Source organism: Polaribacter vadi, from assembly GCF_001761365.1.
GTDB classification, from domain to species: Bacteria; Bacteroidota; Bacteroidia; order Flavobacteriales; family Flavobacteriaceae; genus Polaribacter; species Polaribacter vadi.
This window is the reverse complement of record NZ_CP017477.1, coordinates 137,844-195,514: the sequence shown is the minus strand read 5'-3', so window position 1 is coordinate 195,514 and position 57,671 is coordinate 137,844. Positions and strand designations below refer to the sequence as shown.

Annotated in this window: 61 protein-coding genes and 2 tRNA genes (2 of these 63 cut by a window edge); 41 read left to right on the top strand and 22 right to left on the bottom strand. The window is 28.7% G+C overall.

Translation table 11 applies throughout. The features are described from left to right. Nucleotides 1-267: the beginning of a toxin-antitoxin system YwqK family antitoxin gene (locus LPB03_RS00815; RefSeq protein ID WP_231953123.1), read on the bottom strand. Its footprint begins 387 nt before the window's first position; the window shows 267 of its 654 coding nt (coding positions 1-267); its start codon is at nt 265-267; its stop codon lies off the left edge, out of view. A gap of 132 nt (nt 268-399) precedes the next feature. Here LPB03_RS00815 and LPB03_RS00810 point away from each other — a divergent pair, with 132 nt between their 5' ends. The 9 genes from LPB03_RS00810 (at nt 400) to LPB03_RS00770 (ending at nt 9,187) form a co-directional block, all read left to right on the top strand. After that, nucleotides 400-942, top strand: a complete 543-nt coding sequence (locus tag LPB03_RS00810) for a HEAT-like fold family protein (RefSeq protein ID WP_065318365.1) — start codon at nt 400-402, stop codon at nt 940-942. 450 nt (nt 943-1,392) lie between these two features. After that, nucleotides 1,393-2,736, top strand: a complete 1,344-nt coding sequence (gene purB / locus LPB03_RS00805) for an adenylosuccinate lyase (RefSeq protein ID WP_065318366.1) — start codon at nt 1,393-1,395, stop codon at nt 2,734-2,736. 15 nt (nt 2,737-2,751) lie between these two features. Continuing rightward, the gene (locus LPB03_RS00800; protein ID WP_065318367.1) at nt 2,752-3,834 is read left to right on the top strand and encodes a YcjF family protein; all 1,083 of its coding nucleotides are present in this window, start codon (nt 2,752-2,754) and stop codon (nt 3,832-3,834) included. A gap of 9 nt (nt 3,835-3,843) precedes the next feature. Beyond that, nucleotides 3,844-4,239, top strand: coding sequence for a hypothetical protein (locus LPB03_RS00795; protein WP_065318368.1), 396 nt, complete (start codon nt 3,844-3,846; stop codon nt 4,237-4,239). 1 nt (nt 4,240) lies between these two features. Further along, complete coding sequence (locus tag LPB03_RS00790) at nt 4,241-5,011, top strand: TerC family protein (RefSeq protein WP_065318369.1); 771 nt, start codon at nt 4,241-4,243, stop codon at nt 5,009-5,011. 34 nt (nt 5,012-5,045) lie between these two features. Then, nucleotides 5,046-5,327, top strand: coding sequence for a hypothetical protein (locus LPB03_RS00785; protein WP_139058929.1), 282 nt, complete (start codon nt 5,046-5,048; stop codon nt 5,325-5,327). A 38-nt stretch (nt 5,328-5,365) separates the two neighbouring features. Then, the gene (locus LPB03_RS00780) at nt 5,366-7,768 is read left to right on the top strand and encodes a TonB-dependent receptor (protein WP_065318371.1); all 2,403 of its coding nucleotides are present in this window, start codon (nt 5,366-5,368) and stop codon (nt 7,766-7,768) included. 10 nt (nt 7,769-7,778) lie between these two features. Continuing rightward, a complete protein-coding gene (locus tag LPB03_RS00775) occupies nt 7,779-8,348 on the top strand; it encodes a type 1 periplasmic binding fold superfamily protein (protein WP_065318372.1) in 570 nt (189 codons plus the stop codon). Between the two features lie 104 nt (nt 8,349-8,452). Further along, nucleotides 8,453-9,187 carry a hypothetical protein gene (locus tag LPB03_RS00770; protein ID WP_065318373.1) on the top strand — a complete coding sequence of 245 codons (735 nt, stop codon included), beginning with the start codon at nt 8,453-8,455 and terminating at the stop codon, nt 9,185-9,187. A 1-nt stretch (nt 9,188) separates the two neighbouring features. On the opposite strand, the gene LPB03_RS00765 is transcribed toward LPB03_RS00770, so the two are convergent. Together LPB03_RS00765 and LPB03_RS00760 are read right to left on the bottom strand one after the other, a co-directional pair. Then, nucleotides 9,189-10,496 carry an MFS transporter gene (locus tag LPB03_RS00765; protein ID WP_065318374.1) on the bottom strand — a complete coding sequence of 436 codons (1,308 nt, stop codon included), beginning with the start codon at nt 10,494-10,496 and terminating at the stop codon, nt 9,189-9,191. Between the two features lie 160 nt (nt 10,497-10,656). Beyond that, nucleotides 10,657-11,478, bottom strand: a complete 822-nt coding sequence (locus LPB03_RS00760) for a M48 family metallopeptidase (protein WP_065318375.1) — start codon at nt 11,476-11,478, stop codon at nt 10,657-10,659. A 93-nt stretch (nt 11,479-11,571) separates the two neighbouring features. Here LPB03_RS00760 and LPB03_RS00755 point away from each other — a divergent pair, with 93 nt between their 5' ends. From LPB03_RS00755 to folD, 15 genes are all read left to right on the top strand, one after another. Continuing rightward, the gene (locus tag LPB03_RS00755; protein WP_065318376.1) at nt 11,572-12,447 is read left to right on the top strand and encodes an alpha/beta fold hydrolase; all 876 of its coding nucleotides are present in this window, start codon (nt 11,572-11,574) and stop codon (nt 12,445-12,447) included. Then, nucleotides 12,444-12,923, top strand: a complete 480-nt coding sequence (gene msrB, locus LPB03_RS00750; RefSeq protein WP_065318377.1) for a peptide-methionine (R)-S-oxide reductase MsrB — start codon at nt 12,444-12,446, stop codon at nt 12,921-12,923. The genes LPB03_RS00755 and msrB overlap by 4 nt, the downstream gene beginning before the upstream one ends. 524 nt (nt 12,924-13,447) lie before the next feature. After that, a complete protein-coding gene (locus tag LPB03_RS00745) occupies nt 13,448-13,969 on the top strand; it encodes a COA_001 N-terminal-type choice-of-anchor domain-containing protein (RefSeq protein WP_065318378.1) in 522 nt (173 codons plus the stop codon). A gap of 5 nt (nt 13,970-13,974) precedes the next feature. Further along, the gene (locus LPB03_RS00740) at nt 13,975-14,667 is read left to right on the top strand and encodes an outer membrane beta-barrel protein (RefSeq protein ID WP_065318379.1); all 693 of its coding nucleotides are present in this window, start codon (nt 13,975-13,977) and stop codon (nt 14,665-14,667) included. Further along, a complete protein-coding gene (locus LPB03_RS00735) occupies nt 14,654-15,814 on the top strand; it encodes a hypothetical protein (RefSeq protein ID WP_065318380.1) in 1,161 nt (386 codons plus the stop codon). The genes LPB03_RS00740 and LPB03_RS00735 overlap by 14 nt, the downstream gene beginning before the upstream one ends. Before the next feature lie 72 nt (nt 15,815-15,886). Continuing rightward, on the top strand, nt 15,887-16,597 hold the full coding sequence (locus LPB03_RS00730) for a hypothetical protein (RefSeq protein WP_139058930.1): 711 nt from the start codon (nt 15,887-15,889) through the stop codon (nt 16,595-16,597). A gap of 122 nt (nt 16,598-16,719) precedes the next feature. After that, nucleotides 16,720-17,502: a phage tail-like protein gene (locus tag LPB03_RS00725; protein ID WP_065318382.1), complete on the top strand. Its 783-nt coding sequence runs from the start codon at nt 16,720-16,722 to the stop codon at nt 17,500-17,502. 12 nt (nt 17,503-17,514) lie between these two features. After that, a complete protein-coding gene (locus LPB03_RS00720) occupies nt 17,515-19,509 on the top strand; it encodes a hypothetical protein (protein WP_065318383.1) in 1,995 nt (664 codons plus the stop codon). Between the two features lie 100 nt (nt 19,510-19,609). Beyond that, complete coding sequence (locus LPB03_RS00715; RefSeq protein ID WP_065318384.1) at nt 19,610-20,134, top strand: DinB family protein; 525 nt, start codon at nt 19,610-19,612, stop codon at nt 20,132-20,134. Then, entirely contained in the window at nt 20,135-20,572 is a 438-nt protein-coding gene (locus LPB03_RS00710; protein ID WP_070239007.1) for a hypothetical protein, read from the top strand. 58 nt (nt 20,573-20,630) lie between these two features. Continuing rightward, nucleotides 20,631-21,959 (top strand): signal recognition particle protein, encoded by a 1,329-nt coding sequence (ffh, locus tag LPB03_RS00705; RefSeq protein ID WP_065318386.1) that lies wholly within the window; start codon nt 20,631-20,633, stop codon nt 21,957-21,959. Between the two features lie 68 nt (nt 21,960-22,027). Next, on the top strand, nt 22,028-22,744 hold the full coding sequence (locus tag LPB03_RS00700) for a glycosyltransferase family 2 protein (protein ID WP_065318387.1): 717 nt from the start codon (nt 22,028-22,030) through the stop codon (nt 22,742-22,744). Then, nucleotides 22,741-23,616 carry an NAD-dependent epimerase/dehydratase family protein gene (locus LPB03_RS00695; protein WP_065318388.1) on the top strand — a complete coding sequence of 292 codons (876 nt, stop codon included), beginning with the start codon at nt 22,741-22,743 and terminating at the stop codon, nt 23,614-23,616. Before LPB03_RS00700 ends, LPB03_RS00695 begins: the two co-directional genes overlap by 4 nt. Nucleotide 23,617: 1 nt before the next feature. After that, nucleotides 23,618-25,048 carry a glycosyltransferase family protein gene (locus tag LPB03_RS00690; RefSeq protein WP_065318389.1) on the top strand — a complete coding sequence of 477 codons (1,431 nt, stop codon included), beginning with the start codon at nt 23,618-23,620 and terminating at the stop codon, nt 25,046-25,048. Beyond that, a complete protein-coding gene (folD, locus tag LPB03_RS00685) occupies nt 25,045-25,920 on the top strand; it encodes a bifunctional methylenetetrahydrofolate dehydrogenase/methenyltetrahydrofolate cyclohydrolase FolD (protein ID WP_065318390.1) in 876 nt (291 codons plus the stop codon). Before LPB03_RS00690 ends, folD begins: the two co-directional genes overlap by 4 nt. A 136-nt stretch (nt 25,921-26,056) precedes the next feature. Here folD and LPB03_RS00680 read toward each other — a convergent pair whose 3' ends face one another. Next, nucleotides 26,057-26,974, bottom strand: coding sequence for an FKBP-type peptidyl-prolyl cis-trans isomerase (locus LPB03_RS00680; RefSeq protein ID WP_065318391.1), 918 nt, complete (start codon nt 26,972-26,974; stop codon nt 26,057-26,059). 83 nt (nt 26,975-27,057) lie between these two features. On the opposite strand from LPB03_RS00680, the gene LPB03_RS00675 reads away from it, so the two are divergent. Both LPB03_RS00675 and LPB03_RS00670 read left to right on the top strand, forming a co-directional pair. Continuing rightward, on the top strand, nt 27,058-27,450 hold the full coding sequence (locus LPB03_RS00675) for an Hsp15 family ribosome-associated heat shock protein (protein ID WP_065318392.1): 393 nt from the start codon (nt 27,058-27,060) through the stop codon (nt 27,448-27,450). Beyond that, nucleotides 27,447-27,950 (top strand): phosphoribosyltransferase family protein, encoded by a 504-nt coding sequence (locus tag LPB03_RS00670; RefSeq protein WP_065318393.1) that lies wholly within the window; start codon nt 27,447-27,449, stop codon nt 27,948-27,950. Before LPB03_RS00675 ends, LPB03_RS00670 begins: the two co-directional genes overlap by 4 nt. On the opposite strand, the gene LPB03_RS00665 is transcribed toward LPB03_RS00670, so the two are convergent. Further along, complete coding sequence (locus LPB03_RS00665) at nt 27,942-28,457, bottom strand: shikimate kinase (RefSeq protein ID WP_065318394.1); 516 nt, start codon at nt 28,455-28,457, stop codon at nt 27,942-27,944. The genes LPB03_RS00670 and LPB03_RS00665 overlap by 9 nt on opposite strands. 95 nt (nt 28,458-28,552) lie before the next feature. Between LPB03_RS00665 and LPB03_RS00660 the strand changes: the two genes are divergently transcribed. From LPB03_RS00660 to LPB03_RS00650, 3 genes are all read left to right on the top strand, one after another. Next, nucleotides 28,553-28,625 (top strand) — tRNA-Lys (locus LPB03_RS00660). A gap of 96 nt (nt 28,626-28,721) precedes the next feature. Continuing rightward, nucleotides 28,722-28,805, top strand: a tRNA-Leu gene (locus tag LPB03_RS00655). Between the two features lie 80 nt (nt 28,806-28,885). Beyond that, nucleotides 28,886-29,692, top strand: coding sequence for a carboxypeptidase-like regulatory domain-containing protein (locus LPB03_RS00650; protein ID WP_065318395.1), 807 nt, complete (start codon nt 28,886-28,888; stop codon nt 29,690-29,692). Between the two features lie 588 nt (nt 29,693-30,280). Here the strand turns inward: LPB03_RS00650 and LPB03_RS00645 are convergent. From LPB03_RS00645 to LPB03_RS00590, 12 genes are all read right to left on the bottom strand, one after another. Beyond that, nucleotides 30,281-31,111, bottom strand: a complete 831-nt coding sequence (locus LPB03_RS00645; protein WP_065318396.1) for a prohibitin family protein — start codon at nt 31,109-31,111, stop codon at nt 30,281-30,283. Nucleotides 31,112-31,186: 75 nt separating this feature from the next. Further along, nucleotides 31,187-33,214, bottom strand: coding sequence for a VWA domain-containing protein (locus LPB03_RS00640; RefSeq protein WP_231953122.1), 2,028 nt, complete (start codon nt 33,212-33,214; stop codon nt 31,187-31,189). 167 nt (nt 33,215-33,381) lie between these two features. After that, a complete protein-coding gene (locus tag LPB03_RS00635) occupies nt 33,382-33,585 on the bottom strand; it encodes a hypothetical protein (protein ID WP_065318397.1) in 204 nt (67 codons plus the stop codon). Between the two features lie 179 nt (nt 33,586-33,764). Beyond that, nucleotides 33,765-34,511, bottom strand: a complete 747-nt coding sequence (gene fabG / locus LPB03_RS00630; RefSeq protein ID WP_065318398.1) for a 3-oxoacyl-[acyl-carrier-protein] reductase — start codon at nt 34,509-34,511, stop codon at nt 33,765-33,767. Nucleotides 34,512-34,614: 103 nt separating this feature from the next. Then, nucleotides 34,615-35,487 (bottom strand): succinate--CoA ligase subunit alpha, encoded by an 873-nt coding sequence (sucD, locus tag LPB03_RS00625; RefSeq protein ID WP_065318399.1) that lies wholly within the window; start codon nt 35,485-35,487, stop codon nt 34,615-34,617. Nucleotides 35,488-35,557: 70 nt separating this feature from the next. Further along, nucleotides 35,558-36,475, bottom strand: coding sequence for a UDP-3-O-(3-hydroxymyristoyl)glucosamine N-acyltransferase (locus LPB03_RS00620; protein ID WP_065318400.1), 918 nt, complete (start codon nt 36,473-36,475; stop codon nt 35,558-35,560). A 2-nt stretch (nt 36,476-36,477) separates the two neighbouring features. After that, nucleotides 36,478-37,062 (bottom strand): hypothetical protein, encoded by a 585-nt coding sequence (locus LPB03_RS00615; protein ID WP_065318401.1) that lies wholly within the window; start codon nt 37,060-37,062, stop codon nt 36,478-36,480. Nucleotides 37,063-37,146: 84 nt separating this feature from the next. Next, the gene (efp, locus tag LPB03_RS00610; protein ID WP_065318417.1) at nt 37,147-37,713 is read right to left on the bottom strand and encodes an elongation factor P; all 567 of its coding nucleotides are present in this window, start codon (nt 37,711-37,713) and stop codon (nt 37,147-37,149) included. 54 nt (nt 37,714-37,767) lie between these two features. Continuing rightward, entirely contained in the window at nt 37,768-38,553 is a 786-nt protein-coding gene (gene lpxA / locus LPB03_RS00605; RefSeq protein ID WP_026778124.1) for an acyl-ACP--UDP-N-acetylglucosamine O-acyltransferase, read from the bottom strand. A gap of 3 nt (nt 38,554-38,556) precedes the next feature. Then, nucleotides 38,557-39,948, bottom strand: coding sequence for a bifunctional UDP-3-O-[3-hydroxymyristoyl] N-acetylglucosamine deacetylase/3-hydroxyacyl-ACP dehydratase (locus LPB03_RS00600; protein ID WP_065318418.1), 1,392 nt, complete (start codon nt 39,946-39,948; stop codon nt 38,557-38,559). After that, nucleotides 39,948-40,982 (bottom strand): UDP-3-O-(3-hydroxymyristoyl)glucosamine N-acyltransferase, encoded by a 1,035-nt coding sequence (gene lpxD / locus LPB03_RS00595; protein ID WP_065318419.1) that lies wholly within the window; start codon nt 40,980-40,982, stop codon nt 39,948-39,950. Before lpxD ends, LPB03_RS00600 begins: the two co-directional genes overlap by 1 nt. Nucleotides 40,983-41,022: 40 nt before the next feature. Then, nucleotides 41,023-42,252, bottom strand: coding sequence for an HD domain-containing protein (locus LPB03_RS00590; RefSeq protein WP_170324190.1), 1,230 nt, complete (start codon nt 42,250-42,252; stop codon nt 41,023-41,025). Between the two features lie 251 nt (nt 42,253-42,503). On the opposite strand from LPB03_RS00590, the gene porX reads away from it, so the two are divergent. From porX to LPB03_RS00555, 7 genes are all read left to right on the top strand, one after another. Then, entirely contained in the window at nt 42,504-44,051 is a 1,548-nt protein-coding gene (porX, locus tag LPB03_RS00585; protein ID WP_065318421.1) for a T9SS response regulator signal transducer PorX, read from the top strand. A 34-nt stretch (nt 44,052-44,085) separates the two neighbouring features. Beyond that, nucleotides 44,086-44,769, top strand: a complete 684-nt coding sequence (locus LPB03_RS00580) for a tetratricopeptide repeat protein (RefSeq protein ID WP_065318422.1) — start codon at nt 44,086-44,088, stop codon at nt 44,767-44,769. Nucleotides 44,770-44,779: 10 nt separating this feature from the next. Further along, a complete protein-coding gene (locus LPB03_RS00575; protein WP_065318423.1) occupies nt 44,780-45,358 on the top strand; it encodes a DUF1287 domain-containing protein in 579 nt (192 codons plus the stop codon). Nucleotides 45,359-45,439: 81 nt separating this feature from the next. Further along, nucleotides 45,440-45,847 carry a tRNA (adenosine(37)-N6)-threonylcarbamoyltransferase complex ATPase subunit type 1 TsaE gene (gene tsaE / locus LPB03_RS00570; protein ID WP_065318424.1) on the top strand — a complete coding sequence of 136 codons (408 nt, stop codon included), beginning with the start codon at nt 45,440-45,442 and terminating at the stop codon, nt 45,845-45,847. Between the two features lie 11 nt (nt 45,848-45,858). Beyond that, nucleotides 45,859-47,055: an alanine dehydrogenase gene (locus tag LPB03_RS00565; RefSeq protein ID WP_065318425.1), complete on the top strand. Its 1,197-nt coding sequence runs from the start codon at nt 45,859-45,861 to the stop codon at nt 47,053-47,055. A 146-nt stretch (nt 47,056-47,201) separates the two neighbouring features. Continuing rightward, complete coding sequence (locus LPB03_RS00560) at nt 47,202-47,987, top strand: pentapeptide repeat-containing protein (RefSeq protein WP_065318426.1); 786 nt, start codon at nt 47,202-47,204, stop codon at nt 47,985-47,987. Nucleotides 47,988-48,236: 249 nt separating this feature from the next. Continuing rightward, nucleotides 48,237-50,018, top strand: coding sequence for an AMP-dependent synthetase/ligase (locus tag LPB03_RS00555; protein ID WP_065318427.1), 1,782 nt, complete (start codon nt 48,237-48,239; stop codon nt 50,016-50,018). 155 nt (nt 50,019-50,173) lie between these two features. Here LPB03_RS00555 and LPB03_RS00550 read toward each other — a convergent pair whose 3' ends face one another. The 3 genes from LPB03_RS00550 to LPB03_RS00540 form a co-directional block, all read right to left on the bottom strand. After that, entirely contained in the window at nt 50,174-50,779 is a 606-nt protein-coding gene (locus LPB03_RS00550; RefSeq protein ID WP_065318428.1) for a thioredoxin family protein, read from the bottom strand. A gap of 3 nt (nt 50,780-50,782) precedes the next feature. Further along, nucleotides 50,783-51,316 carry a TlpA disulfide reductase family protein gene (locus LPB03_RS00545; RefSeq protein WP_065318429.1) on the bottom strand — a complete coding sequence of 178 codons (534 nt, stop codon included), beginning with the start codon at nt 51,314-51,316 and terminating at the stop codon, nt 50,783-50,785. A 114-nt stretch (nt 51,317-51,430) separates the two neighbouring features. Continuing rightward, the gene (locus LPB03_RS00540; RefSeq protein ID WP_065318430.1) at nt 51,431-52,213 is read right to left on the bottom strand and encodes a S1/P1 nuclease; all 783 of its coding nucleotides are present in this window, start codon (nt 52,211-52,213) and stop codon (nt 51,431-51,433) included. A gap of 124 nt (nt 52,214-52,337) precedes the next feature. Here LPB03_RS00540 and LPB03_RS00535 point away from each other — a divergent pair, with 124 nt between their 5' ends. The 5 genes from LPB03_RS00535 to LPB03_RS00520 all read left to right on the top strand — a co-directional run bounded on the left by LPB03_RS00535 (nt 52,338) and on the right by LPB03_RS00520 (nt 55,096). Continuing rightward, a complete protein-coding gene (locus tag LPB03_RS00535) occupies nt 52,338-53,198 on the top strand; it encodes an SPFH domain-containing protein (RefSeq protein ID WP_065318431.1) in 861 nt (286 codons plus the stop codon). Between the two features lie 91 nt (nt 53,199-53,289). Further along, the gene (locus LPB03_RS16475) at nt 53,290-53,457 is read left to right on the top strand and encodes a DUF4177 domain-containing protein (RefSeq protein ID WP_083187014.1); all 168 of its coding nucleotides are present in this window, start codon (nt 53,290-53,292) and stop codon (nt 53,455-53,457) included. A 1-nt stretch (nt 53,458) separates the two neighbouring features. Further along, complete coding sequence (locus LPB03_RS00530; protein WP_065318432.1) at nt 53,459-53,983, top strand: hypothetical protein; 525 nt, start codon at nt 53,459-53,461, stop codon at nt 53,981-53,983. A 1-nt stretch (nt 53,984) separates the two neighbouring features. Beyond that, a complete protein-coding gene (locus LPB03_RS00525; RefSeq protein ID WP_065318433.1) occupies nt 53,985-54,896 on the top strand; it encodes an alpha/beta hydrolase family protein in 912 nt (303 codons plus the stop codon). Between the two features lie 32 nt (nt 54,897-54,928). After that, nucleotides 54,929-55,096, top strand: coding sequence for a type II toxin-antitoxin system antitoxin (locus tag LPB03_RS00520; protein WP_065318434.1), 168 nt, complete (start codon nt 54,929-54,931; stop codon nt 55,094-55,096). A gap of 43 nt (nt 55,097-55,139) precedes the next feature. Here LPB03_RS00520 and LPB03_RS16705 read toward each other — a convergent pair whose 3' ends face one another. After that, on the bottom strand, nt 55,140-55,310 hold the full coding sequence (locus tag LPB03_RS16705; protein ID WP_170324191.1) for a hypothetical protein: 171 nt from the start codon (nt 55,308-55,310) through the stop codon (nt 55,140-55,142). A gap of 7 nt (nt 55,311-55,317) precedes the next feature. Beyond that, nucleotides 55,318-57,671 carry the 3' portion of an FG-GAP-like repeat-containing protein gene (locus tag LPB03_RS00515; protein ID WP_065318435.1) on the bottom strand. The gene runs 862 nt beyond the window's last position, so the window shows 2,354 of its 3,216 coding nt (coding positions 863-3,216); its start codon lies beyond the right edge, outside the window; it ends in the stop codon at nt 55,318-55,320.

Genomic DNA, 57,671 nt, shown 5'->3' with positions numbered 1-57,671 from the left:
TTCCATAAAACCTTTGCTTTGCAAGATTCCTTTTGTGGAAAAAAACTCTACTAAAACTAAATTATTTTTAGGTGAATAGGTTTTGATTGTTGTGGGGTTTCTAGAATCTGAAATATCGTAAAACTTAAAAACACCAATTTCTTTTCCGTTTAAAAACTCTCCTGTATAACGTATTCTTTTATTAGGATGATATTTTGTCCAAACTCCTGTTCTTTTGTTATTTGCATCAAATTGATTTATTTTTTGAGCATTTGTAGTTTCACTCATAAAAAAACAAGTAAAAAAGGTAAAAACGAAAAAGAGTCTTTTTATATTTAACATTTCAATAGAATTTTAAACAAATATACATTAATAGTGCCACAATCAAATTTACATTTCTTAACAGAACAACTCAATAATATGGAAAACCCCAAAAGGGAGAACCGACAAAGAGTGGCAAATATTGTATTGGAAAATCAAAATTTATTTAAAGATTTGGTTACTCTTACTTTTAAGGTTGATGATAAAACATCTATCAAAGCAGCTTGGATTTTAGAGTGGATTTGTACACACCATCATTTAAAATGGATGATTCCTCATTTAGATGAGTTTTCAAACAACATTTCTACCTTAAAATTTGATAGCGCTATTAGACCTTGTGCAAAAATTTGCGAACATTTTGCAAATGCTTTTTATACGTCCAAAGAAAATGAGATTAAACAAAATTTAACAAATACTCAAATTGATAAAATTGTTTCCTGTGGTTTTGATTGGCTAATTACTCCTCAAAAAATTGCAGTTAGAGCGTATACCATGAATACTTTATACCTTTTTGGATTGGATAGAAATTGGATTCATCCTGAGTTAAAACACTTAATTGAAACGAAAATTATTCATGAAAGTAAAGGTTGTAAAGCTCGTGGAAAACATATTTTAGGATTGATTGCAAAACGTAGAAAGTAGACACGAATTTCACTAATTTCTCGAATAATATTTTGAGACGGATTAAACAGATTTGCACAGATGAGTTTTATACAATCTAATTCATGAAAATCCGTAAAATCTGTGTCACTCTTTGCATAAGGTTTGATTTTGTGAAATTCGTGTTTAAAAAAAAATCGATTGTAAAGTTTCTTAGATTCTAGATTTTAATTAAAATTTCTGTTTTTTTTGCCACGAATTCACGAATTAAAAAAAACATCATCGAAAAGAGAATTTCACTAATTTTAAATCCTTTTGGATTTTTAAATATAGAAAACACCTCCAAACTAAAAAGAAAAAATTCGTGAATTCATGGCATTTGAACTTTTAATTTTTTTGAAATTATTTTTGTGAAATTCATGAAATTAGTCTCTAAAAAAACATAACAAATCTGTTGAAATCCTTATTTTTGCATTTAACAACAGAACTAACATGAACTTGACACAATTAAATGCGATTTCTCCAATTGATGGACGTTATAGAGGTAAAATATCGAAACTAGCAAACTACTTTTCTGAAGAAGCTTTGATAAAATATAGAGTTCGTGTAGAAATTGAGTATTTTATTGCACTTTGTGAAATTCCATTGCCACAATTGGCTAATTTTAACACCAATTTATTTGAAGATTTACGTAAAATTTATACTGAATTTTCTACTGAAGATGCTCAGAAAATAAAAGATATTGAAAAAATAACCAATCACGATGTAAAAGCGGTTGAGTATTTTATCAAAGAACAATTTGATGCGTTAGGTTTACAAAAATTTAAAGAATTTATCCATTTTGGATTGACTTCTCAAGATATTAATAATACTGCAATTCCTTTATCAATAAAGGAAGCTATGAATGATGTTTTTGTACCTCATTATTTTGAAGTTATAGAAAAATTACAAGAACTAGTTGTTGAGTGGAAAGACATTTCTATGTTAGCAAGAACTCATGGTCAGCCAGCATCTCCAACAAGATTAGGAAAAGAAATTGATGTTTTTGTAGTACGTTTAAAAGAACAGTTTAATTTATTGAATGATATACCAAGTGCTGCCAAATTTGGTGGAGCAACTGGTAATTTTAATGCACATAAAGTTGCTTATAAAAATATAGATTGGAAAGCATTTGGAACTGAATTTGTACAAGAAAAATTAGGTTTACAACATTCTTTTCCAACCACACAAATTGAACATTATGATCATTTAGCTGCGTTGTTTGATACTTTAAAACGTATTAACACCATCATTATAGATTTAGACAGAGATTTCTGGACCTACGTTTCTATGGATTATTTTAAGCAAAAAATTAAAGCTGGTGAAGTTGGTAGTTCTGCAATGCCACATAAAGTAAATCCGATTGATTTTGAAAATTCGGAAGGAAATTTAGGAATTGCAAATGCCATTTTTGAGCATTTATCAGCAAAATTACCAATCTCTAGATTACAACGTGATTTAACAGATAGTACAGTTTTAAGAAATGTTGGAGTTCCTTTTGGACACACCATTATTGGTTTCACATCAACCTTAAAAGGATTGAATAAGTTATTGTTGAATAAACAAAAATTTGAGGACGATTTAGAAAATAATTGGGCTGTTGTTGCAGAAGCAATTCAAACAATTTTAAGAAGAGAAGCGTATCCAAATCCTTATGAAGCATTAAAAGGATTAACGAGAACGAATGCTAAAATCAACCAAAAATCAATTGCAGATTTTATTGATACTTTAGAAGTTTCATCAGAAATAAAAGAAGAATTAAAAGCAATTACACCAAGTAATTATACAGGAATTTAAATCTATAAAAAGCACATGGCAAAAGACCTTGGGAAAATTATTGAAGACGCAATTAACAAAGCTATTAAAGACAGAGGCGAAGTTAATGTGCTAATTGCTGGGAAAACTGGCGTTGGAAAATCGACTTTAATAAATGCTGTTTTTCAAGGAGATTTTGCAACAACTGGCCAAGGAAAACCTGTAACTCAAAAAACGCGTGAAATTAAAAAAGACGGAATTCCGTTAACTTTATTTGACACAAGAGGTTTAGAGTTAGAAAAATACAGGGAAACTTTTGAAGAATTAGAAACGTTTGTAAAAAACAGGAATAACGATTCGAATCCAATGAAACATATTCATATGGCTTGGATTTGTATTGATGAAGGTTCCAGACGTGTGGAAGATGCAGAAATTGAGCTTTGTAGATTACTTTCTAAATACATGCCTGTAATTGGTGTGATTACAAAAGCAGTTTCAGATCAAGGTTTTAGAGTAAAGGTTTTAGAGCTTTTACCAAATCTTAAAAATGCAGTTCGTGTAAATTCAATTTCGGAAGTTTTAGATGATGGACATGTAATTCAAGCTTCTGGTTTGGAAGATTTGGTAGATTTAGCCATGGAAATTGTGCCTGAAGCTCAAAAACACGCTTTTGTTGCTGCTCAAAAAGTTAGTTTAAAGCAAAAAAAAAATAAAAGCCATGCCATTGTTGTAGCTGCTGCAACCACTGCTGCTGGAACTGGGGCTGCTCCTATTCCCTTTTCTGATGCTATTGCATTAATACCAATTCAAGTAGGAATGTTAGCAAGTATTACAGCTGTTTTTGGTTTCGAATTGAAAAAAGCATTTTTATCGACCTTAGTTTCGTCTACAATTACAGCTGGTGGAGCTACACTTTTAGGAAGAACAATTGTATCGAATTTACTAAAATTATTTCCAGGAGTTGGTAGTATTGCTGGTGGTGCAATTGCTGCATCTACAGCTTCTGCTTTAACAATTGCTTTTGGTGAAGCCTATATTTCTACACTAAGTTATGTTTTAAAAGACAAGGAAATATCTGAAGTAAATGAAACCGATATTTTAACTGAGTTTAAAAATAGATTTAAATTTTCAAAAAAATAACTATATCTAATGAGTCGAAATATTAAAAGTGCAATCAGTTTTTTGTCGATCATCTTTATGCTATTTTTTGGTTTTACAGCTTGTAATTCAGGAGTTGAAGACAATTCAGATAAGTTTAAAATAGGTGTTTTTGAAATTCCTGCTGGTAAAGATTTTGTAAAAGAAACCATCATTAGAAAAGATAGTATTCAGATTAGTAAATATGGTGATCATATTGATACGCTTTCAATTGAATGGAAAAATAATTTTTTCTATACATTAAAGTATATCAATCCTAAAAACGATTTACAAAAAGACCGAATGTATATTCAAATAAATAAAATTAGAGAAGACTCTTACGATTTTACAGTAAAAATCGGTTTTTCTAAATTTTCAAAAAAAGGAACAATTTATAAAGTAAAATAATATGGAAATTTTTTTACAAGCAGAAACTTGGGTTTCATTAATCACCTTAACTTTTTTAGAAATTGTTTTAGGGATTGATAATATTATTTTCATATCAATTTCTGCAAATAAGTTACCAGAAAATCAAGTTAAAAAAGCTACAATATTAGGGTTGGCTTTGGCAATGGTTACAAGAATTGCACTTTTATTTAGTGTTTCTTATTTAATCGCCTTAAAAGATCCATTTTTTTCGGTTGATTTAGGTTGGTTTAAAACGGGTTTAACTGGGCAAAGCATTATATTATTTTTAGGTGGAATTTTTCTTTTATATAAAAGTACTAGCGAAATTCGAGAAAAAATGGAAGATACAAATGAAGATAAAGTGATTAAAACTCCAAAAATAATCTCTTTTAAAAACGTTATCATTCAAATTATTTTAATTGATATTGTTTTCTCTTTTGATAGTATTTTAACAGCTGTTGGTATGACAAATGGTGTTGATGGTGCTTTAACAATTATGGTAATTGCTGTGATCATTTCTATCATTATTATGATGATTTTTAGTCAACCAATTAACAAATTTGTGAATAGAAACCCAACCATACAAATGTTGGCTTTATCATTTTTAATTTTGATTGGTTTTATGCTAATTACAGAAGGTGCACATTTATCGCATACTGAATTTTTTAACAAAACTGTAGGCGCAATTCCAAAAGGATATTTGTACTTTGCGATCGCTTTTTCATTAGGTGTGGAAATGCTAAATTTAAAATTAAGAAAAAAGAAAGAATAACATCAAAACAGTTAAAAAACATATAGGCTTTTTATTGTTGCTAATCTTTTTATTACCATTAGCAATCAACTCTTTACATGATTTAATGAATCATGAACATGCTGTATGTAATTCTAAAACTGTAAAACATATTCACGAAAAAGATGTAGATTGTGAGCTTCATTTATTGAAACAAAGCACCTCTTTTTTAGCGGAAAATAACTTCGAAATTTTAATAAATACTATTATCACTAAAAATAATAGTATTGCTTATAATTATTTAAAAAATCATACTCAATTATCGTTTTCATTAAGAGGGCCACCTCAAAGTATTTAAATTAGGTCTATTAATTTAATTATTGAAAACAAAAAATAATGAAACTATTTTATTATTGTGTTTTTGTATGTTGTTTATATACAACTACATCAGCACAGAAATGCAATCTTTCTTTTAAAGGAAAAGTTACTGATTTTCACGATAGTTCTATAATTATTGGTGCTTCCTTACAAATTGAAAATTCAAACAAATATGCTACCACAGATTTTGATGGCTTGTTTGAATTCAACAATATTTGTGCAGGAAAATACACCATCATTATAAAACATGTTGCTTGCGATACGAAAAGGATTAGCATCAGTATTACTGAAGACACTTTTAAAGATATTACTTTAGAACATCATTTAAATGAATTGAATGAAGTTATTGTTAAAACCAACACTAAAACTAAAATTACAAGTGTTGAGCAATCTTTGAAAAAAGCTGCAATAGACAATTTCACTGACAAGTCTTTAGGAGATGCTTTGAGTACTTTAAGTGGTGTATCTTCTTTAAACACTGGTAATTCTATTGTAAAACCAATGATTCATGGTTTGCACAGTAGCAGATTATTATTGATTAATAATAATGTAAGAATGTTTGACCAAGAATGGGGAGATGAACATGCACCAAATATCGACATTAATGCTAGTGAAAAAATTACTGTTGTAAAAGGTGCAAATACTTTAAAATATGGAAGTGATGCCATTGGTGGTTTAATTTTAATTGAACTAAAAAAGTATGCTGTTAAAGATTCACTTTTTGGAAGCACAATTTCTTCTTTTAACTCTAATGGTTTTGGTGGAAATATAAATTCGGAAATCGTAAAAACCTACAAATCTGGTTTGTATGCAAAATTACAAGCCAACTACAAACAGTTTGGCGATTTTAAAACTCCTGATTATTATTTGACCAACAGTGGTTTAAAAAGCATAAATACTTCTTTTCGAATTGGTTACAATGGTTACGAAAAAGGCTTTAGTGCTTATTATAGTTTTGTTGATAATGAATTTGCCATTTTACAATCTTCTCATATTGGGAATGTTAATGATTTGGTAAACGCAATCAATAATAAAAAACCAAGAGTAACTGAAGATTTTTCTTACGATATAAATTTCCCAAAACAAGCAATTACGCATCATTTAGCTAAAATTGAAGCGTATAAAAGGATTAAAGGTTTTGGAAAATTATCGGTTCAATATGATTTACAAATTAATAGACGACAAGAGTTTGATTTAAGAAGAGGAGATTTAAGAAATACACCTGTAATCGACTTAAGATTATTTACAAACTCACTTCAGACTGATTTAGAAATAGATTATTCTGATGAACTAAAACTAAATACAGGTATTTTAGTTCGTTATCAACAAAATGATGCAATTGCAGGAACAGGAACCAATCCTTTAATTCCTGATTTTGATAAATATGAAGCTGGTGCTTTTGCAACAGCTAATTATAAATTAAATTTTGATACCGAATTTAATGCAGGTTTTAGATATGATTTTTCTAGAATTGATGCTAGAAAAAACTACAACCTAAACGATTGGCAAGAAACTTATAATTATGATGAATTGTTTCCTGAATTTGAAACAGGTGTTATCAATGGAACCAGAATTTTTACGAAACCAGAATTTACGTTTCATAACTTTTCTGCTAGTTTAGGTTTTAGCAAATCTTTTGAAAATGACATTTCGTTATTTATCAATTACGGTTTAGCTTCTAGAATGCCAAATCCATCAGAATTATTTAGTGATGGTTTGCATCATTCTGCTGCTCGAATAGAAACTGGTTTACTTACAATCAACAAAGAAATCGCTAATAATTTTATTGTTTCTTTAGAAAGAAATAATGACGACTTTGGCTTTGTAATTAGTCCATATTACAAATATATTGATGGTTTTATTCAGTTGATTCCTGTTGGAATTACCACAACTATTAGAGGCGCATTTCCTGTTTGGGAACACAACCAAATAGATGCAAGAATTTTTGGAATTGATATTGATGTAAACAAAAAAATTAGTGAAAGATTTAATTATAAAGGAAATATAAGTTTATTAAAAGGCGATAATTTGTCTGATGATATTGCGTTAATTCACATGCCATCAACAAGTTTTACAAATTCAATTTCTTATACAAAGAAAGAATTAAATCAATTAACGGTTCGTTTACAAAACAGAACAGTTTTACAACAAAATCAATTTCCAGATTATAATTTTAACACATTTAATGCCATACAACAACAAGATGTTTTTGTAGACATTAGCTCAACACCTCCTGCATATTCATTATTTAATATTCAAACATCTGCAGTTTTTAAAGCTTTTAAAAAAGGAAGCTTAAAATTAGAATTTAATGTAGATAATTTGTTTAATGTTTCTTACAGAGAAAACTTAAATAGACTACGATATTTTGCTGATGAATTAGGGAGAAATTTCAATTTAAAAATTAAAATAAATTATTAAACCACAAATTATGAAAACATTAAACATAACAAATACAATCAAATTAGTTGCTATTTTATGTATATCAACCTTTACACTTTCTAGCTGTTCAAATGATCATGATGATGAGCTTGAACATGGTACTGAAGAAGAATTAATTACAACAGTAACATACACTTTAACAAGTGGTAATAATGTAGTAAACCTAATATTTACAGATTTAACTGGTGGTAGTTTAGATGATGCAACCTATGAAGTTTCTGGTTCTTTAACTGCAAACACAACGTATACTGGAGTTCTTAAGTTAGAAAATGCAACTGAGTCTCCTGCAGAAAATATTACTTTAGAAGTAAAAGCAGAAGGAGATGAACATGAATTTTTCTTTGCATCTAGCATTGCTGATTTAACTATTGAAAAAACAGATACAGATGTAAATGGAAATCCGATTGGAATTGAAACTTCTGTTAGTACTGGAAATGCAGGAACTGGAACATTGACAATTGTTTTAAAGCACGAACCTACAAAACCAAATGATGGAACCTCTGCAAATGCAGGAGGAAGCACAGATGCAGAAGTAACTTTTGATATTTCTGTTCAATAATAAAGAAACATTTAATTAGAAAGCAGCTAATGTATTAGCTGCTTTTTTTTACGATGATATTTCGTTTATTCTCATTAAATTTAACCTGTTTTTAAAATTATTTTATGTCTGAACAAATCTTATTAAATGAAATTATTATCGGTTACAGAAACTTGATTGAAGAACGTTATCAATATAAAATTTTAAAAGAAAAATATGATTTTCCAGAAACTATTAGTGAAGAGATTTTAGAGGATATAAAAACGTATTTTTTAACCTATATATATCCTGATGTAGATAAAAGAGCAGAATTAAATGAAGCTTTTAGCACTTTAGATGATTTTATAAAACATCCAGAAAAGTTATTAAATTTAGTTTTACCATCTTTAAAATTAATTTTTACGCATGGTAAACATCTGCCAAAAATTTTTAATGCTGGTTTAAAAGCGATGAAATCTTTTAGAGGTGCAACAAAATTTGAAAATGCAATCGTAGAGAAAGCTATTGAAGAAAATAGTGAACCTCCTTTTACAACTCAAAAAATTAACAAACTCATTCAACTTTTATCTTATAAAGAATTGGAAGAGTTTATGAAAAATACAGAAACTTTTTTCAATATTATTCATGATAAAGAGTTGGTCGAAAAAATTAAAGAAATTATTAGTTTTTTAATATCAAAAATGAAAAACAAACCTAAAGTATTTTCTCAAAAAGAAATTACTGGGTTGAGTTTAGCATTGGAAACTATTTCTAAAGGAGAACAAATGCTCAATAAATTAACGTTAAAAGATCAAGAAATTTTGATAGGATTTGTGCTAAAAATAGAAAAAGATTATTTGCAAACAATTTTCTCAAAATAAATTACTGCACATATTTTGTTTTTTTGATAGTACTCAAAGTGATAAAAGCACCTAAAAAGAAAACACCCAAAGCCAACACACTTGATTGAATTGTAAAAAAAGAAGTTAGCAAACCAAAAGTAACCATCCCAACAACCAAAGCAATTTTCTCTGTAACATCAAAAAAGCTGAAATAAGAAGCTGTATCTTCAGTTTGTGGTAATAATTTAGAATAGGTAGATCTTGCTAAAGATTGAATTGCACCCATAACCAAACCAATTAAGCCACCTAAAACGTAGAAGTAAATATCAATATTTGGTGTATCTTTTGTTAAGTTGAAACCAATAAAACAAACTAAACCCCAAATTGCAATCGTTATTTTTAAAGTTTTTATGTTCCCAATTTTATTAGATAATCTAGAAAAAAGAAAAGCTCCTAAAATCCCTACAAACTGAACTAATAAAATAGTCCCAATTAAATTTGCAGTTTCTAAACCTAAAATAGTACCGAAAATACCTGCCATTAAAATAATAGTCTGCACTCCAATACTCAGTAAAAAAAATGCAATTAAAAAGGTTTTTAATTCACTATACTCAAATAGTTCTTTAGCTACTTTTTTAAATTCTTTGATTCCTTTTAAAAAATAATTATCTTTTGGTAAGGTAATTTTTTCTGTATTTGGTAATTTTTTATAGGTAATTTGAGCAAAACCCAACCACCATAAACCTACTAAAACAAAAGAAATTTGCGAACCAAATTGTTTATCATACAAACCAAAAACCTCGGTTTCTATCAAAATTAAACAAATTAATAACAACAAAATAGAACCAGAATACCCTAACATAAAGCCTTTTGCACTAACTTTATCTTGCTGCTCAGGATGTGCAACTTCTGGTAAATATGCATTGTAAAAAACAATACTTCCCCAAAAGCCAATACTTGCTAAAATGGTAAATACAATACCAACCCACAAGGTTTCTTTGCCTGTAAAAAAGAACAAACACATTACTGAAATAGAACCCAGTAAACAAAATCCTTTTAAAAATTTCTTTTTATTCCCTGCATAATCTGCAATTCCAGATAACATTGGCGACATTAAAGCAACTACTAAAAAAGAAAATGCCAAAGCATAATTATATAAGGAAGTGGAATTCCAAAGCATTCCTAAAAATTCTATTTTCCCATCAGCATTTGCAAAACCTTCTGATGCTGTTAAACCAGCATAATATATAGGAAATACAGCTGTACTAATTACTAAAGAATATACAGAATTTGCCCAATCGTAAAAGGCCCAAGCGTTTATTAATTTTTTATCTCCTATTTTTAACATAGATTATCATTTAGTTTATAAGATTCTGATTTTCATCAGAATTAGTTCAACATTTCTATTTCAAACTCGTTGTTATACAACTTTTTGAAAAAGTGTTTCACTAAAAAAGCCGTTCAAAAAAATTGAACGGCTAAATATATGAAATCTAAATGTTTTTAAATTATTTCATTTGTGTATTTCCTGTTTTATTAAATTTAGCAGCATATTTCTTTGCAGTTGGTAAATAATTTCTCAAATCTTGAATTCTAGATTCGTTCGTTGGGTGTGTACTTAGAATTGCTGGCTGAGAACTTCCTCCAGATCTTTCGTTCATTCTTACCCAAACTTCAGCAGCTTCTCTTCCATCATAACCAGCCATAATCATAAAAACCAACCCTAATCTGTCTGCTTCTTGCTCATGAACTCTACTAAATTTTAACATCCCTAAACCAGAACCAACTCCAAAAGCTGTATTCCAAATTTGTTGCGTTTGTGAGCTTTCTCCAGAAGTTCCTAGAGCCACTGCCAAACCTCCAATTTGTTGCAATTGTCCTTGAGACATTCTTTCTTGACCATGTTTTGCAAAAGCGTGAGCAACTTCATGACCCATAACTGCTGCTACTCCATTTTCGTTATCACAAATTGGCATAATCCCAGTATAAAAAACAACTTTTCCTCCTGGCATGCACCAAGCGTTTACAGTTTCGTCTTGAATTAAGTTAAACTCCCATCTATATTGATTTGCATCTTCTGCCATTCCATTTGCTCTCATAAAACGATCTACAGCAGCAGAAATATTTTGACCAACGCTTTTAACTTGGTTCGTCATTTCTCTGTTTGTCGAAAGTTTATTTTCTTCTAAAAAACCTTTGTATTGAGCAAAACTTGCAGGTAAAACTTGAGAATCACTTACAAAATTTACACGTTTTCTTCCTGTAATTGGCACAGTACTACATTCAGCAAATAGAAATACTACCAATAATAAAGTTGTTATTTTTTTCATTTTTAAATATCTTTTGATTTTCGGTAGCAATTTATTGATTATTTAATTAATATTTGTGCTTTATTAATTCTTAAAGTAACTTTAATAGATATTATGCAGTCTTTCTTCGATAAAGAAAAATTAACGTCAAGTTTAAAAATTCCAAAAGCAATTCAGTGGTTTTTTAAAACTATTAATATTTTTTCTGATAGCATTAGTTTATATTTTGCATCAAAATTATTTACAACTCCTATCAATTTTAAAATACCTAAAAGAGAATTAGCTATGGACGAAGCTGCACAGAAAAAAACGCTGCATGTTTCATCGATTCAAAAAGATATTCATATTTTATCTTATGGCTATTCAGATAAAAAAGTTTTGTTAACTCATGGTTGGGCAGGAAGACGAACTCAATTATTTATGATTGCTAATTTATTATTAGAAAAAGGGTTTATGGTCATTGCATTTGATGCACCTTCACATGGGAAATCAACAGGAAAAACAACTAATTTGCTAGAATATATTGCAAGTATCAAAGCCATAAACAAAGAATTTGGTCCTTTTGAAGCTGCTGTTGGTCATTCTTTTGGAGCTATGGCAATTATGAATACACAGGCTGAAACAGCAATTTTTAAACGTTTAATTACTGTTGGTTCTGGAGATACAATGGAAGATATTTTAATTAATTTTGCAAATAATTTAGGCTTAAATGCCAATTTTGGTCATCAACTTAAAAAATATTTTGAGAAAAAATGGAACATCCAACTAATTGATTATGATACAAATGAAGTTGCTAAAAAAGTAAAGATTCCTGTTTTGGTAATTCATGATGTTTTAGATGGCGATGTTGCTGTAAGTTGTGCTGTAAATATTCGTCTAAATTTAAAGAAAGGAACTTTGTTGCTTACAGAAGGATTAGGACACACAAAAATTCTTAGAGATAAGGAAACAGTAAACAGAATTGTAAATTTTATAAAACAAAACAAATGAAAAAATTAGCAGGTATATGTATTTTAGTATTGATGATAAGCTGTGTTGGAACTGCACAAAACTCATCGAAAGAAACAAAAACCTATAAAGTTGAAAAAACAAATGCAGAATGGAAAGAGCAATTATCGCCAATTGCTTATAATGTTTTGCGTGAAGCTGGCACAGAAAAACCTTTTTCAAGTCCTTTAAATGACATTAAAAAAGCAGGAACTTTTGTTTGTGCAGCTTGTAAAACTCCTTTGTATAAAACTGAACATAAATTCGATTCAGGAACTGGTTGGCCTTCTTTTGATAGAGCAGTAAAAGGTAATGTAGAATTAGATGTAGATTACAAAATTGGGTATGCAAGAACCGAATTAAAATGCAATACTTGTGGTGGTCATTTAGGACATTCTTTTGATGATGGCCCATCAGAAACCACAGGAAAACGTCATTGTATAAATGGAGCTGCTTTAGAATTTATAGCTGCTAAATAAGGATGTAAAACTCTTAAAATATTTTAAATACCTTCAAATTAATTTTTGATGGTATTTATTTTTAATCAAAAAATCTATTTTTTTTAAGAATTTTTCAATTATTAACTATGCTCGAAAAGTAAAATTCTTACCAATACAACTACATTAATCTTACTATTTCATATCTAAAAAAAAACACTAAACTACTTATTTTCAATTATTTATTTTAATATTTAAAAATTAATTTATCGTTGATAGATATTTATTTTTTTTCACGAAAAAAAAGGAATTAATTTTTTTAAAAAAAAATATAATTTTATTGTGACTTTTATATAAACAAGGGTGTCTAAAATTAAAGACAAGCTACCCTAATAAAAAAGCTTACTTATTTATTACTACAAAAAAGTGTTTAGAAAAAGACGAATTAAAGAAAGACAAATCACAAAAATTATAACAAAAGCAATCGTAAAGTAAATTAATATGCATAAATTTGCCCCTTATTTTATATTAAAATTTAAATTTCACAACTAACCCCCATTAGTAGATTGAAAAAATTACTTCTTATATACATATTTGTATATCAATGTTTTGCTTTTTCTCAGCAAACAACAAAAAAATATTCTGTTTTAAAATCTACAATTACTTCTGTAGGTTCTGCAACAATTTACGCAACTAACAATAATTATAGTGTACAACAAAGTATTGGTCAATCTGGTATTATTGGTACAAAGAAAACGGAAAAAGTTTCTGTACAACAAGGTTTTTTAACAAGTACATTATTCTTTAAGGTAGATAATAGTTCTGAAAATACATTTAAAGAAACTTTAGATTTTGTTATTTCTCCAAACCCTTTTATCGATTATATAAAAATAGGTTTTGCTAAAAAAACTACTTATGATGTTTACATCAGAATTTTTGATGTAAATGGTAAAGTTTTTAACTCAGAGAAACATCAACCTACAGATCAAATTATTATCCCAATGAATAGATTTAGTATTGGATCTTATCTAATACAAATTAAAAGTGGAGAAAATTCATCAACTAAAAAAATATTGAAAGTACAATAAACAGCATGTTTAAAAATAAATCTACATATAGCTATATCCTATTTCTTACAGCCTTTATTTCTGTAGGAAATGCGCAGCAGGTTTATTTAGAAGCTGGTGTAGAAAATGCTTATTTTAAAAATTATGTAAATAATTTAGGTGGCAATACTTTAGATTTAAACTATGCAAAATCTGAAGATTTGTTTTTAGAAAGTGGCCTTAGAGCCAACTTTTTTACAGACAGGTTTCAAGGAGAAGTTGGTGCAAGCTATAATAAATACATTATAAATACTGGTTTTTATGTTGGTAATAATCCACAAAGCATTCCTTTAAGGTACAATTTAACGTATATAGGTGTAAAAACTGGGCTCAATTTTGCGGTTTTAAACGATGCTTTATTCAAAATAAAAGTACACGCAAATATCTCTTTTGATTATTTAACCAAAGCAACTAGCGCATATCAAAACGTAGTAAACGATTTAATTACAGATAACACCTATGATAGAACTTTACTGCGTTATCACAGAGGTTTAAGTGCAGAATATTTTATATCAGATAATTTATCAACTTACATAAAATATAATATTGCAGATAGTTTTATAGAAAAAAATCAAGATAGTAATATAGGAGAACAATATTCATTGCATACAAATGCTTTTTCTTTTGGGTTACTTTTTAGTATTAATGGTTCTAATAATAGATGTTATGGGTCATTTTAAAATAAATACTAAAATGCATTTTGCAACAAAAATATGGCTAGTCTTATTTTTGTTTGGGTCAACTATTATTTGTGCTCAAACACCAGGTTTTAATTATCAAGCATTAATACTTAACAATGTAGAAGTGCAAATTCCTGGAACTAATGCTGTGCAAAATCAAGTGCCTTTAAGTTCAGAAGATGTTACGCTGCGTTTTACAATAACTAATGATGCAGGAATAGAATATACTGAAGAACATTTAATTACTACTGATGAAAATGGAATGGTTTCTCTTATTGTGGGTGAAGGAACACCTATAGATTATACTTTTAATAACATTATTTGGGATGGAAATCTTAAATATTTAAATGTTGAATTAGATATACATAGTAATGATGAAGGTTTAGTTTTTCTGGACTCTCAAAAAATATTATACATTCCACACCCTAATCAAGAATATAGTGTTGTAAGAATTATACAATCTTTTAATGATTTAGAACCTCCTTATAAAACTGGTGAATTAATTTGGTTAACAAATTATGGACCAAATGCTCACCCAACTTTAATGATTTGGAATGGTACCAATTGGCTGCCTGTAAACGAAGATTTTGATCCAACAAATGAATTTGGCCTTATTACTGTTGATAATGATGTTGCAAAAAAGAACAAGTTTACAAACCCAAAAGATGGTGATCAAGTTTGGAATAAAGCTTGTGAATGTATTCAGGTTTATAATGATGGTAATTGGGTTTCTATAACAACATTAGCTTTAAACGGACTTACAAAAGTTGGAAGTACTTTAAAATTAGGTGGCAATTTAATAGAACCAACTATTATTACAACAACAGCAACCAATACAATTGCTTTTAAAGGATTAAAAGAAAGCACAAACAATGAAGATCAAATTGTAGTTGCAGATAAAAATACAGGCGTTTTAAAACAAAGATCACTTTCTTCTATAACACAAAAAAAAGAAATAATTATAACAGCTACAGATGGTCAGTTAGTATTTACAACACCTTTAAATATTACAAGTAAAGATAAAATAGATGTTTATAGAAATGGCGTTCGTATCAATTTTACAACTGTAAATAATACAAGCATAAAATTAGAACCAGAAGCCATTTGCTATAAAGATGACAAAATTAGAATAGTTCAATTATATTAAAAATAACAATAAATAAACATTAAAAGTAAACAATTACAACAAAAACAATTACAAATTTTAACAATGAAAACAATGAATACAATTACAAGCAAATTTAAAATTGCATTAGTAGCAGTAGGATTATTAACTATTGGATCAATGAGTGCACAAAGAACAGATACATCAACAAATGCAGCAACAGACTTTACTAAACAAACAAATACTGTATTAGGTGAAGATGGTGGATCTGTAAAAGTTATTGATAACAAGGGTACTATTAAATACTTACAAGCTAGTAATGGTATTACAACATTTACAGATACAGCTCCTAATGGTGGTGTAATTACAACTTGGCAATTAGGTGGTACTTTAACTGATGACACTTATATAGATGCTACAGGACAAGTATTTGCTATATCTGGAATTAAAGCTATAGATGCTACAACAAATCCTGTTACTGATATTGCAGCTACTGCATATGATTCTACTGGTTTCACTTTATTATTAAGAGACGAAGCTACAGGTGAATTTAAAAAAATGCTAATTACAGATTTAGTAAGTGGTATAAGAAAAGTTCATACTCAAGGAGCAAATGCAGCTGCAGATGTTGCAATAACTGTTTCAGGATTACCTGCTTTAACAGCTGGAACTACAGAAGCAAAATTATTTGTATACAGAAATGGTGCAAAATTAAGATCAGGTGTAGACTTCGTTGCTACAGCAGATACAGTAACTATTCAATATGATGCAGCAGAAATGCCAATGTATGCTGGAGATATTGTTGAAGTACAATATATTAAATAATTTCAAACTCAAGTTTCTTGTTTAAATATTTAAAGAGTTGATTATTAAAAAATAGTCAACTCTTTAAAACAAGTAACATTAAAATAAATTAAGTTTATATTAAAAGTGTAGCTTTCTAGTATATGTTTTTTAAAATAATCATTAAGTTTCTAATATTTTTATTTTGTGCAATTTGCATACAAAAAAGTTTTGCTCAAGAAGTTAGGGTTATTAACAATAAAGGAACTATCAACACATTAGTTAAAAATAAATACACAACATCTAACATTGAACCTATTGATCCTTTAGAAGGTGATATTTGGTTTGATAATACAGACTCAATAAATATAATAACTAAAATTTATGATAAAACTAGCACAAGTTGGCTTAAAATCAATTTAAAAAAATTACAAGATGATGATGGAGATACGAGTATATCTATAGAAAAAATTACTGATGAAGACATTATTCGTTTTCAAACTTTAGGCACAGAGAGAATGCTTATAAATTCACTTGGAAACGTTGCTATTGGCAACTCAAATCCTTATGCTCAGGCTATTTTAGATTTAACGAACACTCAAAAATTTGGATTTTTACTACCAACAGAATTAAAACCCATAGATATTTTAACACCAACAGATGGCATGCTAATGTATTCTTCTCAAAATAAAAACGCTTATTTAAGAGCAGGAAATGCCTGGAAACCAATTACATTTAATAGTGTTACTAATGAATTAATTTTTGAGGGAACTGGAGCAGATAGTAATTTTTATTATGTTTCATTAATTATAAATAATGACTGGAAAGTTATAAAATATAATAAATCAGATGTTAATGTAGAATTAGAAGCTACTATTTCGAATAATGCAGGTCAAACTTCGCAACCAACTACTTTAACTGAATGCCAAGCTTTAACTTATAACTAAATCTATATCATTATGAAAAAAGTTATATGTACAATTATTGTTTTACTTTCTGTTTTATATAGTTATTCTCAAACTTATACAGTAGATAATGGCACATTAGTTTGCACAGGTACTGGTATTACAAGTGATGGTATTTATGAGGCATTAATTTCTAACGGAATTGGATCTGACCATTTTAGAGAAACACTTGCAGGAAATAAGAAAACATATGTTTTTAACGCTCCAATTAGAATAGGAAACGATGCAAATAGTGGGTCAAATTCAGTTTGGAATTGTTCTAACCAACATATAAAAATAAATGCTGCTAGTTTTCAAATATATGGAAGTGTTCTACAAGGAAATATCACTGGTGGTCAAAGTGCAGATGGTGGAAGTTTCTCAGTAGTAGGAACTGCAAACGACTCTTTTAGATTATTTAACAATGGAATTTTTAGAGCTTATGGAAGTTCCTTATATGCTCAAAATAGAATAAGGGTTGATAATAATTGTGAATTTAAAACAATAGATTGCGACTTTCAACCAGAAGATGGTGTTAGTTTAAGTGATGGTTGGGCTTCTAGTAATTCTACTATTTCTTATGATAGAACTAGAGTTCATCATACTACAGCAGTTGGTATTAAATTATATGCAGCTAATAACACCAATACATTTTCTTTAAATGCAACAAAAGTAGAAGGCTGTAAATACGCGTTTCAACTTGGTAATGGAAATAATTTAACACCTATTTTAAAAGATGTAGAAATAAATAGTTGCGAATTTCATATTGTACCAAACCAAGGAAATGCAAATATTGTTTTTGTAAATCCAGATTTTACTACGCTAAGAGCAAATAGTGCAGATGCAAATGACATTACAACAATTGCTTTTAGATATACTGCTAAAGTATTAGATGCTGCAAACTTACCCATTGAAAATGCAAGTTGTTATTACATAGATGGTAGTTCTAATATTGTTTTAAACAATAAATTTACAGATGCTGCTGGCAATATAACAGGTTTAGTTAATTATGATGGAGAAACATGCTTACAAAATTCTACGTATGCAGGAAACACAAAAACAGATAGACAAAACCACACTAAGTCTTTTGCTAGCTATTTACACAATCTAAAATCAGAACCATTTGTAGTTAATAAAGATATTTCAGAAAATATTATTTTGTCTAATGATATACTTATTACAGAGCCCTCAAAAGCAATTACAAATACATATACAGAAATAGAAACAACTGCAAAATTTTATGATCGTGCAAAAGCATTTCTAGTAGATAATTACAAGGGAGAAACAGCTACTATAATTACAAAAAATGATAATACAATTGATGCAAAAGGCCATAATGTTATTATTGATGCTACAGCTGCAACTCCTTTTGCATTTGATGGATCTACAATTACTATTAAAGCAAACGTTTATACTGGTAATATTATAACATCTACTTCAGCAACAATTACAACTAAAAATGGAGCATTATTAGAAGGTGGATATTCTGATAGTACAGGAATTAATAAATTTGTTCATTTAGATTGGAATGATAACACACAGTTGGAGGTTTCTTTCGTAAATAATGATGATGATAGTTTAATAACATCAACTGGTGCATCACCAACAACTAAAGTATATAAAGGCTTTTTTTTATTACCAACTCCTGCACCAACTAATGGTGTTAGTGTAGAAATATCCTTTTCAACTGCTGGTGGACCTCCTCTCTATGAATCAATAATTCCATTAAAAGATTTAAGTTTTATAAATTTAAAAGTATTATTAGATAACAGAGGTACAGAAAAAAATCAATTAGAAATGTTATATCTCTACAAAAAACTTTTAGTTAAAACAGAAGCCATAAAAAACTCATTAAGCATTACAAGTAATACAAATGTTTCTTTAACTGAAACTATTACCAATACAAATTCTGAAGCTAGTGCTACTTTAGAAAATCAAGAAGCATTAATACGTCTTTTAAAAAGATTACTAAGTAAAATTACTGCCAATAGAGAATCACTAAAAAATTAATAAATTTATTAGAGTATCTAATTCTCTATAATGACTATTTTTTTTAAAAATTCAGTTAATTATTTTATATTTATACATTCTAAATATAAAATGTTGTTGAATGGATAAAATTGAAATTGCTGATTTACTTGAAGTAAAGCATCAAGAATTATTTTTATGGATAGAAAATCAACCCATAGAAAACTGGGAAAAAGGTCCAAAAGATAAATGGACTGAAGGACAACATATTTTACATTTGGTAAACAGCTTGCAATTATTAAACAACGCTTTAAGCTATCCAAGATTCTTTCTAAAATATAAATTTGGTTTAGCAAACAGACCTTCTAGAGATTATAAAACTGTCGCAAAAAAGTATGAAGATAAATTGGAAGAAAACCAATCTAGAGTCACAAAATTTAATCAAAACTTAAAAATACCGACTTTAAAAGAAAGAGAGCGTTTGCTAACAAAATTCCAAATTCAGCAGAAAAAACTACAATATAAAACCAAAAAAATAAGCGACAAAAACTTAGATACATTAGTTATTCCTCATCCCTTAATGGGTAAAATGACAATTAGAGAAATTATAATGTGGACAGCTCATCACACAGAACATCATACAGAAACCTTAAAATTGTTGTATTAATTGAATAAAATAATTCGCCAACCTTATTTGTTTTTCTTTGGATTATCGATTATAACTTTCATTACAGCTTTTATTTTTGGTGATAAAAATTTAGATATTCCAATCTACGACACATATTTTGTATTTCCATATAAATCTTTTTGTCAATTTTCTGCAGTTTTTTATTTGATGATAGCCGTAAACTATTTTGCTTTAAATTGGATTGAAAAACATCCCAATAAATGGTTAACAATTACACATTTATTTTTACAAATATTATCTCTACTCCTATTAATTACAAAAGATAGTTGGAATTGGATTGGCGATAATTCTTTAGCCAATTATATTCCAAATAACAATGCTAATTTTTTGATATTCTTATCATTTTTTATTTTTATAATATCCATTTTTGTTCACTTGGTAAACTTTTTTACAAGTCTGCTTTTAAAAAGAAATTAATCTTTTATAAGCGAGTTGTTATAATTATATTTGTGTTTACTAAAAAAGAATACAAATTATGTTTAATAATTTAAGTGAAAAACTAGATAAAGCCTTACACACCTTAAAAGGTCATGGGCAAATTACAGAAATAAATGTTGCAGAAACTTTAAAGGAAGTTAGAAGAGCGCTTTTAGATGCCGATGTTAACTTTAAAATTGCTAAAGAATTTACCAAAAAAGTACAAACTGAAGCTTTAGGACAAGATGTTTTAACAACATTAAATCCTGGACAATTAATGGTAAAGTTGGTTAAAGACGAACTTACTAAATTAATGGGTGGAGAAACTGTTGGTATTAATTTACAAGGTTCACCAACTGTAATTTTAATGTCTGGTTTGCAAGGTTCTGGAAAAACTACTTTTTCTGGAAAATTAGCAAATTACTTAAAAACCAAAAAATCTAAACAAGTTCTTTTAGTAGGTTGTGATGTGTACAGACCTGCAGCAATTAACCAATTACAAGTAGTTGGAGAGCAAATTGGTGTAGAAGTATATGCAGAAGTTGGTAACAATAACCCTGTAGAAATTTCTAAAAATGCAATTGCACATGCAAAAGCGACTGGTAAAAATGTTGTAATTATTGATACTGCAGGTCGTTTGGCTGTAGATCAAGAAATGATGACAGAAATCTCGAACATTCATAAAATTGTAAATCCACAAGAAACGTTATTTGTGGTAGATTCTATGACTGGGCAAGATGCTGTAAATACTGCAAAAGCCTTTAATGATATTTTAAATTTTGATGGTGTTGTACTTACAAAATTAGATGGAGATACAAGAGGTGGTGCTGCATTATCAATCAAATCTGTGGTTGACAAACCAATAAAGTTTATTGGAACTGGAGAAAAAATGGAAGCAATTGATGTTTTCTATCCAGATAGAATGGCAGATAGAATTTTGGGAATGGGAGATGTTATTTCTCTTGTAGAAAGAGCCCAAGATCAATATGATGAAGAAGAAGCAAGAAAATTGCAGAAAAAGATTGCTAAAAATCAGTTTGGTTTCGACGACTTTTTAAGTCAGATTCAGCAAATCAAAAAGATGGGAAGCATGAAAGATTTAATGGGCATGATTCCTGGAGCTGGAAAAGCTATGAAAGATGTAGATATTGATGATGACGCCTTTAAAGGAATTGAAGCAATTATCCACTCTATGACTCCTGCAGAAAGAAGCACACCTGCAACTATAGATTCTAGCAGAAAAAAGAGAATTGCAAAAGGTTCTGGAACAACAATTACAGAAGTAAATCAGTTGATGAAACAATTTAACCAAATGAGCAAAATGATGAAAATGATGCAAGGTGGTGGAGGCAAAAAGATGATGCAAATGATGAAAGGAATGAAATAAAATATAGAGGTTACTTTTTTTAGTAACCTTTTTTAATTTTAAGTCAATAAAAATTATTTTTATTTTAAATGGAAAAAAATCCAGAATTATCAGTTGTTGTTTTATGTTATAGATCTGAGTATTCTATCATTCCATTTATAGAAAAAGTTAAAGAAACAGTTGAAAATCTTACAGATAACTTTGAGATTATATTGGTTGCAAATTTTATAGAAAATTCTAATGATAAAACTGCAACTATAGTTCAAGAGATTGCTAATAAAGACGCTGTTTACAAACCGATTTGCAAACCTAAAGAAGGAATGATGGGTTGGGACATGAAAGAAGGGTTGGCAATTTGCAGAGGAAATTATCTTTGTGTTATTGATGGAGATGGACAATTCCCTATTGAGAACATTACCAAATGTTATAACGAAATAAAAAAAGGCACGTACGATTTAGTAAAAACCTACAGAATTAAAAGAGAAGATGGTTTTTACAGAAAATCAATTTCTAAAATATATAATTTTATATTTTCTATTTTATTTTCTTCAATTGACTCCAAAGATATTAATTCTAAACCTAAAATTTTCACCAGAAAAGCTTACAATCAAATGAATTTAACTTCTGATGATTGGTTTATTGATGCAGAAATAATGCTCGAAGTTAAAAGATTAGACATTTCCTTTTACGAGTTTCCAACTGAATTTTTATCTTTAAATGACCGACAATCTTTTGTGAAGTTTTCAGCAATACTAGAGTTTGTAAAAAACCTTTTTTTATTTAAGTTTAAAGACTTTAAATCATGAGGAAAAAAGTTTTTATAACAGGAATTACTTCTTCCATTATTCAACAATTAATTCCTTTCATCAATTCTTCAGAATATCAAATTATTGGACTTTCAAGAAATTTAATTTCAGAAAAAAATGATGCTATAAAAATTATTCAAGGAAATATCCAAAACCCAAATACTTACAAAAAATATTTAATTGATTGTGATATTATAATTCATGCAGCAGCAATAACACATTCAAAAAATGAAAAAAAATACGAAGAAATTAATTTTATAGCGACTAAAAATCTTATTGATTTTGCTAAAAAATGGAAAGTAAAAACCTTTATTTATATAAGTTCTAACACCGCAAATTTAAATAATGGAGCCTATTCTAAATCAAAAGTTTTAGCAGAAAACTATTTACAGAATAATTTTAAGCGTTGGAAGATTATTAGAATTTCAGAAATTTTTGGTGGTGCTAAAAATGAAGGACTTGAAAAATTGATTCAAAATTCTTTAAAAAAGAAGTTTGTTTTGTATCCAAAAAACATGTCTTCTAAGTTTTCTCCACTTTATATTGATGATATTGGAACGTTATTATATGAACAAATTTTCATCAATCAAGAAAAAAATAAAATTTTTCACATCAATGGAAATGAACACTTTACATTTAAAGAGATTTTAAAACTTATAAAAAAGAATCAAAAAAAGTCCTTAATAGCTTTGGGAGTTTCTAGAAATATAATGTTTTTAATAATGAGAATATCAAAAATAATTCCATTTAATATAGGTGTTGTTCCAGATCAAATAGAACGTTTATATGGTTTAAAAACATATGGGAATATTGATGATAATAACATCACTTTAAAATTAGAATCTTATCTAAAAAAATCAGTAAAAAAATAATATGAAAAAGATTTTATTTTTGGAGCGTTTTTTTGATACTAAAAAGAATCAATATTTATTTTTTACAATAATAAGTTTTGCTATTTTTCTTTTTTCTATGGATGTTGGCATCTTTTGGGACAATGTGCTTTTTACATCAAAAATAGGTACACATTTATATGAAAACAACCTTTTTAATTGGATGCTTCCTGACAATTTAGATGCAGGTCATCCTCCAACTTTAGGTTTTTTATTAGCTATTTTGTGGAAAGTTTTTGGACAAAAATTATGGGTTAGTCACTTATTAATGCTTCCTTTTACGATTGGTTTTTTATATCAACTTTTTCAACTAACATCTTATTTTATAAAGAATAAAATACATTCCTTTTTTGCTTTTTTACTGATCATTATCGATCCAACTTTGTCTACGCAATTTGTATTGGTAAACCCAGAAATTATTCAACTTTTTCTATTTTTATTAGCTATCAACTCAATTTTATATGAACGTTATTTTTTAAAAATAGTAGCTCTTTTCTTTTTAAGTATTATTTCTTTAAGAAGTATGTTATTATTTGGAGGTGTCTTTTTGTTTGAAATTATCAACTTAAAATATATTGTAAAAACAGAAAAAGCTATTTTATCAAAAAAACTAATTTTTAGTTATGTTATCGGAATTATCCCTGCAATTGCCTATTTATCTATTCATTATATAGAAAAAGGCTGGTTAGTTTCTCATGCAAATTCTCCTTGGTCTGGACATCGAAATTTTGTTTCTTTAAACGAATTTCTCAAAAACTGTGCAGTCTTAGTTCATAAATATATCGATTATGGACGATTTATAATTTATTTTGTTATCATTTATATTTTTATAAAATTTAAAAAATCAGCATTTAGTAAAGTAACTAAACAACTATTAATACTCTCTTTTTCTAGTGTTTTTTTTATAATAATTGCAAGTTTGTTAAGTAGCAATCCTTTTGGGCATCGTTATTTTTTGATTTCTTATATTCTCTTAAATTTATTATCATTTTTACTATTTGTTAAATTTTTAAAGAAAAAGAGATTTGTTTATAGCTTAATTTTCATAACTTTAATCACTGGTAATTTATGGATTTATCCTAAAGAAATTGCACAAGGTTGGGATGCTACTTTAGCACATTTACCTTATTATTCTTTAAGATTAAAAGCTATCGATTATTTAAATAACAACAAAATTGAAATTGAAGATGTAGCAAGTTTTTTCCCTAATAAAACAGCTTTGCATCATGTCGATTTTAAAAATGATCATCGATCTTTTCAAAATTTCAATAAAAAAAATGACTATGTTTTTTATTCAAATGTTTATAATTTGAGTGATGAAGATTATGACAGTTTAAATACAGATTACAACATATTAAAAGAATTTAAAAATAATAACATACAAGTAATACTATATATTTTAAAAGAAAAATGATTTTATTAGACGGAAAAAAAACAGCGGCAGACATTAAAGAAGAAATTGCTTTAGAAGTTAGTTACCTAAAAAATAATGGGCAAGATTCCCCACATCTTGCTGCAATAATTGTTGGGAATGATGGCGCAAGTATCACCTATGTAAATGCAAAAGTAAAAGCGTGCGAACGTGTTGGTTTTGAATCTACGTTGATAAGGTTACCAGAAAACATTACAGAAGAAGAGCTTTTAAACGAAATTGCAGTTTTAAATGTTGATAATGATATTGATGGTTTTATAGTGCAACTGCCTTTACCAAGACATATAGATGATCAAAAGGTAATTATGGCTATAGATCCTAATAAAGATGTTGATGGTTTTCACCCAACAAATGTTGGTAAAATGGCTTTAAACTTACCCACTTTTATTTCTGCAACTCCCTTTGGTATTTTAGAATTATTAGATAGATATAACGTTGAAACTTCAGGAAAACATGTTGTTGTTTTAGGTAGAAGTCATATTGTTGGTAGCCCAATGAGTATTTTATTATCACAAAAAAGAAAAGTCGGAAACGCAACTGTAACTATGTGTCATAGTAGAACTAAAAATTTAAAAGAAATTACACTACAAGCAGATATTATAATTGCAGCTATTGGAATTCCTGAATTTTTAAAAGCAGATATGGTTAAAGATAATGTAACAGTTATTGATGTAGGAATTACAAGATTAGCAGATTCTAGCAAAAAAAATGGTTATAGATTAGTAGGTGATGTTGCCTTTGAAGAGGTTTCAAAAAAATCTGAATTTATTACACCTGTTCCTGGAGGAGTTGGCCCAATGACGATTGCTATGCTATTAAAAAATACACTTTTAGCTTGCCAGAGAAAAAATTAAATAGAGTATAAAAAACAAGCAACCATTGTTTTGACTATTTTCAATAATTAATAGAAAACAATAATTACTAAAATAAATTCATAAAAAAAGGCTTTTCATATAAATATGAAAAGCCTTTTTTTATTTTAAACTAAAATTACTTGATATTTGGATTTAAATAATCAGGCAAAGTAGGATTTGTTGAATCGCTAAAATCATTTGTTGGATCTCCATCATCATTTGCATCTTCATCTTTTGTAAAAACTCCATCTCCATCATCATCTACATCAAAATAATTAGGAAAACCATCTCCATCAGTATCATCATTATTTACATTACCATCATTATCCAAGTCTTCTTTTATTGTTGGTACACCATCATTATCATGATCCGTATCTGGAACAAATGTTAATAAATCTATATAAAAAAGTAAATTAGTATCTACTAAAGAACTCGTATAATTTTGAGTATTAGAAGAAGGATATGCCAAACCTGAAGGGATAAATAAAACGCCTTTACCTCCATTTAAATAGGTTATAGGACCATTAAAAACGCCTCCTGTATTAGGATCTTTCTTCAACTCACCACCTTTTAATTTTGTATAACCATAAGACCAACCTTTAATTACAGATAAAAGATTAAACCAAATTCCTGTTGAATTACTATCAAAATTAAAACTACTAAAAGTTGTACCAGACATTGTTCTACCAGCATAATTTACATAAACTGAATCTACTTTTGTAGGATTTCCTTTATCAGGATCTGAACCAGAATCTCCTTCTTTCGCTACATAAACATACAATTTATAATCAATATCATTTTCTGTAACAGACATTGTTTTAAGTTTGTCGTCTTCGAAAATTGGAGTTTTTCCAGTAATAAGTGTTTTTACGGAATCCAAATCTGCATCATAATAATGATTTTTTAAAAACTTTACAAGAGAATCGTTATCTGATATAGCTAAAGCTTCATGATCTATATCTGCGAATGGATTATTAATAAAATTATCGTCTCCACAAGCGTATATAATAGTTGCAAAAATAATAATCCCAATAATATTTTTTAATTTAGTCATTTATTTCTTTAAATTAGTGGGGCGCAATTTACCATTTTTATACCTTTGTAAAAAGGCAAAAGATATATTTTAACTTTTTTTTTATGAGAATAGATAAATACTTATGGTGCATTCGTGTATTTAAAACGAGAAGCATAGCGACTACTGCTTGTAAGAAGGGACAAGTTAAAATTGATGGTACTAATTTAAAGCCTTCTAAAGATATTTTTGGCGGCGAATTGATTGTTGTTAGAAAAAATCAAATTAACTATCAAATAAAAGTTTTAGATTTACCTCCAAACAGAGTTGGTGCAAAATTGGTAGATCTTTATAGAAAAGATAGTACTCCAAAAGAGGAATTTGAAAAGAACGAACTTTTAAAATATTCTAAAGATTATTATCGTAAAAAAGGTGCTGGTAGACCAACTAAAAAGGATAGAAGAGATATAGAAGATTACACAGAAGATACTTTTGAAGATACCACAGAAAACTTATGACAACAGAAAGCAATATTATTTTAGATACAATTCAGATAAATCAAAAAATTAAAAGAATTGCCTATGAAATTTATGAGAACAATACCACAGAAAAAGAGGTTATAATTGCTGGAATTGTTGGTAATGGCTACGTTTTTGCTGAAAAGTTAGTTGCAGCTTTACAAGAAATATCTTCTTTAAATGTAATAATTTGCCAAGTTAACATCAACAAGAAAAAACCTTTAGAAAAAGTTTCTACTTCTTTAGATATTAATGAATACAAAAACAAATCATTAGTGTTGGTTGATGACGTTTTAAACTCTGGAACTACTTTAATTTATGGTGTAAAGCATTTCTTAGAAGTACCTTTAAAGAGATTTAAAACGGCTGTTTTAGTAAATCGAAATCATAAAAAATATCCTGTAAAAGCAGATTTTAAAGGTGTTTCTTTATCAACATCTATAAAAGAACATGTTCAGGTTACTTTTTCTGAAAACGAATCGAGTGCCTATTTAGTTTAGTAACTTCACTAATTCTTTTGCAACTTGAGTTTTTGTTTTATCATCAATTTTGATGGTCATTTTTGCTTGTTCGTAAAAAAAACGTCTTTCAAAAAGATGTTTTGCAACAAATTCAGGAATTTTATCATCCTCTAAAGAAGCAATAATTGGTCTTTTTGCTTTCTTATTAATTAATCTTTTTACCATGGTAGGAACATTGCCTTGTAAATAGATAGATGTGGTTGCTTTTTCTTTAATAATTTCCATATTATTGGCATAACAAGGAGTTCCTCCTCCTAAAGAAAGTATAAAGTTATTATTTTTAGACAAGATTTCATTTAAATACTTATTTTCTATATTTCTAAAATAAATTTCTCCTTTTTCTTTAAAAATTTCGGAAATAGTTGCTTTTTCTTTGTCGATAATGTAATCATCTAAATCTATAAAATTCATTTTCAAACGTTTAGATATTTTTTTACCAACACTCGATTTTCCTGAAGCCATATACCCCAATAACACAATTTTCATTTCTTAATATTTTTTACAAATATCGCTAAAATTTATTCAATTTTATATTTCAGAATTAAATGATAGGTAGTATATTTGCACCTCATTTAATTTAAGACTTGGTAGCTCAGTTGGTAGAGCATCTCCCTTTTAAGGAGAGGGTCCTGGGTTCGAGCCCCAGCCCAGTCACAATTTAAAAAAAGTTAAGCGAAAGCTTAACTTTTTTTATTTAAGTTTATACCAAAAAACTTACTTTAAAATTATAGATTTATTTTTAAATTATCTGCACACGTGGCGAAATTGGTAGACGCGCAAGCTTGAGGGGTTTGTTTTCGTAAGGAAGTGGAAGTTCGAATCTTCTCGTGTGCACTTTTTAAAAATGAATTATTTTTAAACTTCTTCACAAAAAATTAACTTTTTTAAACTGTATTATACTTAATTTTGTTTTTATGCAAAGAAACCTGTTTATTTTGTGCTTATTCTTAAGTTTAAGTGCTTTTTCTCAAAAAGATAGTATTCCAAAGTCAATGCTTAAAGGGCAAATTATACACGCTGAGGATAGTCGTGTTTTAAGTGCTGCACATGTTTTAAATTTAAATTCTGTTCAAGGTACAATTACCAATGATAAAGGTTATTTTGAATTACCAACTAAAGTAAATGATACCATTTTAGTATCTTACTTAGGGTATTCATCAATTAAAATAAAAATTACGAACGATTTATTAAAAGCAGATAACGAGTTAGAAATTGCTTTGTATGAAAAACCAGAAGAAGTTAAAGAAGTTATTATAAAATCTACCAAATTAATTGGTGTTTTAGAAATTGATGTTAAACAAGTGCCTAAAGATAGGTTTACAAGAATTCATATTAATGGATTGCCACAAACTTACGAAGTTGGAAAACCTAATAAAAAAGATTTCTCATCTCCAGTTGCTGCACTCTTTCAACCTGTAGATTTTTTATACAACCTCTTTGGTAAGAAGCCAAATCAATTAAAAAAACTTCAAAAGCTTAAAAAAGAAGACGATTTACGTAAAATGTTAGCTGGTAAATTTGATAGAGAAGTAATGATGGAGTATTTACAAATGGACAGACAAGAGTTAACAGAACTTTTAACGGATTGTAGTTATTCTGATTATTTTATAAAAAAAGCATCTGATTTACAAATGATAGAAGCTGTTTTATCTTGTTATGAAAATTACAAAGCATTGAAAAAAGGAAGTATTCAGCGTGATAAAATTCCTTCTAAAAACTAATTTCTAGTTTACAATTCATAAAATCATACTTATATTTTATAAATTGAAAAGAGTCAAAAACAACTAACTTGCTTTTGACTCTAATCAACTATTAAAACTAACTAAAAAATCTTCTAAAGATTTTCAGTGCTATAATAATAAGACGACTTATTTTATAATTCGTTACAAATATTCTTTTACTTAACAGAAATTTAAGAAATAGACATAAGTTGAAGCAAGATTAAATTTCTTGAACAGCTTGAAACTGCTATTTTTATATGAGTTAAATATTTTATAGATAGTTATCATAAAACAATTCATTTGTGACTAATTTTATAGTCTTAATAATAAAATGAACCTTATGAAATCTAAAATATTTTTATCAATACTAATTGCAATAGCGTTGTTTGTTGTTTTTTATTACGTATTAAAATTTGTATTAATCACATCTTTAATCATTGCTGCTGCAATAATTATTTTACCTATACTCTACTTTACATTTAAATCTGGAAGTAGTAATTCTTAAAATTAAACAAAAAAAATCAGTCAAATTTTGACTGATTTTTTTATACAAATTTAAAGGACCTTTAAATAAGATAACTAAACTATCTATTGATTTCCTAATATAATTGGCATTCCTGTTTTTCCTGAACCAATTACAACCACTTTACTGTTAGGAGATTTAGAAAGTTCTATAGTAGCTTCAATTCCTTTTTCTTGTAAAATTTTATCTGTTAAAGACTCACTTAAAATCTTATTTGCAATAGCTTTACCTTCTGCATCAATCTTTTGTCTTTCAGCCTCTTTTTTAGCTTTAGATAATCTAAACTCATATTCTAAAGACTCTTGTTCTTGCTTTAATTTAGTTTCAATTGCAATTCTAATGGTACTTGGTAATTTAACATCTTCCACTAAAACTCTTTTTACAGATAAATATTGATCTTTTAAAACCAACTGAACTTCGTCTAAAATTTCTTGCTCAATAACATCTCTCTTACTAGAATATAATTGTTCTGGTGTGTAACGTCCAACAACACTTCTTGCAGCTGCATTAATTGCAGGATCTAACAATTCACGCTCATAATCTTCACCTTTCGTTTTAATAAGATTTCCTAAATTCACCAATTCTGGTTCGTACCAAATAGTTCCACTTACTTTAACTTCTAATCCGTTTACAGAAAGCACATTCATTTCATTAGAAATAGACTGCTGACGTACTTTTCTTACAATCATTCTATTCCAAGGAGCAACAATATGAAAACCTTCTCCATATGTTTTTTCGGTATCAATACCACTTCCTAAAGTTTCAAAAATTACACCTCCTTCTCCAGGTCCAATGGTTACTGTAGATTTTGAGAATAAAATAATAACTGCAATTGCTATGATAATAAAAAAAACTCCGCCTTTTGGGAATTTAAAATCCATTTGATTATTTGCCATATTTACTGTTTTTTAATTTTATCAAATTTACGACTTATAAGCATCAAACACAATTGATACGAATTATATATTTTTTTAAATTTTGCCATGGTATTTTCTAATAAACCATTCTACAGTAAATAATCCAATTACAATGAATAAAATCCATCTCCAATCAATTAAATTTTCTTGTTTTGTTGATGATTTTTGAATCGTATAAAATGATTCCTCTTCCAATAATTCTTTTGTTATTGTATCTATCTGATTCGTATAAAACAACTTCCCTCCTGTTTTATCTGCTAATTTTTGCAACTTATTTACATTCGCATTTGTAAACTGCTCTTCAACTTCATAATCCGTAATTTTAAATCGCCCATATTTGTTGATGTTCTGACCAGATACTGATACTTTATACGTATAATCTCCAGAAGCAAGATTCTCAATTTCGGTTTGATACGAATTATTAATTAATGAAAAAGGAACTTTCAAAACTTCATTCGTTTCTGTGTTTGTAATGCTAATTTCAAGTGATGCTCTAGCATCAAACTGATAATTTTTATCGGTATAAAAAGCTGAAATATTTATGGTTGAATTTGCAGGATACAAACTTTCCGAATTTACTTCTAAACGATTTCTCTTCTTGTTGGATGCTAAAAACTGCACCAAATTCCCAGTAAATTTATCAAAATCTTCGAAAGAATTCGAATTTAAAAAAATAGCTGCTCTCCATTTCCAAATACCTTCTCCTAATAATATTGCCGATTTTTGATTATTTACATCAAAAGTTGCCACTAAAGGTTGCTGAGTTTGAACACCATTTATATTTTGCGACAGCAAAACTTGATGTTCTTTGGTGATGCTAACTTCACCAAACTTATCCAACAAAGGTGGGTAGTTATTAAAACCAATATCTTCTTGTAAAAAAGTTAAAAAAGCATCATTATAAATTGCCCCATAATTTTCTGTTTGGTTGATGGCGTTTTTACGAAATCCTAACGTTTTTTGGTTGATAAAATTCCAATCTGTATGTGCTCCAGAAACCAATAAATAATTACTATTATTTTCTTTTATCTTTGAAAAAACTGAATTAAAACTAGCAGTAGGTTGATATAAAATTACCAATTGAAACTCTTCTAATTCTTCTGTAAATTTATCAATCGTAACAATTTTTACAGATCGCTGTTTATTACTTTCTATTGATTTTTTAAAAGCACCCAAATCTGGATGTAAAACTGACGTTAATATCAATACTTTCGTTTGTTCATCTATAACTTCAACTGAAAAACTTTTACTATTATTTTTGATATTTTTCTCATTATTAATTTTTGAAATAGAAGCTGTATAGTATTGTAAACCCTCTTTCGTTGAAGTTAAATTTGCAAGAATAGTCGCCGATCTTTTATCCGAAGAAAAAGAAACATTTTTTCTAAAAACACTTTTACCTTCACTAAATATTGAAAATTGTGTGTTTACTTTTTCACGTCCTTCATAATTTAAAATAACTTCTACAGGAAATTTATTTTTGATATAACTGTATTTATTAACGTTTAATTGCGTTATTTTAACATCTACATATGTTGTGGTGTCTCCAATAACAATAGGATAAATTGGCTGTTTACTATTGATAAACTCGTAATCTTGACCAATCGTTTGGTTTCCATCAGAAATTAAAATAATGGGCGAAATTTTATCTTCCTGTAAATTTTGTACTCCAAGAATTCCATCAGAAATATTAGTTTGACTATCATCAAAAGAAAGACTGTCTAAAATTTGTAAAGAAGTACCAAACGTAAATTTTTGAACATCAAATTTCTTATTCAATTTACCATTTTCATCAATTACTTGAAGGAAATCAGCGACATTTTTATCCTCCTTAAAAAAAGAAGTTGATTTAGAATTATCAACCAAAACAGACAATACAGGTTTTATATTCGTAATTTCTGTTTTTTCTATAGTAGGATTTATGAATAATAGTAGTAGCAAAAAAAGACTTGTTGCTTTTAAAACAAATAAAATAGGTGTAACCTTAATGCTATTTTTTATTTGATAATAATATTGGAAATAGGCTATTGAAATACTCAATAACAACGCTAAAATACTGAATAGAATTAAAGTTGATTGCAAACTTATTATTTTATGGGAAAGATATAAATAACTATCTACAAACAAAAAACCTACAACGTTAAATGTTGTAGGTTATAAAGATAATTCAACTTTATTAGGGTTTTACTTTTAGAGGTATTGAAATGTTTAGGAGTTTAGGTATTTTAGGGGTAAAATATTTTTAGGGTTTAAGCTATATAATGATATTTTACATTTTGTTTTACGTACGTTTTTAAAATTCCCATAGAATTTAACTCATCTAAAATGTTATATATTACAAGTATTAAAGATACATTTTGGGTTTTCTTTAAAATTTGAAAACTTGTTAAAGGTTCTTTTTTTAGTTCATTTATTACTGCTTGATGCTCTATTGAAAGTTCTTTAGTATGCATATATGTTGTTATTTTACACTACAAATATACAGCGTCTTTAAGACTCAAAATAAAGTTTTAGACAAGTACTGATTAACTTTAGATGATTGGTAAACAAATATCGATGAATAAAAAAATGCCTGTTTTTTAAACAGGCATTTTTTATAATATTTTAAACTTTATTGTTATTTAATAAGGTTTTAAGTAAGCATTCCACCATCTACAGACAACGTTTGTCCTGTAATATAGCTACTCATATCTGAAGCTAAAAACACACAAGCATTTGCAATATCTTGTGGACTTCCTCCTCTTTTTAAAGGAATTGAATCTCGCCAACCTTGTACAACTTTTTCATCTAATTTATCTGTCATTTCTGTTTCAATAAATCCTGGAGCAATTACGTTACTTCTTACATTTCTTGAACCTAATTCTAAAGCAACTGATTTAGAAAACCCAACAATACCAGCTTTTGATGCTGCATAATTGGTTTGCCCAGCATTTCCTTTTAAACCAACTACAGAACTCATATTAATGATAGAACCTGCTCTTTGCTTCATCATTGGTCTTATTACAGCTTTTGTTAAATTAAAAACTGATTTTAAGTTTACTTCAATTACTTTATCAAAATCATCTTCAGAAATACGCATTAACAAATTGTCTTTTGTAATTCCTGCATTGTTTACTAAAATATCAATAGTTCCAAATTCTGCTAAAACTTCTTTTGCTAATTCTTGAGCTGCATCAAAATTTGCTGCATTTGATTGATATCCTTTTGCAGAAACTCCAAATGCTTTTAATTCTTCTTCTAATTCTTTTGCTGCTTCTACAGAAGAGCTATAAGTAAAAGCTACATTCGCACCTTGTTTTGCAAATTCTACTGCAATTCCACGTCCAATTCCTCTTGTTGCTCCTGTAATTATTGCTGATTTGTTTTCTAGTAATTTCATTTTAAAGTATTTTGATTGTTATCAAATATAAAAAAGTAATTCCTGAAAAATTGAAATAGCTTCAATATAATCAGGAATTAATATATTTAAAAATAATTTTTAATTATTTAAGAACGCTTGCAACCATTTCTCCAATTTTTGCTGGCGAACTTACAACGTGAATTCCATTTTCTGCTAAAATTTTCATTTTTGCTTGTGCAGTATCATCTGCTCCACCAACAATTGCTCCTGCATGACCCATTGTTCTTCCAGCAGGTGCAGTTTGTCCTGCAATAAAACCAACAACTGGTTTTCTATTTCCATCAGCTTTAATCCATTGTGCAGCTTCTGCTTCTAAATTTCCACCAATTTCACCAATCATAACAATTGCTTCAGTTTCTGGATCGTTCATTAACATTTCTACAGCTTCTTTAGTAGTGGTTCCAATAATTGGATCTCCACCAATTCCAATGGCAGTTGTAATTCCAAAACCTTGTTTTACAACCTGATCAGCAGCTTCATAGGTTAAAGTTCCTGATTTAGAAACGATACCAACTTTACCTTTTTTGAAAATAAAACCTGGCATAATACCAACTTTAGCTTCATCTGGAGTGATAACTCCTGGACAATTTGGCCCAACTAATCTTGTATCTTTATTTGCAATATATGCTTTTACCTTCACCATATCTGCAGTAGGAATTCCTTCTGTAATACAAATAATTACTTTGATTCCTGCATCTGCAGCTTCCATAATTGCATCTGCAGCAAAAGCTGGAGGAACAAAAATAATAGAAGTATCTGCACCTGCTTTTTCTACAGATTCTGCAACCGTATTAAAAACTGGTTTTCCTAAATGCTCTTGACCACCTTTTCCTGGAGTTACACCTCCAACAACGTTTGTTCCATAATCAATCATTTGACCAGCGTGAAAAGTACCTTCACTACCTGTAAAACCTTGTACAATAATTTTTGAATTCTTATTTACTAAAACACTCATGGTTTGTCTTTATTTATTTGTTATGCAAAAATAGTTCTTTGTTTACTTTTATAAAAAACTTATCCGTTTTTTATTTCTCTTTTAACAATCTTTTTAAGCCTGCTATTTGTTTTAATTTTTCTCTTGATTCTTCAATTGGAGTTCCAAAATAACTTTTTCCTCCTGCAACTGATTTTGTAACACCAGTTTGCCCTAAAATTATAGCACCTTTACCAATAGTAATTCCGCTATTTGTGCCAACTTGTCCCCAAATTGTAACCTCATCTTCAATAATTACACAACCAGCAATACCTGTTTGTGAAGCTATTAAACATTTTTTGCCAATTACAGTATCATGACCAACATGCACTTGATTGTCAATTTTAGTGCCTTCTTTAATGGTTGTATCTCCTGTAACTCCTTTATCAATAGTACAAGAAGCACCTAAGTCTACATTATTTTCGATGACAACTCTACCTCCTGAAATTAATTTATCAAAACCTTCTGGACGTTTTTTATAATAAAAAGCGTCTGCTCCCAAAACTGTATTGGCGTGAATGGTTACATTATCACCTAAAACTGAATTGTCGTAGATCGTTACATTTGGATGAATCACACAGTTTTTACCAATGGTTACATTGTTTCCAATAAAAACATTGGGCTGAATTATAGTTCCTTCTCCAATAATAGCACTTTCTGCTATGCTTTCTTTGGATGCAATAAAAGGATTAAAATATTTGGTTATTTTATTAAAATCACGAAAAGGATCTTCAGATATTAATAGAGATTTACCTTCTGGACAATCTACTTTTTTGTTGATTAAAATAGTTGTTGCAGCAGAATTTAATGCTTTATCATAATATTTAGGATGATCTACAAAAACGATATCTCCTTTTTCTACTACATGAATTTCATTGATTCCTAGAATCTCGAAATTATCATCACCTATAAAATCGGTATTGATTAATGTAGCAATCTCTTTAAGAGTTTGTGGTTTTTTGAATTTCAAAATTAATTTTTAAGTTTGAATGAATTCTGAATTAATTGAAATGTGTTTTTATACTTTTTATATCTATCATCTACAGTCCAAGACATCAGCATATACATTTTCGCATCACTTTCTACAAAACCAATTAAATAATTTCCGTTAATACCATCAATAATTCCATTTAGTTCAAATTGTTTGGTTATTAAATTTTTAAGTTTAAAATCTAATTCTTTTACTTCATCAGAATTTAAACTTTCTTGAAAACTTTTTACTTGATACTCTGAATAGTTTTCGATAACAGATAGTGAATCATTATAAATACCAATTTCTTTAAAGGCATCAATAAATTCTTGTTTATCTTCATCAATTACAATTGTATAAGTTTCTTTGTAAATATTAGCATATTGAAAGGAAGCATCATCATTTAAAGATGGCATTTCCTTCATATAATCAGGAATAGAAATTAAGTAATCATCATTTACAGAAACCTCAACTAAATCTTTAGCTGTAATATCTTCTTTACTTAAAGATGCTGCAGAGTCTATAATCTTTTTACAAGAGCTTAATGATAAACAAATCATTAAAATAATTAGGAGTCCTTTTTTCATAGCGCTATTTTTAGTAAGTAATCTTCAGCAGGCAGTTTTCAGTAGTCACTGAAAACTGCCTGCTGAAGATTGACAACTTTTTTTTTACTCCTTAATACGTTCTTGGTAAGTTCCTTTGGCAGTTTCTATTTTAATTTTATCACCTTCATTAATAAATAAAGGAACATTAACTTCTGCACCAGTTTCTACAGTTGCTGGTTTTGTAGCATTTGTGGCTGTATTACCTTTAATACCAGGTTCTGTATGTGTTACTTCTAAAATAACACTCATTGGCATTTCTACAGAAAGTGGCATATTATCTTCAGAGTTGATGATAATCGTTACAATTTCACCTTCTTTCATTAATTTTGGTGTATCTAAAGCTGCTTCTAATAATCTTATTTGACTATAATCAGCTTCATTCATAAAATGATAAAATTCGCCATCATTATATAAATATTGAAATTTATGAGTTTCTACTCTTACATCATCTATTTTTCTACCTGCAGGAAATGTGTTATCAATTACTTTTCCATTCGTTACACTTTTTAATTTTGTTCTTACAAATGCAGGCCCTTTTCCTGGTTTAACATGTAAAAATTCAACTATTTTGTAGATATCATTATTATATCTAATACACAATCCGTTTCTAATATCTGATGTTGTTGCCATATTTTATTTTTTAGTTTGTGAATTTGCACAAACTTTAAGTTTAGTTTATCAATTTTAATTTACGTTAAAATATCCTTTCATAATTCCTCTATGAGAATCTTTTATGAATTGAATAATTTCATCACGTTCTGGAGTTGCTTCCATTTCTGCTTCGATAATATCGATTGCTTGCGTATAATTATAGTTTTTTTGGAATAAAATTCTATAGATATTCTGAATTTCTCTAATTTTTTCAGTTGAATATCCTCTTCTTCTTAAACCTACTGAATTAATACCAACATAAGATAAAGGCTCTCTTGCAGCTTTTACATAAGGAGGTACATCTTTACGAACCAAAGAACCACCAGTTACAAACGCATGTTTACCAACAGATGCAAATTGATGCACAGCAACCATACCTGCTAAAACAACATTATCGCCAATGGTTACATGACCTGCTAAAGTTGTATTGTTAGAAAAAATACAATTATCACCCACATAACAATCGTGAGCAACATGACAATAAGCCATAATTAAACAGTTATTACCAATCACAGTTTTCATTCTGTCTTTTGTTCCTCTGTTGATGGTAACACATTCTCTTATAGTAACATTGTCTCCAATTTCTACAGTAGTTTCTTCATCATCGAACTTTAAATCTTGTGGAATTGCAGAAATTACTGAACCAGGAAAAATTCGACAATTTTGCCCAATTATTGCGCCTTCCATAATGGTTACATTAGACCCAATCCATGTTCCTGAACCAATTGTTACATTATTATGAATGGTTGTAAAAGGTTCTATTACAACGTTTCTTGCAATTTTTGCTTGGGGATGAACATACGCTAAAGGCTGATTCATATTTTATTTTTTTCTAGCAATTTGTGCCATTAATTCTGCTTCTGCAACTAATTTACCATTTGCATATGCATATGCTTGCATGTGGCAAATTCCTCTTCTTATTGGAGTAATTAATTCTGCTTTAAAAATTAAAGTATCTCCAGGCAACACTTTTTGTTTAAATTTCACATTATCCATTTTCATGAAATATGTTAAATAATTTTCTGGATCTGGAACTGTGCTTAATACTAAAACACCTCCACATTGTGCCATTGCTTCTACTTGTAAAACCCCTGGCATAACTGGTGATCCTGGAAAATGACCTACAAAGAAATTTTCATTCATGGTAACATTTTTCATACCCACAACATGTTTTTCTGATAGCTCTATAATTCTATCAATCATTAAAAATGGTGGTCTGTGAGGTAAAATGTCCATTATTTGATGAATATCTAATAATGGTGGTAAGTTTAAATCGAATTGAGGAACATAGTTTCTCTTTTCAGTTTTTATAATTTTAGCCAATTTTTTAGCAAACTGCGTATTTACCAAATGTCCAGGTTTGTTAGCAATAACTTTTCCTCTAATTCTTGTGCCAACTAAAGCTAAATCGCCTATTACATCTAATAATTTATGACGAGCAGCTTCATTTGCCCAATGTAAAGTAAGATTGTCTAAAATACCATTTGGTTTTACAGAAATATTTTCTTTATTAAAAGCTTTTTGAAGTTTTTGCATGGTGTTTTCTGATAATTCCTTATCAACATAAACAATAGCATTATTTAAATCACCTCCTTTAATCAAATCGTTTTCTAGTAACATTTCAATTTCATGTAAAAAACTGAATGTTCTAGCATCTGCAATTTCTGTTTTAAAATCAGAAATACGATCTAAAGTAGCATTTTGAGTTCCTAAAATTTTAGTTCCAAAATCTACCATAGTTGTAATTTGATATTCATCTGAAGGCATCAAAATAATCTCGCTTCCAGTAATATCATCTTTAAAAGAAATAATTTCTTTTACAATATATTCTTCAATATCTGCATCTTGCTCTTCTATACCTGCTTTTTCTAAAGCTTCTATAAAATATTTTGATGAACCGTCCATAATTGGTGGTTCAGAAGCATCTACTTCTATCAACAAATTATCGATATCTAAACCAACAGCAGCAGCTAAAACGTGTTCTGATGTTTGTATTTGAACTCCGTTCTTTTCTAAATTTGTACCTCTTTGCGTAGTTACAACATATTCTGCATTTGCTTCAATTATTGGAGAGCCCTCCAAATCTATTCTCTTAAAAGCAAATCCATGGTTTATTGGAGCTGGTTTTAACGTCATTGAAACAGTGTTACCTGTATGCAAACCTACACCAGAGAGTGTAACTGCATTTTTTATTGTTTTTTGTTTCTTACTCATTATTCTTTTGTTTGAGTCTTCAATTCTTTTTCTAATTGATTTATTTTTGAAGCCAATTTTGGTAAATTTTTGAAATAAGCATATGATTTAAAAAAATCTGGATAATTAAATGCTGGTGAACCTTGAACAATAGCACCATCTTTTAAACTTTTACTGATACCAGATTGACCTTGTATTTGTAAATTATTCCCTAATTTTAAATGTCCTGAAATTCCTACTTGACCTCCTATTACACAATTTTCGCCAACTTTAGAGGAACCAGCAACTGCAGATTGTGACGCAATAACTGTATTTTTTCCTATTTCTACATTATGAGCAATCTGAATTAAATTATCTAATTTAACACCTTTTCTTATAATTGTAGAACCCATTGTAGCTCTATCTATAGTTGTATTCGCACCAATATCTACATAATCTTCTATGATTACATTTCCTATTTGCGGAATTGCTGCGTATTCGCCTTTTTCATTAGGTGCATAACCAAATCCATCTGAACCTATAATACATCCAGAATGAAATTTACAATGATTACCAATTTGAGTTTCCGAATATATTTTTACGCCTGAAAAAATCACACAATTATCACCAATAATTGTATTATCACCAATATAACTGTTTGGATAAATTTTTACGTTATCACCAATAATTACATTTTCACCTATGTAAGAAAAAGCACCCAAATACTCATTTTCTCCAATTTTTGCTGATTTCGAAATAAAATGTGGTTGCTCTCTACCTTGTTTATTATTTTTTACTTCGTTGTAAAATTCTAATAATTTAGAAAAAGATTTGTAAGCATCTTCTACTTTTATAAGTGTGGATGTAACTTCTTTTTCTAAAGTTAAACTTTTATTTACAATAGCTACTGAAGCATTTGTAGTATAAAGGTATGAGTTATATTTTGGGTTCGATAAAAAAGTTAAAGAACCTTTTTCTCCTTCCTCTATTTTAGATAATTTAGAAACTTCCTCATCAGGATTTCCCACGACTTCTCCTTCTAAAATATCCGCTATTTGTTGTGCTGTAAATTTCATTAACTGCAAAAGTATAAAATTTAAAGGTATTTGGCTAATATCATTTATACTTTGGATAACAAATAAAGTATTTTACGACAGGTTTTGTTAATGCCTGTAAGTTTAATTGATCGGATGCTTTTGCAATATCTTTTAACTTTCCGTTTTTATTTAAAATAAGAATTGGTATTTCTGAATTGTAAGCCTGATTAATAATTCTCTGAGAAAACACAAAATAACTCGTTTCTTTTGCTGATAATTTCAACTTTTTCGAGAACTTTTGTATCTTCTTTTGTACATCAGCTTCTTCAAAATTAGTTTTCTGAATTTCGATTCTTAATAACTCTCTATCAACAATTATTTTAGATAGTAAAGACAACACTTTATCTGAATGATTCGTCCATTCTTTGATGGCAGATAAAATATCATAATCATCTAAATTAGAGAACATTTCTAAAGTATTGTCTGTAAAATTATCCTTATTTATTTGATTGTATAAAAAATATTTTAAGGCAGAACTTGCATATAAATCAACACCATTTTCTGCTAATTCTTTTGCTCTTCTTAAAACATTTACCAACATATTTTCTGCAACCAAACCTGTTTTATGTAAATACACTTGCCAATACATTAAACGTCTAGCAATCAAAAATTTTTCTACAGAATAAATTCCTTTTTTTTCGATCACTAACTCATCATCCTTCACATTCATCATTACAATTAACCTGTCTGATGAAATATTGCCTTCTGTAACTCCTGTAAAAAAACTGTCTCGTTTTAAATAATCTAATCGATCTATATCTAATTGACTAGATATTAATTGATATAAAAATTTACGATGATATTTCCCTTCAAAAATTGTAATGGCTAAATCTAATTCACCATCAAATTCTTCATTTAATTTTTTGATGAATTTTAACGAAATCTCTTCGTGAGAAATCCCACTTACAATACTATGCTCCAAAGCGTGAGAAAAAGCTCCATGACCAATATCGTGCAATAAAATTGCAATATATAAAGCTACTTCTTCGTCTTTAGAAATTTCAATTTGTTTAAAACGTAAAACTCTAACTGCCTTTTGCATTAAATGAATACAACCAATTGCATGCTGAAAACGCGTGTGATTTGCTCCTGGATACACCAAGTTAGAAAAGCCCATTTGCGCAATTCTTCTTAATCTCTGAAAATAAGGATGTTCAATAAGATCGAATATGATGGAATTTGGAATTTGAATAAATCCATAAATAGGATCATTTAAAATTTTTAATTTATTTGGCGTTTTTTTCTTCAAAATTGATACTTTTTTAAGAGGATGCAAATTACGATTTAATGCTTTAAACTTGATTGTTTTACCTATTAATATTTTTCAGCTTATATAATAACATCTTATCAATAAAAATAAAATTTAACGAATATAAAAAGCTTTCTAAAAGTGAAAATTTATAAAACCTAAAATTGGCAATATTTTATCATTATTAGCATCAACAAAAAGTAACAAAAGGGTATATTTAACGTTAGAAATTTAGAATTTAAAAACGAACTATGAGTAGCATACAAATATTATGGGTAGATGATGAAATTGAATTATTAAAACCTCACATTCTTTTTTTAGAACGCAAAAACTACAAAGTAACAACCTGTACAAATGGTGCTGATGCTATTGATTTGGTTGATGGACAAAATTTCGATATTGTTTTTTTAGATGAAAATATGCCAGGATTAACTGGCTTGGAAACACTTTCGGAAATCAAACAAAAACAGGCAAACTTACCTGTAGTTATGATTACTAAAAGCGAGGAAGAATATATTATGGAAGAAGCCATTGGCTCTAAAATTTCAGATTATTTAATAAAACCTGTTAATCCTAGTCAAATTTTATTGAGTTTAAAGAAAAATCTAGACAACTCACGTTTGGTTTCAGAGAAAACAACCTCTAGCTATCAGCAAGAATTCAGGAAAATTTCGATGGATTTATCTATGGTAAATTCTTATTCAGAATGGATTGATTTGTATAAAAAACTAGTTCATTGGGAATTAGAATTAGAAAACATTAGCGATCCTGGAATGTTAGGGATTCTAGAAAGTCAGAAACAAGAAGCTAACAATCAGTTTTTTAAATTCATTAAAAAGAATTACGAAGATTTCTTAACAGCTCATGACAAACCCACTTTTTCTCATACCCTTTTTAAAGATTATGTGGTTCCAGAATTAAGTAAAGACCAAAGTGTTTTATGGGTTGTGATTGATAATTTACGGTACGATCAATACAGAATTTTAGAACCTTTAATTAATAATTTTTACAAGAAAGACAAAGAATATTCTTATTTCTCAATTTTACCAACAGCCACTCAATATGCTAGAAATGCAATTTTTTCTGGGTTGATGCCATCAGAAATGGAAAAACGCCATCCTAATTATTGGAAAAACGATGTTGATGAAGGTGGAATGAATCTATACGAAAATGAATTTTTAACGGCTCAAATAAAAAGATTAAGTTTAGATATTAAACACGAATATTATAAAATTACTTCTTTAAAAAGCGGAAAAGAATTAGCCGATAATTTTAACGGAACTAAGCAAAACGACTTAACAACAGTTGTCTATAATTTTGTGGATATGCTTTCACACTCTAAAACAGAAATGGAAGTTATTAAAGAATTAGCTGGCGATGATAAAGCGTATAGAAGTTTAACTTTAAGCTGGTTTAAAAACTCACCTTTGTTTGAAATTATTCAAAAAGCACAGAATTTAGGTCAAAAATTAATCATCACCACAGATCATGGAACCATTAACTGTAAAAATCCTACAAAAGTAATTGGCGATAAAAATATCAGCGCTAATTTACGTTACAAAACTGGCAGAAGTTTAAGCTACGAAGAAAAAGATGTATATGCAGTAAGAAATCCTAAGGATATCTTTTTGCCAACTGTAGCTATGAATAGTCCGTTTATTTTTGCGAAGGAAGATTTATTTTTTGCGTATCCAAACAACTTTAATCATTTTGTAAAATATTACAAAAACACCTATCAACATGGAGGTGTTTCTTTAGAGGAAATGATTATTCCTTGTGCAGTTTATAGTCCCAAGTAAAACTTAAATTTGCAATAACTAAAAAAATGCTATTATGAAAAAAAGAAGTTTATTAATTTTAATAATATTTCAAATTTCACTCATCCAAAGTTCGTTTGGTCAAGAAGATGAGCTATTTGAAGAATCCGAAAGTTTAATTGAACAAAAAAAATACAAAAAAGCGATTGAAAAGCTTGACAAAGTACTGGAGTTAAATCCAAATTTTGTGGGTGCTTTTGTAAATCGAGGCATCAGTAATACTGCTTTAAAAAATTATAAAGTTGCTATAAATGATTTTAAATCTGCTATAAGTTTAGATTCATCAAACACACTTTCGTTTTTTTACATTGCCAATAATTATAGAAAATTAAAAGATATAAGAAGCGCAATTTTCTATTATGATAATGCTGAGAAATCTGCAGAGAATAATTTTTCTAATCAATCTGCAAATTTTAATTTAAAAAGAACTTTTTTAAATGGCATTTCTCCTTTTCAAGTTTCACTTTATCAAATAAGATATCATAGAGGTTTAGCTTTTTATGATTTAAAAAACTATAAATCTGCACTTAAGGATTTTATTAGTATAGATGATGTAAAAAAATCAAGAGATTCAAAGTTTATGTTAGCTTCTTCTTTGCTCAAATTAGAGAGAAAAAAAGAAGCTTGTTCTGAATTTGAAAATGCAGTTGATTTAGGAAGTGAAGATGCTATAGAAGTGATGAAAGTTAATTGCTATTAAAATTTTTGAAATGAAAAATAAAACAATTTTTATATTATTTTTTATTTTTCATTATGTAATAAATATACAAGCACAAGAAGACAAGCTATCTTTAGCTGCTTTAGAATTAACAAAAGACAACGTAGTTTATGATCCAAGCTATTTCTCAATTGAATATCCAAATGGAGATGTGCCAAAAGGAAAAGGTGTTTGTACAGATGTAATTATTAGAGCTTACAGAAAATTAGGAATCGATTTGCAAAAAGAAGTTCATGAAGATATGAAAGCAAACTTTAATCTGTATCCTAAAATTTGGAGTTTAAAAAGGCCTGATAAAAATATAGATCATAGAAGAGTGCCAAATTTAATGACTTTCTTTTCTAGAAAAGGAACCACAAAACCCATCACTAAAAATCCTGACGATTATAAACCTGGAGATATTATTTGCTGGAATTTAGGAGGCGCAATTACGCATACAGGAATTGTAGTCAACAAAAAATCTCAAGACAATAAACGATTTCTAATTGTGCATAATATTGGAGCTGGTCAAGTTTTACAAGATTGTTTGTTTGACTTTAAAATTATTGGGCATTATCGATATTTGAATTAGTTTTTAAAAAAAATCCGAAATACTATTAAAAAGTAAACCCCAAAGTTTTAAAAACCTTTTTGGTTTGCTACTTTTGTTTCTATGAATAAAAACTATTCTTTAGATAATTTATCTGAAATTGCATCAGAAATTATTACATCCGCAGAAAATAAAACCTTATTATTTTTTGGAGAAATGGGTGTTGGTAAAACCACACTAATCAAAGAAATATGTAAAAATTTGGACGTTTTAGATAGCATCTCCTCTCCTACTTTTTCTTTAGTAAATGAATACGAAACATCAAAAAAGGAAAAAGTTTTTCATTTTGATTTTTACAGAATTACGGATGAAGAAGAGGCTTTAGACATGGGAATTGAAGAATATTTCGATAATAACGACTGGTGTTTAATTGAATGGCCAAAAAACATCGAAAATTTACTACCTTTAGATGCTGTTGAAATTCATTTATCAATTTTAAATGATGGAAAACGCAACATTCAACTAAAATAAAACTAATTTTTATGAGTCAATTTTCTCCTTTTAGTAAAGAAGAATTACTACCACAAGCAGAAATGCTAGAAATACAAAAGAGAAAAGGCGAATTGTTTATTGGTTTGCCTAAAGAAACTTATATAGGCGAAAAACGTGTTTGTTTAACACCAGATGCAGTTACAGCTCTTTGTGCTCATGGCCATAGAATAGTAGTAGAAACAGGTGCTGGAGATGGCGCAAATTATACTGATAAAGAATATTCGGAAGCTGGCGCAAAAATTTCTTACAATACAGAAGAAGCTTTTAAATGTAATATTGTTTTAAAAGTGGCACCACCAACTGAAGAAGAAATTGCATATTTAAATCCAGAAACTATTTTAATTTCCTCTTTGCAATTAAAAACACAAAATAAAAAATATTTTGACTGTTTAGCAAAAAAGAAAATCACTGCAGTTGCTTTCGATTATATAAAAGACGAACATAATTCGTATCCAGTTGTTAAATCTTTAAGTGAAATTGCTGGGACAGCTTCCATATTAATTGCAGGAGAATTAATGAGTGGTACTAATAAAGGAAATGGATTATTGTTTGGCAATATTGGTGGAGTTCCACCAACAAGTGTTGTAATTTTTGGAGCAGGAACTGTGGGCGAATATGCAGCAAGAACTGCCTTAGGCTTGGGTGCTAGAGTAAAAGTTTTCGATAATTCAATTTCTAAATTACGAAACCTGCAACATTGTTTACCTGCACCAATTTATACATCTACTTTGCAACCAAAATCTATTACAAAAGCTTTAATGAGATGTGATGTTGCTATTGGAGCTATTAGAGGCAAAAACAGATCGCCTGTTGTGGTTACAGAAACGATGTTAGAATCTATGAAAGAAGGTGCTGTAATTGTAGATGTTAGTATTGATAGAGGTGGTTGTTTTGAAAGCTCAAATGTTACTTCTCACAACTCACCAACATTTGTAAAACATGGTGTAATTCACTATTGTGTGCCCAATATTCCTGCACGTTATTCAAGAACTGCTTCTGTTTCTATCAGTAATATTTTTACACCTTATTTATTAGATATTGCAGAAGAAGGTGGTTTTGAAAATGCAGCTCGTTTTGATAAAAGCTTAAGAAATGGCATGTATTTTTATCATGGAATCTTAACAAACAGAACAGTTGCAGAATGGTTCGATTTACCTTTTAGAGACATTAACTTATTAATTTTATAAAATAAAGTTAAGCATTTTTTATCAACTTAATTTAAAAGTATTGAGAGTGTTAATTTTATAATTAGCACTTTTTTTTTGATGTAAGTGTAACAATTTAATTTCCAAGATGTCTTTTAATAAAACAAAACCATCTAAAACTTTACAAAATGAAATTTAAAATCGTAACAATAGCTTTCCTTTTTTTATCAATGACGTTTTTTGCTCAAAAAACAGTTGAAGCCTCTGATATTATGAAAGACATCAAAGCAGGAAAATCAATTTCTTATCAAAACGCTAAAATAGTAGGAACTTTAGATTTTACTTTTATGGATGATGCTTCTGCAAAACTTCCTAAAAAGAAAAAAAGTTTTTGGTGGGGAAATGGAAGCTCTACCAATGATGTAAAAAACAAGATTGATGTTGACATTTCTTTTGTTAACTGCACCTTTAAAGATGATGTTTTAGCCTATATTCCTAATGAAGATTCAGGCTATACTTTTACTGCTGATTTTGAAAATATTGCTATTTTTAAAAACTGTAACTTCGAAAGAAAAGCAATGTTTAAGTATTCAAATTTTGAAAGAGAATCCGATTTTTCTGGATCTAATTTTGATGATGATACCACTTTTAAATATGCAAAATTTGATAAAGACACCAGTTTTGAGAACACAAAATTCACAGAAACTGCTACCTTTAAATATGCAGAATTTGACAGAAATGTAAGTTTTTCGAACTCAGTTTTTGAAGATGAAGCAATTTTTAAATACACAAAATTTAAAGATGGTGTTTCTTTTAACAATACTAATTTCGAAGAAGATTTAGATATTAAATACATGAAAGTTTCTGGGAGTTTTGATATCAACAAAATGAAAGTTGGTTTTGATATCGATTCTAAATACACAACCATAAATGGAAGAAGCTTTAATAAATATCTTATAGAAAGTAAAAATTAGGTTTCAAATAAAATTATCGTCCAAAAAGGTCAGCAATATGCTGACCTTTTTTATTTAAATTCAAATCTTCATTTTTATATAAAAGTAAAAGAAAGACATAAACTAGCTTTCAAAGAAAATTAAGATTTTTAGAGAAAAAACAAAAACTAACAGCTAAAAATAAACAATTCACAATTCAAAAAGACCCTAAATAAGTATTTGTGAAATTAAAGGATTTTTACTATTTTGCAGTACAACAAAATAGACTTTATGCCAACAGAAATTAAGAGGTTATTCGATTTTCCTTATCATCAATTAGAGACTTATAATCTAAAAAAAGCATTATCCACAAAATACGATGGAAAATGGGAATCTATTTCTACTCAAGAATATATAAATCAATCAAATCAATTAAGCAGAGGTTTATTAAAATTAGGGGTACAACCTAATGATAAAATAGCAATAATATCTACAAATAATAGAACAGAGTGGAATATTTGCGACATTGGAGTTTTGCAAACTGGCGCTCAAACTGTACCAATTTATCCAACAATTTGCAAAGAAGATTACGAATATGTAATCAATCACTCTGAAGCAATTTTTTGTTTTGTTTCTGATGTTGAAGTTTTAGATAAACTAAACCAAATAAAAGATAAAACGCAATTAAAAGGTGTTTTTACTTTTAATGATATTAAAGGTGAAAAAAGTTGGAAAGAACTTTTAGAAGCTGGCAAAGACGATAGCAACCAAAACGAAGTGGAAGCTAGAATGAAAGCTGTAAAAGAGGATGATTTGGCTACCTTAATTTACACTTCTGGAACCACAGGAAAACCAAAAGGAGTAATGCTTTCTCACAAGAACATTGTTTCCAATGTTTTAGCTAGTGAGAAAAAAGTTCCTTTAGAGTTTGGTAAGGATAAAGCTTTAAGTTTTTTACCTGTTTGCCATATTTTTGAACGTATGATATTGTATTTATATCAATTTTGTGGTGCAGAAATTTATTTTGCAGAATCTATTGATAAATTATCAGAAAATGCTCAAGAAATAAAGCCAGATGTTATGACAGCTGTGCCTCGTTTGTATGAAAAAATTTACGATAAAATTATTTTAAAAGGAGAAGATTTATCTGGAATCAAGAAAAAACTATTCTTTTGGGCTGTAAATTTAGGTTTAGAATACAAGCCTTATGGAGCAAATGGTTGGTGGTATGAAAAACAATTGAGTTTAGCACGCAAACTTATATTTTCTAAATGGCAAGCAGCTTTAGGTGGTAATCTAAAACTAATGGTTTCTGGAAGTGCTGCTTTACAACCACGTTTAACAAGAATTTTTGCAGCTGCAGGAATGCCAATTATGGAAGGTTATGGTTTAACAGAAACATCTCCTGTTGTATCTGTAAATTTCATAAATGTTGATGGTGTAAAAGGTTTTAGAGTTGGTACAGTTGGTAAAGTTATTGATGGTGTAGAAGTTAAAATTGCAGAAACTGGCGAAATTTTAGTAAAAGGACCCAATGTTATGCTAGGGTACTATAAAGATCCTGTAAAAACAGCAGAAGTTCTTAAAGATGGTTATTTTTATTCTGGTGATAAAGGAGAAATAGATAAAGATGGTTTCTTAAAAATTACGGGTAGAACTAAAGAAATGTTTAAAACATCTGGAGGTAAATATGTAATTCCACCACTATTAGAAGGCGAGTTAAAACAATCTTTATTTATAGAGCAAATAATGGTTGTTGGTGAAAATGAAAAAATGCCAGCTGCAATTATTCAACCAAATTTCGATTATTTAAAAGATTGGGCAAATGATAATAAAATCTCTTTTACTTCTAATGAAGATTTAATTAAAAACGAAAAAGTAATTGCTAAAATTCAACAAGCAGTTGACGATTGTAATATTCATTTTGGAAAATGGGAACGCATTAAACGTTTTGAATTAACTCCAGATGAATGGTCTATAGATGGTGGCCATTTAACACCAACCATGAAAATGAAAAGAGCTGTTATCGTGCAAATTTATAAAGATTTGTATGAAAAAATATACAGACCATAGATAACAAATTTTGTTTGATTCATTATTTTAAATATTGAGAATCAATCAAAACAACTTTTTAAAATTAAGGTTTAAAAATCTTTAAGTCATAAAAAAATCCCAAGTATTAACTTGGGATTTTTTTTATGATTACTGTAAATCAATTCGAATATAAATTACACTTTAATAGAACAACCAATAGCAACAGTAGTTGTCTTTTCTATCTTTTTATTGTTTAATAAAGCATCAACAGCATTTTCTACATATTTTTCTGTGACAGCATCTTCATCTCTAGAACTGTTATCAATTGCACCAATATATTGTACTTTCATATCGTTTTTAGTAACAATAAAAACATGTGGTGTTTTTGTAGCTCCAAATCTTGGATATACTTTTTGACCTTCATCTAACAAATAAGGAAAATTAAAACCTTTTTCATCCGATCTAATCTTCATTTTCTCCATACTTTCTCCTGGATCAGCAATAGGATTATTAGGGTTAATAGCGATTACTGGATAACCACTATCTTCATATTTATCGTTTAAAGCGATAATTCTATCTTCATTCGCAACTGAATAAGGACAAGTGTTACACGTAAAAATAATGATAAAACCTTTGGCATCATCATAATCGGATAATGATAAAAAATCACCATCTACATTTTTTAGTTTAAAATCACTAATAGTATCCCCAACAGCATAACCTGCTACAGGTTTTAAAGTAAAAGCTGCTGTTGTAAGTGCAACAACTGCAAGCAATAATATCGATTTAATTGTTTTCATAATTTATGGTTTTAAAAAAGTTTTTAATTCAGTTTCTAACATAATGTAATCAAAAGATTGTTCGTAAAATTTTCTATTATTTTTATTGTAAATTAAAGTTGCTGGCAAAGCTCCAGACCAAGTTGAATCGATGGCTTTTATCCAAACGTTTTCATCAATATCATTCAACAAAACAACTTCAGATTGCAACTGTTTTTTGTTGATAAAAGGAATTAATTTTTTTTCTACTTGTTTAGGAAAATCTAAACTCACCAATAAAACTTCTACGTTTTTAGAAGCGTATTCTTGTTTTATTTTTTCGAAATAAGGCAATTCTTTTACGCAAGGTGCACACCAAGTTGCCCAAAAGTTTACGATGTAAGTTGTGTCATCATTTTTTTCTAAATAAGGTTTTAATTCATTATAGTTTAGCGTTTTTACTGTTGATATTTCTTGCCAATTGCTTTCAGAATCCTCAACAGTATTCGTTTTAGAAACCTCTTTTTTACAAGAAAAGATTATCAGTAACATTGAAAATATTAGTAGTGCTTTTTTCATCCATATAAAATTACATCATTTTAAAATACAACACCAAAAATTAACGCATAATTAACAAAAAAAATCCCCAAAAATATTTTTTTGAGAATTTTTTAAAACTTGATAACTAGAAAGTTAGTCATAAATATCATTCAATACTTTTGCTAAACGAATTCCACCTTTTTGAAGTTGAGTTCTTACAGTTCCAAAATGATCGTAAGAATAATTATAACGTAAATTCTCTCCTACTTTAACAGATTTGTAAACCTCTTTTGTAACTTCATGAACTTCATTTACCCAATCTACAACAGAACCTTCTTCTATAAATTCTATTTGTTTTTTCGATAAATCATCAGCATTTTCTGCCAATTCAATATAACTCATGTTCCAATCTGCAATCATGTTGGTGTCCCAAACTCGATGTAAGTTAGATCCATTTCCAAACCATTGCACTTGCACATCATTACCACCTTTATCTTCTTTTCTTCCAATATGCATTGGCTGGTGTAAATCTCCAACTAAATGCACCAACATTTTTAAATGAAATACTTTATCTTCATCAGCACTATTATCGTCTTTTAAAACAGCAATACATTTTTCGATTCCTTGCACTAAATCTCCTTGAGGATTTTTTTCTGCTTGCTCATATGTTTGATCTAAATCCATATTTACATAATGCCAAACATTGTAATCTCTATATTTTCTGTCAGATTTAATTTCATCTGCATAGGTAGAAACAAATGCTAAACTTTGTCCTTTTAAAATTTTATCAATACATTTTTTTGTTTTTCTTGTTAAATGCTTTTCAGCAATTTTACCAGTTACTCTATGACCATTTTGTCCCCAGAAATAAGTTTCATCAGATGAGGACGTCATCATCAATAAAAATGGTATCAATAATAAAAGTTTGATTTTCATATTTGTAAATTATAAATTTATTTTTAACAAAAGTATAAAAATAATTGCTTAATAATTTGGAAAAATCAAAAATTAACTTATATCTTTGTGATATCAATTTAATATCAAACTAAATCTTTTACTTATGAAAGCTGAAAAAATCATCAAACTTGCGAATGGCTACCTAATGGTATTTATCGTTTTATTACTATTTTTTGGGGGAATTGCAATGTCAATCATCAAAGAAACTCCTGTTTTTATAATTGTTTCAATACTAGGTTTTATTGGTTTTTTCGGATTTATCTTAGTAAACCCAAATACTTCTAAAGTTATTTTATTATTCGGAAAATATGTGGGAACCATCAAAGAAAATGGGTTGTATTGGGCAAATCCTTTGTACAGAAAAAAGACAATTTCGTTAAGAGCAAGTAATTTTGATAGTGAACGTTTAAAGGTGAATGATAAATTGGGGAATCCTATTATGATTTCTACCATTTTAGTTTGGCGAGTAACAGATACGTACAAAGCTGCTTTTGATGTAGATAATTACGAAAATTTTGTACGTGTACAAACGGATGCTGCTGTAAGAAAACTAGCAAGTATGTATCCTTATGATAATTTTGCTGATGAAGGACATGATGAAGATATTACGTTACGTTCTAGTGTAAATGAAGTTTCTGAAGCCTTAGAAAAGGAAATTGATGAACGTTTAACAATTGCAGGAATTGAAGTTTTAGAAGCTAGAATTGGGTATTTAGCCTATGCAAATGAAATTGCTTCTGCTATGCTAAAAAGACAACAAGCAACAGCAATTGTTGCTGCAAGACATAAAATTGTGCAAGGTGCTGTTGAAATGGTAGAAATGGCGTTAAATGAATTGAACAGAAAACAAATTGTAGAGTTAGATGATGAACGAAAAGCAGCAATGGTTAGTAATTTATTAGTAATTTTATGTGGAGATAAAGAAGCTTCGCCTGTTGTAAATGCTGGTACTTTAAGTCATTAATTAAGTTAGTAGTTAGCAGTTAGCAGTTAGCAGTTAGCAGTTAGCAGTTAGCAGTTAGCAAAAATGAAATCTTTGAAACAAATTTAAAAATATGAAAGAATACAAGTTTTTAAAGCAAAAAATGAGCTGGTCTAATAGTCAAAATAATTTTGAAGATGAAATTAATTCACATGCAAAACAAGGCTGGCGTGTTATAAATATATATTGCAATACGAATGGTGGAGTTTACGCGCTTTTAGAGAAAGATAAAAACAGATAAAATGAAAGTGTTTAAAGAAGAACAACGTTTTACACAAACTTGGCTAATTATTATTTTGATAATTGCCATTGGTGTTCCGTTTTTACTTGGCGTGTATGGAATTATTCAACAGATAATTTACAAAACACCTTTGGGACAAAGACCAATGTCAGATGTAGGATTGATAATTTTTACAATCAGTATGTTCTTATTAACACTACTTATTTTCTTGATAAAACTTACCACTAAAATAGATGAAAAAGGTATTCAGTATCAGTTTTATCCTTTTCATTTTTCTATGAAAAAAATCTCTTGGAATGAAATTTCGAAAGTAGGTGTTAGAACCTATTTACCAATTAGTGAGTTTGGTGGTTGGGGTTTAAGAGGTGGCTTTTTCTTTAATAAAGGCAAGGAAAAGGCCGTTAATATTTCTGGAAATATTGGGATTCAATTAATTCTTAAAAATGGTGAAAAATTATTAATTGGTACTCAAAAAGAAAGCGAAGCTAAAAATGTTTTAGAAACTTATAAATCAAAAATCAATTAATATGATACGTATTTTAACTTACTTAAGTATATCAATATTTAGCATGGCAGTTTCTTTGGCACAAGTAAAGTCTGAAGAAATTACTATAAATAATATGGCAATTCAATTGCCAGGAACATTATCATATGCATCAGATAAATCGCCTTTAATTATTTGGGTTCATGGTTCTGGAGGTGTGGATAGAAATGGAAATCAGCCTCAATATATCAAACAATTCAGAGACGAAATCAATAAAAATAATATTGCTTTTTTTTCTTATGATAAAAGAACAGCCAATCCAAAAAACGCTCAATTTCTTCAAGAAGATGGTGTTTTAGTTGTAGATTTTGTAAGCGATGTTAAAGAAGTCGTGAATCATTTTAAAGATGATAAACGTTTTACAGAAATTATTTTGGTTGGTCATAGTCAAGGTTCTTTAATTGCAATGATGGCTTTGAATAATGTTGATACATATATTTCTATTGCAAGTGCAGGAGAAACGATTGATAAGACTTTAATAAGACAAATTACTGCTCAAAATCCTGAATTTGGCAAACTTACTGCAGCCTATTTAAAAGAATTAAAGGAAACTGGAGAAATCAAAGAAGTAGACCCAAATTTAATGGGGCTTTTTGCAGAACCAAATCAGCCTTTTTTAATTTCTTGGTTATCCTTAAATCCTTTGGAAGAAATTAAAAATGTAAAAGTACCAATATTAATTATTAATGGTGATAAAGATTTTCAGGTTCAAGTTTTGGATGCAGAAGCTCTAAAAAACGCAAAACCAGATGCAGATTTATTCATCATAAAAAATATGAATCACGTTCTAAAAAATATTGAAAAAGAAGAAGACAATTTAGCTTCCTATTATTCTGCTGATTTTCCGATTTCAAAAGAGCTAATAAAAACGATTGTAGAATTTATCCATAAATAAAATTCCAATTTAGAGACATAAAAAGGAGAAAAATGGCAAAAAAGAAAGCTTTCGCTTTGCGAGTAAATGAAGATATGATTAAAGCTATTGAAAAATGGGCTGCAGATGAATTTCGTTCTACAAATGGTCAAATAGAATGGATGTTAATGCAAGCTTTAAAAGACGCAAAACGTGAACCTAAAAAGAAAAGCGAGGAATAATTAACTCCTCACTTTATCTTAATATCCTTAATTAATAAATTTATTAAAACCCTGCTCCTGGTGCTTCAGGACTTGCTGCTTGCGCTTTTTGAGGGCTTAAAATCATATAAGTTCCTAATGCAGTTAATGCTGTATATTTTCCATAATTTCCTATTTTTTTTATTGCCTGTTTTCTAGAAATATTTTCATCTTTAGAATTTTTTATATTTTTCATTACTATTTTAGTTTAAAAACTTTTTATTTAACGTTCCTTTTTCTGTATCTATTTTAATCACATAAATACCTTTTTTTAAACTTGATGGTAATAAAATATCATTAACACCTTTGCCAATAAAATTTGTTTCAAATACTTGCTGACCAATAAGATTAAGAATTTCTAATGATGTCTTTCCTTCATATATCCCAGAAACAGTTAGAGTAGATTCTGAAGATTTGTATACACTAATATTTTTTAAAACGTCACTATCTATACTTAATACCTCTTTTGATGAAGTATGTATATAAAAGCGTCCTGCTCCATTATAATCTGCATCTAACGTAACAGAATAACTCGTATTATCTTTATCTAATTGCGTATAACTGTTTAACACTTTATCCTCTAGATAAACATGAAAATCATTGGGCATATTTAAAGCTGTAAGACTAAATTCTATTTTGTTATTAGATAAAGCATTTACACCAACAGGAATAACCATATTTTCATAATCTGAATCTGGCAATGATTGTATCGCTAATTTTTGACCTTGATTATCTGCTAATAAATTGGTATAAACCGCAAAATTATTAGTAATACCACCAAATATTGTACTATCATATCCATCATCAAACCCTAAAGTAGTTCCATTAATATAATAAATTTCTGAAGTACTTTTTTGAGTACCATTACTCATTTCTAGTTTAATTTCTTGGCGAGCATTAATGTTTTTGTTAAATACATCAGTTGTTTGATGACTTTGCATCGCTTCTGTAAAACTAAAATCATGATTTCCATTAGCGCTTACAAAAAAGGCTTGACCTGGCGCAATAAATCTAGCTGGGGAAGCATTGTTAATTGATAAATAACCTCCAGTACTACTATTTAAAGATTGATCCCATATATAAATTGTTTTTTCAGATAAAAAATCATTATCAGTATCATTTATTTTTAAAATGTTATTTGTGTTATCTGCAGCTTCATTTATTGGAATATAACTTGGGTAAGGATTACCTATAAGATTATATGCGCTTCCTGCACCAATTGTAATTGGAACCGAAACAGTTGAAAGTGCCATTTCACCTGTAAATATAATATCTTGATTTGAAGTTAATTTAGTTGAAAACCCTTTTCCTGATGTTAAATTATTTGCTGTATCATCTCCATTAAGGCCATCTGTTTGCCCAACTGTATAATAATTCCATTTTTCTGCATCAGTTATTTGTGTATTGTCATATGGAGCTATTGCCACATTTTGATCCACTCCTGTTCCACTACCTAATGCTAATGAGTTATTAGTTACAAAATCAACCACACTTTCTCCTATTACTGGGCTTGAAATTAAATACCAACCAGTAGTTTTTAGCTTTCTTTTATAAGTTAAATTAAAAGCAGCTCTAGTAACTTGAGCTATTAAAGAAGATCCCGATTCTAAAGTAATAGCACCAATTGAAGTATTATTTACATATACCAAACCTGTGGCAGTTAAAGAGGCATCAGAATTCAAAATAAGTTCTTTTACATAAACTCTATTTTTTCTACCCCCATTACTGGCTTTTGGTTTATTAATAGTATTTGGTATAAGTACATTTGTTGAACTTCTAGGAATTTCTCCTAAAGACCAGTTTGTAGTTGTATCCCAATTTGTATCTGTTGCACCAGTCCAAGAATTGGTTAACTTATTTTCATACCAGGATAAACCATCTGAAGTTGATGTAGAAATAATATCTAAATCCCCATCACTATCTACATCTGCAAAACGAACAAAATAAGCGCCAGTTAATGAATTGTTAACTATTTTTTTTGTAAAAACCTCATTTCCATTATTTAAATATAAAACAATGCTAGTATCAGTTTGATTGGCAGATAAAATATCAATATCACCATCACCATCTACATCTGCAGCAGTAACTTCTTGAGCTCCATTGGCTGCTGTATCAACATCAATTTTTGTAAAAATTTGATTTCCATCATTTTGCCACCAAGCAACAGTATTGTTGTCAAATGATGTTGAAAGTAAATCCATATCATTATCACCATCAATATCAATTGCAAAAATGCTTCTTACTGAATTTGCACTTGTGGTAATATTTTGTTCTGTAAAACTTCCTGTTCCATCATTTTGATACCATGATATGATATCTGTATTGGTTCCTCCATTTGATGTTCCTACAATAATATCTAAATCGGCATCATTATCAATATCTACCACATACATTCCCCAAGGAGCTGCCATTGAATTGTCTACGATAACAGTTGTATCTGAAAAAGACAAACCTCCATCATTTTTAGCAATAGCTACATAACCATTTCCAGAAATTGAAAGATAAACTATATCTTTATTTCCATCATTATCCATATCTGCAACATAAACCGTCTTTG

Bases quoted from the DNA above. Each gene is read 5' to 3' on its own strand.
- LPB03_RS00690 (WP_065318389.1), top strand. From the start codon at position 23,618: ATGAAAAAGATTTTATTTTTGGAGCGTTTTTTTGATACTAAAAAGAAT.
- LPB03_RS00780 (WP_065318371.1), top strand. From the start codon at position 5,366: ATGAAACTATTTTATTATTGTGTTTTTGTATGTTGTTTATATACAACT.
- LPB03_RS00720 (WP_065318383.1), top strand. From the start codon at position 17,515: ATGAAAAAAGTTATATGTACAATTATTGTTTTACTTTCTGTTTTATAT.
- LPB03_RS00755 (WP_065318376.1), top strand. From the start codon at position 11,572: ATGCAGTCTTTCTTCGATAAAGAAAAATTAACGTCAAGTTTAAAAATT.
- LPB03_RS00665 (WP_065318394.1), bottom strand. From the start codon at position 28,457: ATGAAAATTGTGTTATTGGGGTATATGGCTTCAGGAAAATCGAGTGTT.
- fabG (WP_065318398.1), bottom strand. From the start codon at position 34,511: ATGAAATTACTAGAAAACAAATCAGCAATAATTACAGGAGCAACAAGA.
- LPB03_RS00535 (WP_065318431.1), top strand. From the start codon at position 52,338: ATGAAAGCTGAAAAAATCATCAAACTTGCGAATGGCTACCTAATGGTA.
- porX (WP_065318421.1), top strand. From the start codon at position 42,504: ATGAGTAGCATACAAATATTATGGGTAGATGATGAAATTGAATTATTA.
- LPB03_RS00770 (WP_065318373.1), top strand. From the start codon at position 8,453: ATGTCTGAACAAATCTTATTAAATGAAATTATTATCGGTTACAGAAAC.
- LPB03_RS00530 (WP_065318432.1), top strand. From the start codon at position 53,459: ATGAAAGTGTTTAAAGAAGAACAACGTTTTACACAAACTTGGCTAATT.
- LPB03_RS00775 (WP_065318372.1), top strand. From the start codon at position 7,779: ATGAAAACATTAAACATAACAAATACAATCAAATTAGTTGCTATTTTA.
- LPB03_RS00565 (WP_065318425.1), top strand. From the start codon at position 45,859: ATGAGTCAATTTTCTCCTTTTAGTAAAGAAGAATTACTACCACAAGCA.
- LPB03_RS00730 (WP_139058930.1), top strand. From the start codon at position 15,887: ATGAATACAATTACAAGCAAATTTAAAATTGCATTAGTAGCAGTAGGA.
- ffh (WP_065318386.1), top strand. From the start codon at position 20,631: ATGTTTAATAATTTAAGTGAAAAACTAGATAAAGCCTTACACACCTTA.
- LPB03_RS00650 (WP_065318395.1), top strand. From the start codon at position 28,886: ATGCAAAGAAACCTGTTTATTTTGTGCTTATTCTTAAGTTTAAGTGCT.
- LPB03_RS00520 (WP_065318434.1), top strand. From the start codon at position 54,929: ATGGCAAAAAAGAAAGCTTTCGCTTTGCGAGTAAATGAAGATATGATT.
- efp (WP_065318417.1), bottom strand. From the start codon at position 37,713: ATGGCAACAACATCAGATATTAGAAACGGATTGTGTATTAGATATAAT.
- sucD (WP_065318399.1), bottom strand. From the start codon at position 35,487: ATGAGTGTTTTAGTAAATAAGAATTCAAAAATTATTGTACAAGGTTTT.
- tsaE (WP_065318424.1), top strand. From the start codon at position 45,440: ATGAATAAAAACTATTCTTTAGATAATTTATCTGAAATTGCATCAGAA.
- folD (WP_065318390.1), top strand. From the start codon at position 25,045: ATGATTTTATTAGACGGAAAAAAAACAGCGGCAGACATTAAAGAAGAA.
- LPB03_RS00560 (WP_065318426.1), top strand. From the start codon at position 47,202: ATGAAATTTAAAATCGTAACAATAGCTTTCCTTTTTTTATCAATGACG.
- LPB03_RS00765 (WP_065318374.1), bottom strand. From the start codon at position 10,496: ATGTTAAAAATAGGAGATAAAAAATTAATAAACGCTTGGGCCTTTTAC.
- lpxD (WP_065318419.1), bottom strand. From the start codon at position 40,982: ATGAAATTTACAGCACAACAAATAGCGGATATTTTAGAAGGAGAAGTC.
- LPB03_RS00615 (WP_065318401.1), bottom strand. From the start codon at position 37,062: ATGAAAAAAGGACTCCTAATTATTTTAATGATTTGTTTATCATTAAGC.
- LPB03_RS00540 (WP_065318430.1), bottom strand. From the start codon at position 52,213: ATGAAAATCAAACTTTTATTATTGATACCATTTTTATTGATGATGACG.
- LPB03_RS00675 (WP_065318392.1), top strand. From the start codon at position 27,058: ATGAGAATAGATAAATACTTATGGTGCATTCGTGTATTTAAAACGAGA.
- LPB03_RS00800 (WP_065318367.1), top strand. From the start codon at position 2,752: ATGGCAAAAGACCTTGGGAAAATTATTGAAGACGCAATTAACAAAGCT.
- LPB03_RS00545 (WP_065318429.1), bottom strand. From the start codon at position 51,316: ATGAAAAAAGCACTACTAATATTTTCAATGTTACTGATAATCTTTTCT.
- LPB03_RS00555 (WP_065318427.1), top strand. From the start codon at position 48,237: ATGCCAACAGAAATTAAGAGGTTATTCGATTTTCCTTATCATCAATTA.
- LPB03_RS00645 (WP_065318396.1), bottom strand. From the start codon at position 31,111: ATGGCAAATAATCAAATGGATTTTAAATTCCCAAAAGGCGGAGTTTTT.
- LPB03_RS00715 (WP_065318384.1), top strand. From the start codon at position 19,610: ATGGATAAAATTGAAATTGCTGATTTACTTGAAGTAAAGCATCAAGAA.
- LPB03_RS00695 (WP_065318388.1), top strand. From the start codon at position 22,741: ATGAGGAAAAAAGTTTTTATAACAGGAATTACTTCTTCCATTATTCAA.
- LPB03_RS00670 (WP_065318393.1), top strand. From the start codon at position 27,447: ATGACAACAGAAAGCAATATTATTTTAGATACAATTCAGATAAATCAA.
- LPB03_RS00580 (WP_065318422.1), top strand. From the start codon at position 44,086: ATGAAAAAAAGAAGTTTATTAATTTTAATAATATTTCAAATTTCACTC.
- LPB03_RS00725 (WP_065318382.1), top strand. From the start codon at position 16,720: ATGTTTTTTAAAATAATCATTAAGTTTCTAATATTTTTATTTTGTGCA.
- LPB03_RS00680 (WP_065318391.1), bottom strand. From the start codon at position 26,974: ATGACTAAATTAAAAAATATTATTGGGATTATTATTTTTGCAACTATT.
- LPB03_RS00790 (WP_065318369.1), top strand. From the start codon at position 4,241: ATGGAAATTTTTTTACAAGCAGAAACTTGGGTTTCATTAATCACCTTA.
- LPB03_RS00550 (WP_065318428.1), bottom strand. From the start codon at position 50,779: ATGAAAACAATTAAATCGATATTATTGCTTGCAGTTGTTGCACTTACA.
- LPB03_RS00810 (WP_065318365.1), top strand. From the start codon at position 400: ATGGAAAACCCCAAAAGGGAGAACCGACAAAGAGTGGCAAATATTGTA.
- LPB03_RS00635 (WP_065318397.1), bottom strand. From the start codon at position 33,585: ATGCATACTAAAGAACTTTCAATAGAGCATCAAGCAGTAATAAATGAA.
- LPB03_RS00760 (WP_065318375.1), bottom strand. From the start codon at position 11,478: ATGAAAAAAATAACAACTTTATTATTGGTAGTATTTCTATTTGCTGAA.
- LPB03_RS00740 (WP_065318379.1), top strand. From the start codon at position 13,975: ATGTTTAAAAATAAATCTACATATAGCTATATCCTATTTCTTACAGCC.
- LPB03_RS00525 (WP_065318433.1), top strand. From the start codon at position 53,985: ATGATACGTATTTTAACTTACTTAAGTATATCAATATTTAGCATGGCA.
- LPB03_RS00600 (WP_065318418.1), bottom strand. From the start codon at position 39,948: ATGAGTAAGAAACAAAAAACAATAAAAAATGCAGTTACACTCTCTGGT.
- msrB (WP_065318377.1), top strand. From the start codon at position 12,444: ATGAAAAAATTAGCAGGTATATGTATTTTAGTATTGATGATAAGCTGT.
- LPB03_RS16705 (WP_170324191.1), bottom strand. From the start codon at position 55,310: ATGAAAAATATAAAAAATTCTAAAGATGAAAATATTTCTAGAAAACAG.
- LPB03_RS00700 (WP_065318387.1), top strand. From the start codon at position 22,028: ATGGAAAAAAATCCAGAATTATCAGTTGTTGTTTTATGTTATAGATCT.
- lpxA (WP_026778124.1), bottom strand. From the start codon at position 38,553: ATGAATCAGCCTTTAGCGTATGTTCATCCCCAAGCAAAAATTGCAAGA.
- LPB03_RS00575 (WP_065318423.1), top strand. From the start codon at position 44,780: ATGAAAAATAAAACAATTTTTATATTATTTTTTATTTTTCATTATGTA.
- LPB03_RS00795 (WP_065318368.1), top strand. From the start codon at position 3,844: ATGAGTCGAAATATTAAAAGTGCAATCAGTTTTTTGTCGATCATCTTT.
- purB (WP_065318366.1), top strand. From the start codon at position 1,393: ATGAACTTGACACAATTAAATGCGATTTCTCCAATTGATGGACGTTAT.
- LPB03_RS00735 (WP_065318380.1), top strand. From the start codon at position 14,654: ATGGGTCATTTTAAAATAAATACTAAAATGCATTTTGCAACAAAAATA.
- LPB03_RS16475 (WP_083187014.1), top strand. From the start codon at position 53,290: ATGAAAGAATACAAGTTTTTAAAGCAAAAAATGAGCTGGTCTAATAGT.